This window comes from Cedecea sp. FDAARGOS_727 (genome assembly GCF_012273235.1).
Taxonomy (GTDB): domain Bacteria; phylum Pseudomonadota; class Gammaproteobacteria; order Enterobacterales; family Enterobacteriaceae; genus Cedecea; species Cedecea davisae.
The window spans coordinates 2015535-2073074 of sequence record NZ_CP050966.1 but is presented as its reverse complement, the minus strand read 5'-3'; the positions used below and the strand labels follow the sequence as shown (position 1 = coordinate 2073074).

Sequence of the window (57540 nt, the reverse complement as noted above, 5' to 3'; positions counted from 1 at the left end):
AGTCTAACGTGCCCAGCACCAGCCGCGACCTGAGCGTTGAGAAGATAAACAGCATCCGAACCGGGATGATCCTTAACTTCGACAACGTGCTGGCTGACGATGACAGCGTGCAAATCCGCACCACGGTATTCCGCAACCGCGGCAAAGATGAAATCTTCTACCGCCGTGGGGTCCTGTGCCAGGCGCAGTCTGTTAAAGGAAACGCAAACTGCGGCACGCCGCTGTCAAACTACCGCAACCTGCCGGGCTACACCATTCAGGGGCTGGAAATCGAATCGTTTTACGACAGCAAACGCCTGTTCGGCAGCTTCTCTTTCTCCACCATTCGCGGCCAGCGTGATGCTTCTCCGCGCGATCCATGGGGTGAAAAAACCTGGCTGGCAGAAATCCCGCCGACCACCGCGCACACCCTTGTGGGCGTAAAAGTGCCGGAGTGGAATATGGCCTTTGGCTGGACAACGGACCTGGTTCGCAAGCAGGACCGCTCCCCGCAGGACGGCGACCCGTTAGCCGGAGTCTGGGCGCTGCCTAAGACCAGCGGCTATGCGTTACAGGGGCTGTTTGCCACCTGGCAGCCGGAGCAGATTAAAGGGATGGAGGCCCGTATCGCCGTCGATAACCTGTTCAATACCGACTACTACCCGTACCTGGGCGAGTCCGTCTCCGGGATCGGCCGCAACTTTAAACTCAGCATTTCACAGAAATTCTGACCGCTCACCGGCAGCGCTCATCGCAGCGCTGCCGGTCTTCCTTCGTTCCCGCCCGCAAAATTGCATTAATACTTCGTCATCTATTGACACAAAAAGACGAAAACGCAAATAATAATGATTATCATTTCAACAATTATCACGCCCTGATAAAGATCAATGGTGAGTGGAATAAATGCAGAGTGCCCAACAGGTAGCGCAGCAGCTCTATTGCGACCATCAGCGCTGGCTGTATCACTGGCTACGCAATAAAGTCGGCTGCCCGGAGCACGCGCAGGATCTCACCCAGGACACCTTTATCAATATCCTGGTCAGCCCTGACCTGGAAGCCATTCGCCAGCCTCGCCCCTTCCTGGCGACCGTGGCACGACGCCTGGTTGCCAACCATTACCGGCGCAAAAAGCTGGAAGAAGCGTGGCTCGAAGCCCTTGCAACGCAGCCCGAACAAGAGCACCCCGACCCGGAAACCAGCCTGCTCATCCTCGAGACGCTGGAAAAAATTGATAGCGCCCTCGACGGGCTGCCGCCGCATGTGCGGGAGGCTTTTCTGCTCGCGCATTTGCAGGGCATGCGCTATTGCGACATCGCCGAACGCCTGAGCGTTTCCAGCAGCTCGGTGAAACAGTATTTGCAGCGCGCTAACCTGCACTGCTTTTTTGCCCTCAGCTCATGAAACCGCGCCCGCTTGTCGATAGCCAGGGGCGGGAACTGAACCTGGACAGCGCCCATGCCGCCGCGTACTGGCTCACGCAGCTGATGTCTGACGATGCCAGCGAGCAGGACAGGCTCAACTGGCAGCACTGGCTGACGCAAAGTACCGATAATGAACGAGCCTGGCGGCATATTGAGTCGGTTTGCGCCGGGTTTAAGCAGGTGGACGGCAAGCTGGCACAGCAAAGCCTTTCCGCGCTGAACGCAGGCAGCAGGCGCACGCTGCTGAAGGGGCTTGCTGCCCTGCTGTTGGTTGGCGGTTCCCTTGAGTGGGGACGGCAGCAACAAAGTTGGGAAATGTTGACCGCCGATTACCACACGGCAACGGGCGAGCAGCGTCGAGTCGAACTTAGCGAAGGCAGCCAGCTGTTGCTGGACACGCAAACCGCGCTAAACGTGCATTACACCGGGCAAGAACGCCAGATAGAGTTACTCAGAGGCGACCTGCTAATCACCACAGGCAAGCAGGAGAAGCTGGCTGCTTCCCCTCGTCCTTTTAGCGTGACCACGCCCCACGGCAAAGTACTGGCCCTCGGCACGCATTTCCGCGTGAAGCTGGAAAAAGAGCAAACCAAGGTGGCCGTCTACGAGGGCGCGGTAAGGCTGTACCCGAAAGATAATATGCAGGCAGGCCCTCGACTCATCGCGGGCCAGGGTGCCTGGCTGGCCAGAGACCAATCTGGCGGAATTCGCAAAGGCGAGCGAGAGCCGGGCTGGGTTCACGGTAAATTGCTGGCCGATAATATGCCGCTGGGTGAATTTTTACGGGAGGTGAATCGCTATCGCTCAGGCATTCTGCGCTGCGACGAGGATATCGCAGGGCTACTGCTCTCAGGGGTCTTTCCACTGGCGGATACTGACCAAATCCTTGCGGCGCTGCCTGCCGTACTGCCCGTCAGGGTAAATACTCTGTCGCGCTACTGGATAAGCCTTTCTCACCAGTGAATAATACTTAATAGATTAATAATCCATGCTGATTATGCCGTTATTGATTTTCCTCTGCCCTTTTTCAGATCAGCCGTGTCCTCCTTTTTATCCGTACTGAATCGACGATAAGCGGCCAGAGTCTGGCCTGCGGAGTATTTTTGTCATGCCTTTTGCCCTGCCGATAAAACGCACTCTCCACGACTGGCCGGACGGTGGCCGCTCCTCCCGCTGGGGAAGCGGGCTGCTGTTGGCTCTGCTGCTGCACGCCGGGCTTCTCTTTTGGCTCGGCTACCGTTCAACGCAGATGCAGCCCGCCACGGCCTATCCTTCGGTAGCGCTGATGCTGCTCCCCAATACCCAGCCTGCTTCAACGGCAACACCCGAAGAACAGCCGGATACGATAAAGCAGCGGCAGTCCAGCGCGCAGGAAGAAGAGCCGCAGCCCGAAGAGGAGCCGGTAAGCAAAAGCGTCATAGCGCCCAACCCGGAGATAATAGCGGCGAAAAAGGTACGGCATAAAAGCAAACCCAGGCCTCAGGTAGCCAAACCGCCGGAGAAAATACTACCGCCAGCGCCCACGCCGCCCGCACCGGTCACCACCGCGCCGGCGAGTCAGCCGCAGCAGAACGCCGGAGCCGCAGGAAGCAGCGCGGTGAGCGCCCCCAGCCTCGGGGAAGTTAACTGGGTAAGCCTGCTACGCCAGCGCCTGGACCACTACAAACGTTACCCGGCCCAGGCATTGCGCCAGCAGGCTGAAGGCGTGGTTTACCTGACCCTGACGCTGAACCGCCAGGGGCAGGTGGTGAGTGTTGCGGTGGAAAAGAGCAGCGGCGTGCCCGCCCTTGACCGTGAAGCCCTGGCGTTACCCTCTCGATCCGCCCCGCTCCCCCCGCCGGGCGAGGAAGTTGCCCCCGGCAAAGATCGGGTCACCCTGACGCTTCCGATCCGCTTCGATCTTCGCCAGTAAGATCCTCCGCTCAATGCTCGATTGTGCAGCATTGAGTTTTCCCCCTCCTGGTGATCGACACAGATCACAAAAAAACCGCCTTCACTCGCGTTAACGTTGCACAAGTGAGCATTAAAATTTATGTTAATCGAGCAACAACGAGCAAACATACATTAACGAGGATACAGCGGTGAGTCATAACCATGTAGGGCAGACAGTGATGAATGAATCGACCATTGCCGATGGCGTAACCAAGGTCGCCAGGCAGCTTAATAGCCGTTATCACGAGGCGGTGGTAATAACGGTCGTTCCCGGCGGGATCTTATTCACCGCTGACCTGGTCAGGCAGTTAACCTTCGATATTTCAATGGACTACATTTCATGCCCGCATACGCCCGGTGACAGAAATAACAGTTCAACCATTGTTTACCACGATAATATCGGCATTAACGGCAAGGACGTTATTTTAGTCGATGACGCCATCGAGTCCGGCGGCACGATGAAAAGACTGGTTGAACATTTAACGCATCAGTATTCGCCTAACTCTTTGTCAGTGGCCACTTTATTCGTCAAACCTGGGCGTGTGGACATCCCCGTCGAGCAGTTCTATGCCTGGATTATGGACAATGACGACCTGCTTATTGGCTACGGTATGCCGTGGCAAAACAAATATCGAAACCTGCCGTTCGTCTCAAAACTAAAAATATAAACCTTCCGATTACACTTACCGATGGGTGAATAAATGCTAAAGCTGATAATCACGGATCTCGACGGCACCTTCCTTAATAGCCACGGCGATTACGACAGAGCGCTATTTGCTGAAATTCACGGCTTAATGGCCGAAAAAGGCGTTCATTTTGCTACCTGTACCGGCAAACAGTGCCAGCGCGTTGAAGAACTCTTTGCCGACTACGGCAATAACCTGTGGATTATTGGCGACAGCGCCACTCGTATTAAATATAACGGCGAATATGTTTTTGAATCGCTAATCCGCAATGAACTGGGCTTACGCATTATTAAAACGCTGGAAGAGGTGAGCGCCAGCCACGTCATTATCGCCTGTAGCAACGAAGGCGCTATTATCCGCAAAGATGTTCCCCAGCCGCTTAAAGATAAAATTCGTAAGTCTTACGCCAGCCTTATTCAGGTGGACTCGCTAGCCGACCTGGACTGTGATTTTGTGAAGATTAGTGTCTTTGATGAAGCAGGAAACTGCCCTCAGACCCGGCCGCACCTGGTGCCTTTTGAGCAGCAGGTTTATATCGTGGTGTCCGAAGCCGCGTGGATAGACATTGCCGACTTTGGCGTGCATAAAGGAACGACGGTGCAAAAACTTCAGCAGTTGCTTAACGTTGGCCCGCACGAAACGATGGCGTTCGGCGACGGCTATAACGACCTTGAGCTGCTGGCACAGGCGGAATACAGCTTTGCGATGCGAAATGCTTTTGAAGAAACGAAGTCGGCGGCGAAGTTTATTACCGGCAGCAACGATGAAAGCGCGGTTCAGCACACCATCAGGCGCATGCTTGCGCTGCAAAGCTGAATAAAACAAAAGGCGGCATCAGCGCTGCCTTGTTGATTAGCCTGCCACTTCAATGAGCATGTTTACGCCGCTGAAATCGGCGATTTTGGTCTCTGAGCTGACTACCGCAACATCAATGTCTTCGCAGGGTGCGACCTTGTAGCGCGCCACCTGCGACATCTTATTGGCGGTCACCGCCGCGATAACTTCGTTGCTCTGCCCGAGTACTTCTCGTTTAAAACAGGCATCTTCGTAATAAACCGCGCTCAGGCCAGCCTGCGGATCCAGCCCGCATACGCCGATAAACGTCTGGTCGAAAACCATGCCGCGAATTTGATTCACCGTGTCGGAACCGAGCGTGCTGCCGGTCAACGGGTTAACTTTCCCGCCCAGCAAAATCAGCTCTCCCCTGGTGCGCCCGCTGATCGCGGCCGCAATTTGCGGGGAATTGGTCACGATAGTGAGATCCAGCTCTTCGGGGATAAACTCCACCATCGCCAGATACGTTGAGCCAGCATCCAGGAAAACGCAGGTGTTGGCCTTTATCCTCCGGGCACACGCGCGAGCAACCTGCGACTTCTCAACCACATCCTGCGCGACGCGAGTTTCAAAACTGGCGGACTGCTGGAACTGGCTTATTGCCCCACCGTAGACCTTTTTGCACAGCCCGCGCCGTGCAAGCTCCTGTAAATCCCGGCGAATAGTATGCTCAGACACGCCCAGTTTTCGCGCCACATCGGCGCCGATAACCCTGCCCGTCTCGGTGAGGATCTGATGGATCATCGCCTGGCGCTGTTCAGGCAATACGTCATAATCTGTCACGTTTAGCCCTCAAATAGATGCAATACGGCATAACATATCATAACCCGGCACTCCGGCTAAGAGCGCAGCCTCGGCGCAAATGGGCCGGTGACCTGCCAGGCAAGCTATGGTCTCTATTTTTAATAGCGTTCGTGACGCAGATAACAAATAATAATTTTCGCTATTGCTGATTCAGTGTGGCTATGGCGATACTTTCCGGCGTAGCAAGTTAAGACTGGCTACCAACGCATTTTTATTGAGGCGTGTCACTGCTCAGGCAGGCAAGACCAAAATAAGAATGCACTTCTCCTGCGGGCGAGGTGCATTTTCATTTTGGTCTTTTTTTTTGTTTTTTTCCGGGGAAAACTGATGGATTACAAACAGCTTGGTATTGAAATTTTAGCGCTGGCGGGAGGCAAGCAGAACGTCAGCAAACTCACGCATTGCGCCACCCGCTTGCGGATGGAGTTTAATGACGACGCAAAAGTGAACGCAAAAGCCATCGAAGCGTTGCCGGGCGTGATAAGCGTTGTAGATCGTGGCGGCCAATTCCAGATTGTGGTCGGGAATAACGTCCAGCAAGCGTTCCGTGCGATGCAAAAAGAGATTGGGCAATCCGGCACGCAAACGGGCGGGCCGCAAAAACAGAAGGCCAAAGGCGGGATTGTTTCGCAAATTATCAGCGTTATCTCAACCACCTTTACGCCGGTTATACCGGCCATTACCGGCGCGGGCATGATCAAAGCGCTGCTGGCAATTTTAAAACTGACCGGCGTGATGGCGGCTGACAGCCCGACTTATCACCTGCTGGATACCATTTCTGATGCGGCATTTTTCTTCCTGCCGGTGCTGCTGGCCTACGGCGCATCTATCAAATTTGAATGTAACCCGATTCTGGCGATGACCATCGCGGGGGCCCTGCTGCACCCTAATCTGGCGCAGATGATGGCGGCCGGGACGGCGATTGATTTCATCGGTATTCCGGTTCGCCTGGCCGATTACGCTGGCTCCGTGCTGCCGATTATCTTCACCGTCTGGTTAATGTCATATGTCGAACGCTTCGCTGAGAAAGTGTCGCCGACGATGATTAAATTCTTCACTAAGCCAATGATTATCCTGCTGGTAACGGCCCCTCTGGCGCTGGTTGTGGTTGGGCCTTTCGGCATCTTCCTGAATGACGTGGTAGCCAGCGGGGCGGCGATAATAGACGGCAAAGCGAGCTGGCTGATTCCAATGTTAATGGGCGGATTACAGCCGTTCCTGGTGATAACCGGTACGGCCTGGGCGATGACGCCGATAGCAACCGGGCAGCTCGGTAAAAATGGTTTTGAGATGATTAATGGCCCCGGCATGCTGGCCTCGAACATTGCGCAGGGGGCCGCGACGCTGTGCGTTGCGTTCCGCACGAAGAACAAAAACCTGCGCCAGCTGGCCTCTTCCGCCGGTTTCACAGCGCTGCTGGGAATAACCGAGCCTTCGCTGTATGGCGTCACGCTGAAACTGCGTAAGCCGCTGATTGCGGCGATGATCGGCGGCGGCTGTGCCGGTATTTATGCCGGGCTTAGCGGGCTGGTGCGTTACGCGTTTGTCTCGCCTGGGCTGGCGGCGCTCCCGGCGTTTATCGGTGAAAACCCGATGAATATCGTCCACGCGCTGATCACCTGCGCCATCGCGATGGTGGTCACATTTGCGCTGACCTGGATTCTGGGCTTCGAAGACCCGGTTGAAGAGACGCCAGAAGGGCAAGACGCCGCGCCAGCTCCCGCTACACAACCGCAGATAATCAGCCCGCTGGCCGGTGAGTTAGTCACGTTGGATCAGGTGAGTGACGACGTGTTTTCACAAGGCCTGCTGGGCAAAGGTGTCGCGATCATTCCGCATGAGGGCCTGCTGCGTGCGCCGGTTGATGGTGAAGTGGTGACATTCCTGCCTTCCCGGCACGCCGTAGGTATCCGCGGTGACAATGGCGTGGAGATCCTGATGCACATCGGGATTGATACCGTCAATCTGGGCGGCGAGCATTTTGCCTCTGAGCTTCAGGTTGGGGATCGGGTGCGGGCGGGTGATGAGCTGGTGCGTTTTGATATTGCCGCCATCGTCGCGCTGGGTTACGAAATCATCACGCCGGTACTGGTGGTAAACAGTGACGAGTATCCGCAGCTGGAATGCCGCGAACCGGGTAATGTTCATTTTGGCGAGCAGATAATGACGCTGAATACAGCTAAGGATAAAGCATGATTTTCCAGACGCTTGAAGGGTTTCCAAAAGATTTCCTGTGGGGCGCATCAACGTCGGCCTATCAGGTCGAAGGGGCGTGGAACGAGGACGGTAAAAGCCCGTCGGTCGTGGATATGCTGACGCATCCTGAAGAAGCCGCTGATTTCACCGTCGCCAGCGATCATTATCATCGCTTTCGCGAGGACATCGCCCTGTTTGCCGAGCTGGGGCTGAAAGCCTACCGGTTCTCCGTAGCCTGGACGCGCATTCTGCCGGAGGGAACCGGCGAGGTAAATCAGGCCGGGCTGGCGTTTTACCAGCAGTTGATCGACGAGTTGCTTCATCACGGTATTGAGCCGATAGTGACTCTCTATCATTTTGATCTGCCATATATTCTTGAACAGCAGGGCGGCTGGTCGAACAGGGCAACAATTGATGCTTTTGTGGAGTATGCCGCCGTGTTGTTTACGGCCTTTGGCAGCAAAATCAAATACTGGCTGACCATCAATGAGCAAAATACGATGATTTTGCATCCCGGTGCGATTGGGATGCCGAAGGGCGGAGAGTTGCCGTCAAAGCAGGTGCTGTATCAGCAAAATCACCACATGATGGTGGCGCAGGCTCGGGTGATGGCGTTATGCCACCAGCTTTGCGCTGGCGGGAAAATTGGTCCGGCGATTAACACCACGTCGATGTATCAGGAGACCTGCCACCCGCTCGATGCCATCGCCGCCCATAACTGGGAGACGTTGCGCTGCTGGAGCTTCCTGGATGTAGCCGTTCACGGCCGCTATAACGCGCTGGCCTGGCGCTATCTTGAGGATCGGGGCCTGGCCCCGGTCATGGCACCTGAAGATGCCGCCCTGTTATTAGAGGGCAAACCGGACTATGTGGCGATTAACTATTACTCAACGGCAACCATCGCCGCCAGCCGGGGCGATGCTTCAGACCTCAGCGCACGGGCGGGCGATCAGCAAATTATGCTGGGTGAGCCGGGGGTATATCGGGCGGCGGAAAACCCCTTTGTGGATAAAACCCAATACGGCTGGGTCATCGATCCGGTCGGGTTACGCCTGACTTTGCGTAAAACCTGCGAGCGCTACCATCTGCCAATCCTGATAACCGAGAATGGAATCGGTGCGGCAGATACTTTGCTGCCGGATGGTACAATTAATGACAACTATCGCATTGAATTTATGCGGCAGCACGTTGAGCAGATGCAATTGGCTATTAACGACGGCGTCGAACTGCTCGGATACTGCCCATGGGCGGCTATTGATGTAGTCAGCACACATCAAGGCTATGCAAAGCGCTACGGGTTTATCTACGTTAACCGGGGTGAAAAAGACCTGATGGATCTGCGGCGTATCAAAAAGAACAGCTTCGCCTGGTATCAGCGCTTAATTGCGTCAAACGGCGAGCTACGCGGCTAAGGCAAAGGGTTGGCTGAGAAAATGAAGGTCATTAAGGTCCTCAACAATAGCCTGGTGCTCACAACGGATGGCGATAAGCACGAAGTTATCGCCATGGGCAAAGGTATTGGCTTTAGCAGCAAAGTCGGTGACGTTCTCGACCCGGCCTGCATTGAGAAAATATATGCGGTACAAAATAATCAGAAAGGCCGTGAATATCTGCGGCTGATTGAAGATACGCCGGAAGCGCATATTGAGATTGTGCAGACGATCCTCAGCCAGGCAAATGCCGGGCTGAAAGGCCGGGTCAACGAGCAGATATTTTTCACTCTGGTCGATCACATCAGTTTTGCCATCGAGCGTTATCACAACGGGATAACTATCCAGAACCGGCTGCTTTTCGAGGTGAAGCGCTTTTACCCCCGCGAATTCGCGGTAGCAACGCAGGCGCTGGCGTTCATCAATCAGCGGCTGAATATCCAGCTTCCTGAAGAAGAAGCGGGCAATATCGCCTTTCATCTGGTCAACGGCCAGACGGATGTGCAAAACATGGAGCACACGCTGCTGGCGGTGAAAATGCTGAAGGATATTTTCAATATCATTCAGTATCACTTTCGCATCACTATCGACACTGAATCACTCAATTACGCCCGTTTTCTGCTTCATATGCAGTTCTTCATTCAGCGCATGGTAGAAAAACAGCAGGTCGTCTCAAAGGATGATTTTATCTTCGGGCAGGTCATCAAAGAGTATCCGCATATTTACCGGTGCGCGCTGCTCATCCGCGATTACGTTAAAAATCTGCTGGAAATGGAGATGTCCAACGACGAACTGCTGTATCTGGTGATTCACCTGACGCGTATTACCCAAAGAGATGACTGAGTGAGTTAACAATCATTCACCTGCCAATGCCTGAGCGCAGGCCCAGGCCGAACTCCACGCCCACTGGAAGTTATAGCCACCCAGCCAGCCGCTGACGTCCATCACTTCGCCGATGAAGTACAGGCCCGGCGCTTTTTTGGCTTCCATGGTGCGCGAAGAAAGCTCATTGGTGTCCACGCCGCCAAGCGTCACTTCCGCCGTGCGGTAACCTTCGGTGCCGTTGGGCTGCACGCGCCAGGATTGCAGAGTTTCAACCAGCTCGCTCTGCTGGCGAACGTTGAGCTGTTTGAGCGTGACGTCCGGTATCTGCTGGAGCTGTTGCAGGCATTCCACCAGGCGCTTAGGCAGCAGCATGGAGAGGGTATTTTTCAGGCTCTGGTTCGGGTGGGCGCTACGCTGCTCGTTGATAAAACCGTCCAGATCGGTGTCCGGCAGCAGATTCACGCTGACAAATTCGCCCGGCTGCCAGTAGCTGGAAAGCTGTAAAACCGCCGGGCCGGACAGCCCGCGGTGGGTAAAAAGCAGGCTTTCGCGGAAGCTGACCCCGTTTTCGGCGGTAATCACCGAAGGCACGGAGACGCCGGACAGCACTTGAAGCTGCTCCAGCAGAGGTTTATGCAGGGTAAACGGCACCAGCCCGGCGCGGGTTGGCAGCACCTTCAGGCCAAACTGATCGGCCACTTTATAGCCGAATGGCGTCGCGCCCAGGCCAGGCATAGACAGGCCGCCGGAGGCGATAACCAATTTTGGTGCCCATACGCTGTCGCCGTTAAGCTCCAGGGTATAACCCTGCTCGTCGCGCTCTATACTCAGCACTTCGCTGCGCAGGCGCATCGTCACCTTTCCCTTCTCGCACTCGGCCACCAGCATGTCGACAATTTGCTGCGCGGAGTCGTCGCAGAACAGCTGGCCGAGGGTTTTCTCGTGCCAGGCGATGCCGTGCTTGCCCACCATGTCGATAAAGTCCCACTGGGTATAACGCGCCAGCGCAGACTTGCAGAAATGCGGGTTCTGGCTGAGATAGGCCGCAGGCTCCACATAAAGATTGGTAAAGTTGCAGCGTCCGCCTCCGGACATCAGGATTTTGCGGCCCGGCTTTTTGCCATTATCGATAAGCAACACGCGGCTGCCAGCCTGCCCGGCCATCGCCGCACAAAACATTCCCGCTGCACCCGCACCTATAATAATGGCATCAAACTTTTCCACGACCGACTCCCGACTATGCTTAAGGCAACGGATTGTAAAGATACGCGGCTGGTCGCACCAGCTTTAACGTCATTAACAATTGCAGGTGATTGAAAAACAAAATGTAAATCATTCCACCAACTGACCCGAAGGCGACTAATATCAAAAAAAGTCCAGATTTCACTTTGCCGCGGCTGAGGTTGTCTTACATAATGCGCCGCGTTCATGTCCTCAAAATGGCGTAACGTCTATGCTACATTTGTTTGCCGGCCTGGATCTTCATACCGGGCTTTTACTTTTGCTTGCTCTGGCATTTGTGCTGTTCTACGAAGCCATTAATGGTTTCCACGATACGGCCAACGCAGTAGCAACGGTGATTTATACCCGCGCTATGCGATCGCAACTTGCGGTGGCAATGGCTGCGGTATTTAACTTCTTTGGCGTTCTGCTCGGTGGGCTGAGCGTAGCCTATGCCATTGTGCATATGCTACCCACGGATCTGCTGTTAAACGTAGGGTCGGCCCATGGTCTCGCCATGGTGTTCTCTATGTTACTGGCCGCTATTATCTGGAACCTCGGCACCTGGTATTTCGGTCTGCCGGCCTCCAGCTCCCATACGCTTATCGGTGCCATTATCGGTATCGGTTTGACCAACGCGCTGATGACCGGTACCTCGGTAGTCGACGCGCTGAATATCCCGAAAGTTGTCGGTATCTTCGCTTCGTTAATTCTTTCCCCGATTGTCGGGCTGGTGATTGCCGGTGGGTTGATTTTCCTGCTGCGCCGTTACTGGAGCAACACCAAGAAAAAACAGCGTATCCACCTGACTCCGGCCGAACGTGAAAAGCAAGATGGCAAGAAAAAGCCGCCTTTCTGGACGCGTATTGCCCTGATCCTGTCCGCTATCGGCGTGAGCTTCTCGCACGGCGCTAACGACGGCCAGAAAGGCATTGGTCTGATAATGCTGGTGCTGATTGGCGTTGCGCCGGCGGGCTTCGTGGTCAACATGAACGCTTCCGGCTACGAAATCACCCGTACCCGTGATGCGGTGAACAACGTTGAGACTTTCTTCCAGCAACGTCCTGAGCTGCTGAAGAAAGCCACCGGCTCGGAACAGCTGATCCCTTCCCCGGAAGCAGGCTCAACTGAACCGGCTCAGTTCCACTGCCACCCGGCGAACGCGATTAACGCGCTTGACCGTGCGAAGCTGATGCTGACCGATATCGAAAGCTACGACAAGCTCACCATCGAGCAACGTAGCCAGCTGCGTCGCATCATGCTGTGCATCTCCGACACCACCGATAAAGTGGCGAAGCTGCCGGAAGTGAGCGCCGACGACCAGCGCCTGCTGAAAAAGCTGAAAGGCGATATGCTTAGCACCATCGAGTACGCGCCTATCTGGATTATCCTCGCGGTGGCTCTGGCCCTCGGCCTGGGTACGATGATCGGCTGGCGCCGCGTTGCGACCACTATCGGCGAGAAAATCGGTAAAAAAGGCATGACCTATGCGCAAGGGATGTCCGCGCAGATGACGGCTGCCGTTTCTATCGGTCTGGCGAGCTACACCGGGATGCCGGTTTCCACCACCCACGTTCTCTCTTCCTCCGTAGCGGGGACGATGATTGTGGACGGCGGCGGCCTGCAGCGTAAGACGGTAACCAATATCCTGATGGCCTGGATATTCACCTTACCGGCTTCGATTCTGCTTTCCGGCGGGCTGTACTGGATTGCGCTGCGCTTCGTGTAAGCGGCAGCCAAAAGAAAAGCGGGTCAGGAAACTGGCCCGCTTTTTTTATACTTGTTCATAACCCTGCCCTGATAAAACCTAGTGCCAGATAATCAGCCCAACGAGGCTAATCACCACCAGCCCGCACAACGAACTCGTCAGAATAAACTGGCGACGCAGGCGCTCGCAGCGGCGAATAAACTCCTCATCGTGATGGTCCAGATAGCGCTGGCCGTAAATATAACGAACCAGGCGAACCTGTTTACTGGGTTGGCCGTGAGATGTAAAAAAACCGCCGCCGTCGACGTATTGATACAGCAGTGGGTCACATCCGCGCAGCACCACCAGTAACGCACGCAGCGAAGAGTAATAACGCGCCATATTTACTACACAAACTACACAAAGCGCCCAGAACAGCGCGACGGTGCTGATCATGTACCCCTCCCGGCGAAGCCCTCGAAGCTCTTGCTCCGGGACAACCGCTCTCCCCGAAAACCCCTGTCAGACAATCCAGCGTGCAATAACCGACGCAGGTCACAGCTTTCTTCCCGCCCGGCTCATTTAATAGTGTAGGAGATCCCTTAATTTTTTTACCACCGCGTTAACCTTTATCAAAGTCACCATAATGATTTTTCGCTTGAATGTAATTGCGGGGTAGCGCATTGACGGGCTGAATAGCTCACTATAAGGTAGAAATACCATCTACAATTTAAGTCTTTAGGTAGGGTGACCGTAGCTCATGCCGCTGCGGTTCAGAAGATGACGGCGAGAGTCATCGATAACTTATGGAAGGAGTAACATTATGGCTTACAAACACATTCTGATCGCGGTAGACCTCTCTCCGGAGAGCAAAGTGCTGGTGGAAAAAGCGGTATCTATGGCGCGCCCATATAACGCGAAGGTTTCCCTGATTCATGTCGATGTAAATTACTCCGATCTGTATACCGGGCTGATTGATGTCAATCTGGGCGATATGCAGAAACGTATTTCCGAAGAAACCCATCACGCGCTAACCGAGCTGTCTACCGGCGCGGGCTACCCAATCACTGAAACCCTGAGCGGCAGCGGCGACCTCGGCCAGGTGCTGGTAGATGCGATTAAAAAATACGATATGGATTTGGTGGTATGCGGCCATCATCAGGACTTCTGGAGCAAGCTGATGTCCTCCGCTCGCCAGCTGATTAATACCGTGCATGTGGATATGCTGATTGTTCCGCTGCGGGATGAAGAAGACGAGTAACAGCATTGGCTCTCTCCCAACGGGAGAGGGCCAAGCCAACGGCCCGATTACTCCGGCGTCCCGGCATAAATATCAAACCGGTGTCCTTTAGTGACCACCGCATTCTGCGTCGCGACATCGGCCAGCGGCGGGGCGTAATCCGGGCGCTTTACTACTACCCTTTTCTTCGCCAGCATTCTCGCAGGCTCCAGTAGCCCGTCCGCATCTTCGTCCGGCCCCACCAGCGACTGAAACACGCGCATCTCTTTCTTCACCAGCGCGCTTTTCTGCTTATGTGGGAACATCGGGTCGAGGTAAACCACGTCCGGACGCGGCGTAATATCGCTTAACGCCGTCAGGCTGGATGCGTGAATTAGCTGGAGCCGCTCCTGTAACCAGCCGCCGATCTCCGCATCCTGGTAACCACGGCGCAGGCCGTCGTCCAGCAACGCGGCAACAACCGGATTACGCTCCAGCATGCGCACGCGGCAGCCGACCGAGGCCAGCACGAAGGCATCTCGCCCCAGCCCGGCGGTGGCATCAACCACATCCGGCAAATAGCTGCCTTTAACGCCCACGGCTTTTGCCACCGCTTCGCCACGTCCGCCGCCAAACTTACGGCGGTGCGCCATTGCCCCGGAAACAAAATCAACGAAAATTCCGCCCAGCTTTGGCTCATCGCGTTTGCGCAGTTCAAGATGCTCTGACGTCAACACCAGCGCCATCAGGGCGTCTTCATCATGCTCTAGCTGCCAGCGCTCGCTCAAAACAGTTAAGGCGCCGGAGTCGGCGCCTGCTTCAGTCAGTAAACAAATTTTCACGAGGTGAATTAGCCCTGAATGCCGTAGTGATCCAGCATCGCATCCAGCTGAGGCTCACGGCCACGGAAGCGCTTGAACAACTCCATTGGCTCTTCTGAGCCGCCGCGGGTCAGAATGTTGTCGAGGAACGACTGCCCGGTCTGACGGTTGAAAATACCTTCCTCTTCAAAACGAGAGTATGCATCCGCCGCCAGCACGTCCGCCCAAAGGTAGCTGTAATAGCCCGCAGCGTATCCACCGGCAAAGATGTGGCTGAAGGCGTGCGGGAAGCGGCCCCAGCTCGGCCCCGGCACCACGGCAACCTGTTTCTTAATTTCGGCCAGCGTTTGCAACACTTTTGCGCCCTGCTCCGGGTTAAATTCGGCATGCAGTCGGAAGTCGAACAGCCCGAACTCCAGCTGGCGCAGAATAAACAGCGCGGCCTGGTAGTTTTTGGCTGCCAGCATTTTCTCCAGCAGTTCTACAGGCAGGGATTCACCGGTTTCGTAATGGCCGGAGATAAACGCCAGCGCCTCCGGCTCCCAGCACCAGTTTTCCATAAACTGGCTCGGCAGTTCGACCGCATCCCACGGCACGCCGTTGATGCCGGACACGCCTGCGGTTTCGACTTTGGTCAGCATGTGGTGCAAACCGTGGCCGAACTCATGGAACAGGGTGATCACTTCATCGTGGGTAAACAGCGCAGGTTTGCCGTTCACCGGGCGGTTGAAGTTACAGGTCAGGTAGGCCACCGGCTTTTGCAGCGAGCCGTCGGCACGGCGCATTTTACCCACGCAGTCATCCATCCACGCCCCGCCGCGTTTGTGCTCGCGAGCATAAAGATCGAGATAGAAGCTGCCGCGCAGTTCGCCCTGGTCGTCATACAGCTCGAAGAAGCGCACGTCCGGGTGCCAGACGTCGATATCTTTACGCTCTTTGGCGGTAATGCCGTAGATGCGCTTCACAACCTCGAACAGGCCGTTCACCGCGCGCTCTTCCGGGAAGTACGGGCGCAGCTGCTCGTCGCTGATGCTGTAAAGGTGCTGTTTCTGTTTTTCGCTATACCAGGTGATGTCCCACGGCTCCAGCTCTTCCACGCCGTAATGCTCTTTCGCATAGGCGCGCAGCTGAGCCAGCTCGGCTTCACCCTGCGGGCGAGCGCGTTTTGCCAGGTCGGACAGGAACTCCAGCACCTGCTGCGGATTTTCCGCCATTTTGGTGGCGAGGGATTTCTCCGCGTAGTTGCCAAAGCCCAACAGCTGAGCCAGTTCGTGGCGCAGCGCCAGAATCTCTTCCATCACCGGGGTGTTGTCCCACTTCCCGGCATTCGGCCCCTGGTCAGACGCACGAGTGGAATAAGCGCGGTACATCTCTTCGCGCAGCGCGCGGTTATCGCAGTAGGTCAGCACCGGCAGGTAACTTGGGATGTCCAGCGTCAGCAGCCAGCCGTCCTGCTCTTTGGCTTCGGCCTGGGCGCGGGCGGCGGCAAGCGCGCTTTCCGGCATCCCCGCAAGCTCGGCTTCGTCGGTAATCAGCTTGCTCCAGCCCATGGTGGCGTCGAGCACGTTGTTGCTGTAGGTAGAACCCAGCTCGGACAAGCGGGCAGAAATCTCGCCGTAGCGCTGCTGTTTATCCTTCGGCAGGCCAATACCGGACAGTTCGAAGTCGCGCAGGGCGTTATCCACCGCTTTCTTCTCGGCAAGGCTCAGCTTCGCGTAGTTCTCGCCGTCGCGCAGGTCACGGTAGGCGTTATACAGCCCTTCGTGTTGCCCAACCCAGGTGCTGTATTCGGACAGCAGCGGCAGCGTTTCTTCATAGGCTTCGCGCAGCTCCGGGCTGTTCTGTACCGAGTTCAGGTGGCTGACCGGCGAGAACAGGCGCCCGAGACGATCGTCCACTTCCGCCAGCGGCTGAACCAGGCTCTGCCAACTGTAAGGCGCGCCCTGGGCGACCACGCTTTCCACCGCCGCACGGCAGTCGGCCAGCGCTTTGCTTACGGCCGGGACAACGTGCTCAGGTTTGATGGAGGAAAACGGCGGCAGCTCGAAAGGAGTCAACAATGGATTGGTCATAAGCGCGTTCCTGATTAAAAGGGAGAGTGAAGCGCTCAAGCGGCGCTTTGTGCATGGGATCTAGCATGGGGTTAAGTGTAGCGAATTTCAATCCCGGGCGTTGCGCATTACCGGTATCAGTTTACTGATTTAAAAGGGGCAACAAGGTTGCCCCGAGCAGGAAATTAGTGAGCCTTCTGCGCCATTGCGTAAGCGGCAGGCAGGTTCAGGCGCTGCCAGAACTGCTGGTCAGGCGTGGTGCCGGACAGCGGGTAGCCGGCCGGCAAGGCGGTTTTCACCATCAGGTCGCGGCGCTGGGCGGCGGAGAGCTTAGGCAGCGCGGCTTCCAGCAGCACTTCGGCACCTTGCGGCACCTTAAGCGTTTGCTTCTCGCCCTTCTGCTGCGGCAGGTCGTAAGTCATGGTGAAGCGATAAAGTTCTTTCATCCCTGGCGCACGGTAAGGATCGTCTTTAGCGGAAGATTTCGCACATTCGGCCAAAGAAGTGCCGCACTCTTTCTCCAGCGCGGTGCGCAGTTGATCACGAGCTTCGTTAAACAGCGCGCGGTATTTCGGGTCGTTCAGATAGTTAGCCACGTTGCGCTGGGCCACCATGCGGGAACCCATTACGTCGAGCGGGTAATGCACGCCCAGTACGATGCGCGAGTAGCCGTAACGCGCTCCACGTTCGACCAGCGAGTCGAAGCGTTCAGGAACCATCTGCGCCATCAGCAGCGCATCGGTATAGCCGGTATTGGTGTGGCCGCTCGGGAACGAGCCGCCGTCTGCGGTGTACGGCTTGTTATCTTTAATCACCACGTCGTCCGGCACCAGATGAATGGTGTTGCCGGAGATCAGGAACGGGCGCGGGTTGTTAAAGTGTTTCTTCGCCGCGCTGGTGCTGACTTCAGAGGCTTTAATCAGCGCTGCGGCCTTGCTCAGCTCGCCTTTATCGTAGGCGGCCAGGAAAGCTTTGCCCAGGCGAGGCCCCATGGCGTCGCTCAGAAAATAGAGATGGTTAATACCCTCTGCGTCTGCCAGCGCCTGGTGGCGGGAAGCCTGCACGGCATTCAGGTTAATGCTGGTGACGGTTTCGAGGTTTGGCTTAATCACGGAGTCCGGCAGCTTGCTGAACGCGGCGAGCAGCTCAATACCGGCTTTCTGGTTCGCTTTAGTCTGGAAGTCATAACCGCTGGCCTTCAGCCACGCGGTGTCCGCCAGTTTCTTGCTTTGCTTAGCCTTATCCAGCTGGTCGCGCGTCAGCTTATCCGCATCGCCTTTCAGCGCGGCACGCAGCGCCGTGAGGGACTGGCTTTCCAGTTCGTCAAAGCTCTGGCTGCTATTCGCCGGGGTGACGGTATTGGCTATCGCCGCTGCCTGAGGTAAAGAGACATCCTTCGCCAGCGCGGGGACGGCCACGGCCAGCGCAGCAGCCAGTATTGAGAGACGGAGTTTCATTATTTTTCCTTTTATTCAAACGATTACCTTGCCTGGCTGCGACGCTATCCTGGTAATTTGACGCTTTTATGACACATTTATGTTTTGAAACGCTTTCGCCCCAATTGAAACAGCGCCGCGTCCGGGCGGTAATCTGCCGCAATCTGCGGTAAACTGTGGGAAATTTGTTTTCTTATTTGCGGAACTCCAGCCCCCATGCTCAGCTATCGTCACAGCTTCCACGCCGGTAACCATGCCGACGTACTGAAACACACCGTTCAAAGCCTGATTATTGAATCGTTAAAAGAGAAGGAGAAACCGTTTCTCTATCTCGACACCCACGCAGGCGCCGGTCGTTACCAGCTGAGCAGCGAGCATGCGGAGCGCACCGGAGAATATCTGGAAGGTATCTCCCGCATCTGGCAGCAGGACGATTTGCCCGCCGAGCTTGAGGCCTATATTGGCGCGGTGAAGCACCTGAACCGCAGCGGCAACCTGCGCTATTATCCGGGCTCCCCGTTGATTGCACGCCACCTGCTGCGCGAGCAGGACAGCCTGCAGCTGACCGAGCTGCACCCGTCTGACTTCCCGCTGTTGCGCTCCGAGTTCCAGAAAGACGCCCGCGCCCGCGTTGAGCGTGCCGACGGCTACCAGCAGTTGAAGGCGAAACTGCCGCCGGTTTCCCGCCGTGGCCTGATCCTTATCGACCCGCCGTATGAGATTAAAACCGACTACCAGGACGTGGTAAAAGGCATTGCAGAAGGCTACAAGCGCTTTGCCACCGGCACCTACGCGCTGTGGTATCCGGTCGTACTGCGTCAGCAAATTAAACGCATGCTCCGCGAGCTGGAAGAGACCGGTATTCGACGCATTCTGCAAATTGAGCTGGCGGTGCGCCCGGACAGCGACCAGCGCGGCATGACCGCCTCCGGCATGATTGTTATCAACCCGCCGTGGAAGCTTGAGCAGCAGATAACAAACGTGCTGCCGTGGCTGCACAAGAAGCTGGTTCCTGCCGGTACCGGCTCGACGACGCTGAGCTGGGTTGTGCCGGAATAACGGCCGTCCCTTTCACAGTAATTGGTAGAACCTTTATCCCGGCGCGCTACAATCGCGCCTTATTTTCGACTCAAAAGGGAAACATCATGACCAAACATTATGACTACCTCGCCATTGGCGGCGGCAGCGGCGGTATCGCCTCGATTAACCGTGCGGCAATGTATGGGAAGAAATGCGCACTGATTGAGGCGAAAGATCTCGGCGGCACCTGCGTGAACGTGGGTTGTGTACCGAAAAAGGTCATGTGGCATGCGGCACAAATCGCCGAGGCGATTCACAACTACGGCCCGGATTACGGCTTTGATACCACGCTGAACCACTTCGACTGGGACAAGCTTATTGCCAGCCGTACCGCATATATCGACCGCATTCACGCCTCTTACGACAACGTATTAGGTAAAAACAAAGTTGACGTTATTCGCGGCTTTGCAAAGTTTGTTGATGCCCACACCGTTGAAGTGAACGGTGAAACCATCACCGCAGACCATATTCTGATTGCCACCGGCGGCCGCCCAAGCCACCCGAACATTCCGGGTGCGGAATACGGCATCGACTCGGACGGCTTCTTTGAGCTGCCGGGCCTGCCTAAGCGTGTTGCCGTTGTTGGCGCAGGTTACATCGCGGTAGAAATCGCAGGCGTTATTAATGCCCTGGGTTCTGAAACTCATCTGTTCGTGCGCAAGCATGCGCCGCTGCGTACTTTCGACCCGTTAATCGTCGAAACGCTGCTGGAAATTATTGAAACAGAAGGCCCGACGCTGCACACCAACGCTATCCCGAAAGCGGTAGTGAAGAACGCAGACGGCAGCCTGACGCTTGAGCTGGAAGATGGCCGCGCTGAAACCGTCGATACCCTGATTTGGGCGATTGGCCGCGAACCGGCTAACGACAACTTCAACCTGCAGGTGACCGGCGTTGAGCTGGATGAAAAAGGCTATATCAAGGTCGATAAATTCCAGAACACCAACGTGGCTGGCATCTACGCCGTGGGCGATAACACCGGCGCCGTTGAGCTGACTCCCGTTGCGGTAGCGGCCGGTCGTCGTCTGTCCGAGCGCCTGTTTAACAACAAACCGGACGAGCACCTGGACTACAGCAACATCCCAACCGTCGTGTTCAGCCACCCGCCAATCGGCACCGTTGGCCTGACCGAACCGCAGGCTCGCGAGCAGTACGGCGAAGACAGCGTGAAGGTGTATAAATCTTCCTTCACGGCGATGTATACCGCCGTGACCTCTCACCGCCAGCCGTGCCGCATGAAGCTGGTTTGCGCTGGCCCGGAAGAGAAAATCGTCGGCATCCACGGCATTGGCTTCGGCATGGACGAAATCCTGCAGGGCTTTGCGGTGGCGCTGAAAATGGGTGCGACCAAAAAAGACTTCGACAATACCGTGGCTATCCACCCGACCGCGGCGGAAGAGTTTGTGACGATGCGCTAATGGTTTAATGCCATGAAGTAAGATGAAAGAAGCTCACCCCGGTGAGCTTCTTTTTTTTTCGCTAAATGAGCGGCTTGCGCAGCAGGCCTTCCAGCACCTTCAGGGGAGAGTGCTGCGGGCTTTGCATCGAATCCACCGGCAGCAAGAACGTCTGCTCCAGCATAAACTGCCCGCCCATTGCCGCGTGCGGCGTCTGGTCGGAGAAACAGATCCAACTGCTGCCAGCCGGGAACTCAATGGCCACCTGCGGCCCTTGTTTCTGGTAATCAGCATCAGCTTTCATCGCATCGTGCATTTGCAGCATCAGGTGGTCGTAATGGCTGCGGCGGCTTTTGGTGATCCCAACAGCATTTTGCAGCCAGCTGCTTACCGGGGAATAGTTTTTCAGCCGCGGCAAAAAACGCTCCGCCAGCGTCGGGAATGCTTCACCTACGCGCCAGCTGCGGCCTTCGCCAGTTGGATTGATGTTGGTAAAGATTCGCAGGATGCGCTCGCCGTAGTTAGGCCGGGAGGGGAAAGCATCCACATGCAGGCGACTGTCATCTTTACGCCAGGAAGTGCTCCGCGTCCATTGCGTAACCGGGTGCAGCCGCAGGCTGTTGGTTGGCGTATGCAGCGCCTGCTGATATTCCGGCAGAATAGAACCGATCAACTGGAGGCAGGATTGATAGTGGCACTGTAATAAAGCCCGTACCGCGGGTTCCTGCTCAGCCACGGCGACGCCGGTTAACTTATCCTTCAGCGGTTGGTAACTGATGTTCTTACGCTTAGGGTCAACAACGGCGGGGTTAAGGAGCGCCTGTTCATGCGCCGTTAGCGTGAAGGCCAGCTGCGGCAGGAAAATGACTTTGCCCTGCTCGAGCTCGCTAACGGCGGAGTCGGGCCGGTCGGCTCCCCAGTGAGAAAGCGCGTGAGTATGAGTGGCGGCGTTAAGCGATATATTTATATCCGACATAGTAATATCCTTGCGGAATATCCGGACGTATTTATTTTGCAGGTGAATATCCGGAACGTTTTATTTGAGAAATATAAGCGAATGAATCCGCCACAGATGGGCAGATTCAGGCATAACAGGGAATACTGCCAGTATAGTAACAACCCAATTTCAATATTAAACAAAACCTAAACACCGCATCCAACACCCAATAAAAACGCACAAAATCATAAAGTAACGCTAAGTGAATATTTCACCGGGAAATACAGGATTTAAATTATTTAAGAATTCATTATCAAATAATGCTAAAAATAATAAAGACCTGTTATTCAGGCCATTTATTATTATCACGCGTCTGTAAAAAAGTATTCAGGCGAAACTTCAGCTTCTCCAGTTGCGTGGCGGCGGCCTCATTTCGGGCATCAACCGTCATGTCCGGCCAGGGGTGTCCGCCGTCATCAAGCCACATTGCCCGTTAGTCATCTATCGACGCAGCGTACAGCGGCAACCTGGAATCAGCGTTGATCGACATTCAACTTCAAAGGTTCAGCGCCTGCTACAGAAAATTCACAATAAATACATATGAATAGTTATGATATATCCTTGTAACAAAAAGCTACAATTTTAATTATCTTTAAAATCAAACAATTCACCGCTCAAATATTCACCAGATGAAAATAATCTTTTCCCTGTTAAAAGACTCCTCTTAGAATACGCCCCGCCACACCAGGAAAGACAAACTAATAATAAGTTTCAACAACATAATTTATCGCGCAACGATAAGCCCCAACAGGCCTCTAACCCGGCTTCGCGGGGTTTATTTTTTGCAACACCAAACCAATGATTTTATATAAAACAGACTGATACATCATGCACAAGCAAAAATACCTGCCTGCGGCCGCCGCATTGCTGTTTAGCCCGGCGCTGTTCGCTTCGAGCAATTTCAACTTTTCACCAGATGCCGTAACCGCTGATATTTCTACCGGAGTATTGAACGGGGAATCCAAAGAGCTTGTTTATAATCAAGATCATGGAAGTAAATTAAGTGAGTTGAAATGGAAAATTAAAAATACCCCTATTATAAAGGGCGGTATTAGCTGGGATACACAGCGCTATATTACCCTCAACGCTAACGGCTGGACGACCCTGGCCTCTCGCGGTTCACATATGTCGGACTACGACTGGCAAACCCCGGGCCAGAGCCACTGGAGTGACAAATCTACCCACCCCGACACCAGCCTGAATTACGCTAATCAGTTCGATCTCAACCTGACGGGCTGGGTTCTGAAAGAGCCAACATATAATTTTGGGGTCACCACCGGCTACCAGGAAACCCGCTACAGCTGGACGGCGAGAGGCGGCTCATATGACTATTTTAATGGCGCGCTTATCGGCGAATTCCCGAAAAATAAACCAGGCATTGGCTACAACCAGAAATTTAGCCTGCCCTATATCGGCCTGACCGGCAGCTACCGTTACCAGGATTTTGATTTAGCGACACAATTTAAATTTAGCCCGTGGGTTAATGCCCGTGATAATGATGAGCATTATATGCGCCAGCTCAGCTTTAGCGAAAAAGGCAGCAACTCTAATTATTACTCGGCTACCGTTTCTGCCGGTTATTACGTCACGCCAAATGCCAGAATTTATACTGAATTAACCTGGACGCGTTTCGCTGAAGCCAAAGCATCAACCAGGACCTATGATAATAAAACCGGTGAAAGCTGGTATCAGGGCGGTGATGCCGCAGGCCTGAGTAACGAGAGCTATACCTATGGCGTAGGTATTCAGTACCGCTTTTAAATGCCGATAAGGGTCTGCCGCAAGCAGACCCTTATTGTTAATAAGCGCCTGATTATCTCGCACACTGAATCACGTTCCTGCGCGGTATTACGATTAACGAAGAGTTTGAGCAGCCCGCAGGCCGCTCTGCACGGCTAGCGCATCGCGTTGTATATCGCCTGCTGGATTTTCACCGTCTGCTCGTCTACCGGGACCGCGTCCAGCCCCTGCGCTTTTGCTTCTGCGGCACGTTGTTTTTGCGCTGCAAAGCGTATTTGGGCACGATCAACTTCTTCTTTCTGGCGCTTAACTGCCGCATCAGAACTACAGAAGACGGCCAAAAACTGCTTTCTTAGAGAAGTGAGCTTTTGCCCATTTTTCATGCCCAGCTCTGTAGAGCCAATCAGGCGGCGGCACGGGCGCGCCTCATCCATTTGCGGGCGATATTGCAACAAAATAGTCAGCACATCCCGGTAATCTGCCGCCAGCGCCTGCTCGGCAAAATAGACCTTCCAGTTCATTCCACCCTGCATAAACAGCCGCACAATACGCGTATCGTTGCGGTTGATGGCCGCCCGCAGATTATTTTCATCCCAGGTGATGCCCATATTCGCCAGCATATCCCGCGGGCTATTGTATTCCGGCCGCTCTTTAGCCTGAACCACAGTGCTGACTACCGGCGCTGCCGCCGCAATTTCAGGCTTGCCGGAGATCTCACTCAGCATATACAGGCCAAGCACCGCAACAGCCACAACGGCTACGCCGACCACGGACCATAGCGCAGTAGAAATAACGCCGGTCGTATCCTGCTGTTTTTTAACGCCGCGAGGATCGTAGCGCTCGATAGAATCCCTGATTTCTTCGGCGTCCCCTCCCTGTGCGGAATGGTTTTTACGAGCCAGCTCGAGGTAGCTCTGTAGCGCGGTATTATCGGCCTCAAGCAGCCCCGCCGGGTTCACTTTGCTGCGCCCCTCGCTAAAGGCTTTCTGCACCGCAGAGCTAATTTCGCCGTAATAGTTGTCCAGCAGCGCGACCTGAACGGTGGTCAGCGGCTGTTTGTGCATCAGGTCGTTACGGATCTGGCGAACACCATCGAGGAAGATTTGCAGGGTTTTGCGCTGGTCGATAAGAAAACCGAGCTGAGGCGCGCCCCGGTAGAGTTTGGCGTAATGATGGGCAAACTCTTTTTTATCCACCACCAGCAGCGCCAGCTCGCTAAACTTCATGCCGCTAAGCACATCACCCCGCTCGCCCCGCTTCAGCCAGCGGCGAACCTTATCGGCCCCAAACTGCGATTTTAGCTGATTAACCAGCTCCGCCTCGCTGCCCCAGGCCTGGTTCACCAGCCCTTTGAGAATCAGTTCTATGCCGCGCATCTGGCGCTGTGCGCCCTGCTGTAGCCCGTCTACGTCGGAAGACAGCTCGGTAGAATAGCCCAGCAGCGGCTGTTTAAAGCGAACGTGCTCAAGGTAGCTGCAAAAACGCAGCGCGGCGAGAAGCTGATTCTGGGTGACTTCCTGCCCGCTCTCATACTGCGGCACCAGCTGTTGCAGATGGCGCAGCAGCAGCGTGAATTGAGAAATTTCAGAGTCGTTAAGATTAAGCCTTTTTGCCACCGCTCCCCAACTGCCAAGCGCCATTCGCGCCTGCTCCAGTTGCTGAAAAAACCATTGCGGATCTTTGCCTTCGGCGGCACGAATGTTCAGTAACGGCAGGATCTGTAGCGAGGCCTGACGAATAATCCCGAGGCAGGTTTCAAAGTGCTCCCGCATCTGCAATGTTGCGCTGCTCATGATCGTCCTTTGTCGATGTCCGGCATAGCGTTGCCGAACGCAGAAAAAACTGCATTTTTCCGCCCCAGGCGGCTATTTTTTATGGTTATTCACGCTAAGGCCAAACTTCGCCATTAGAGCCGAGTGTAGAACAAGCAAACGACAATCAATGGCGATAAAAAGAGCAATTTACTCAGGCATTTTCCATCGCACAGCCCACAATCTCTCCGAGCGTTTTCAACGCCGCTTCGGTTGCGGGATTGAACGGCAAAGCATAGTTCAGCCGCAGGCAGTTGCGATATTTCCCGGAGGCGGAAAACAGCGAGCCGATGGCGATATGAATTTTCTCCTCGCGCAGCGCCCTGCCGAGGCGCACGGCATCCACGTTTTCCGGCAGCTCAATCCACATAATAAAACCGCCCTGAGGACGGCTGACGCAGATGCCGCAAGGGAAATAATGCCGCACCCAGCAGGTGAACAGATCGAGATTGCGCTGGTAGTGCAGGCGCATACGCCTGATGTGGCGATGATAGTGGCCGTTGCGGATAAATGCCGCCACCGCCTGTTGCGTAAAGGTGGCGCTGCTGCCGGTGCCGATGTATTTCATATGCAGCGCCCGGTCGAGGTAGCGCCCCGGCACTATCCAGCCCACGCGCAGGCCTGGCGCAAGCGTTTTGGAAAACGAACTGCACAACAGCACGCGGCCATCCACATCGAGGGATTTAATCGTCATCGGGCGCGGGTATTCATAGGCCAGCTCGCCATACACATCATCTTCAATAATCGCGATGTCAAAACGCTGGGCAAGGTTAAGCACCGCTCTTTTGCGGGCATCCGGCATGATAAAGCCGAGCGGGTTATTGCAGTTAGGGACTAAAAATACGGCCTTAATTGGCCACTGTTCCAGCGCCAACTCCAGTGCTTCTACGCTGATCCCGGTGACAGAATCCGTAGGGATTTCAACCACCTTAATACCGTAACCGCGCAGCATCTGCATGGTGCCGTGAAACGAAGGCGACTCCACCGCCACAATATCTCCCGGTTCGCATACCGCGCGAATAGCAATCGACAGCGCTTCATGGCAGCCGTTAGTGACCACAATATCGTCGACGTTAATCACGCAGTTGCTGTCCAGCATCAGGCGCGCAATTTGCTCCCGCAGCGCTTTTACGCCGTACATGCCGTCGTAGGCCAGCATATCCGCTTCCTGGTACTGCGCCAGCCGCCCCATTTCCCGCCACAGCGGCTTGATGGTTGACTGCGTGAGGTCCGGCGAACCGCTGCCAAAAGCCACCAGCTCGCAGTCCTGTCTGGAATTTACCAGTTCCAGCACCGCATCCCACTGCGTAACCTCCACCGGGCGCTGTACCGGGCGGGTCAGCGGCGGCACCGGCGGCACGGCTTTGCGCGGTGCCACAAAATAGCCGGAGCGCGGCTGGGGCGAAATCAGCTGCTGATCTTCCAGAATATGGTAAGCCTGCTGGACGGTGCTGATACTGACGCCGTGTTCGCTGCTCAGGCTGCGAACCGAAGGCAGGCGCTCACCGCTTTGATATAAGCCCTGCTCAATACGCTCCGCCAGCAGCGTGGCAAGATGTTGGTAACGCGTCATGCTGTATCCTCACCCGGAACCATACAGAAGGAAAAACCAGTACAGAATGTGCAAAAAAATGCCATTCAACCGCTGTTTTAGCGCTTCTGTATGTTAAAGAAAAGTAATTTCTGAATCTGTCTGCTTTTAGCCCGCTGGCGGATGATAGCTCCCGGAGCAACAGCGAGGAGCAACATCATGGGCTTTGATGAAAATCACCACCGCAGGCCGTTTCACGGTCTGGTTATGCTTTACCAGTATTTCCGCCGTATCAGGCAGCGCCGCCAGACGGTACGCGCCCTTCGCGAGTTAAGCACGGAGCAGCTCAGGGATATGGGGTTAACAAGGGATGACTTATCGCGCTGGGAGTGAAGACTAAGCGGTGCCTCAGGGCTGGCGCCGCTTTTTATTTACTGCTATCAAAGAGGCTACTAAGACGATAAAAAAATAAGGAGCCCGATGCACATTCTTACCCCTCGCCTGACCCTGAGCCAGGTAACCGAACAGGACTGGCCATTTTTCTGCTACCTGCAACAGCACCCGGACGTCATGCGCTATATAGATGAAGCGCGCCCTGAGGCCGAAATTCGCCGTGTCTTCGACTTACGCCTGCCCGAGTGGCTACCGGAAAGCCGCCACTGGCTCAGCCTGGTCATGCGGCACCAAAAAACCGGCGTGCCGATAGGCATTACCGGGTTTGTTCGCCGCGAGGACGGCATAGCGGAAGTCGGTTTTATACTCGACCCGGCATTTCACGGGCAGGGCTACGGATATGAATCTCTGTATGAGGTTTGCGCTTTTGCATTCGCCGAAATCGGCATTCGTAAGCTAATAGCGACCGTGACGGCGGGAAATATCCCGTCAAGAAAAGTGCTGGAGAAAGCAGGATTTCAGCTTGAAGGCACGCTGCGGGAGAATTACTGGCTGGGTGAAAGCTGGCAGGATGACTGGATCTTTGGCCTGCTCGAGAGAGAATTCAGATAAAACACGGGCCGCACAAGGCGGCCCATACAGCGTGATTTGTCTTTACGGCTTAGTTGTAGATTTCAGCAACGCCATACAGTTTGTTATCGCCACCGGCAGAGATGATGCGGATAGATTTCGCGCCAGCCTGCTCGGCTTTTTGCTGTAACTGATGTTGCAGGCTATCCAGGTTAGAAGCGCCGCTAGCGGACACGGTACCCAATTTCTGGCTGCCTGCCTGCTGAGTTTCAGCGGCAAAACCGGAGAAGGAAGCGGCGAGAGTCAAAACTACGGCAAAATATTTGATGCTTTTCATGATGGTCACCCTTAATGTTTGGTTTCAGAGAAGGCTGAATGCCTTCGATGAAATAAGAATAGCGCCGGGCAACTTCGTTTGTTAGCGGAACAATTCGCTTATCTCATTCAAAATTACTGAACGCAAATTAATCACTAAGGCTAACCGGGAAATGGCCTCACGCCGGGAACCGCCGCAAGGCCATGATGGACGGGATCACCAGCTCCAGCGCACGCCGACATTGCCGGTAACAATGCGCTGATGCTCGCCGCCAAGATTGGTGAGGTAACCTGTCGTGGCGTAGAGGCTGCCGTTCTGGCTCACCTGCGCCACCAGCCCGGCGCCGACCTGCCCGGCGGTTTGACCAACCTGATTCGTCAGGGTGGTGCTGGCATCAAAGTCGGTTTTGTCATCCTGGCCAAACGAGCGCAACACGTTCAGGCGCAGGTACGGTTTCCAGCTAATGCCGCTTGCGTCAAACGCCCATTGCAGCCGCGTCCCCACCCGCCCCTGCCAGACATTGCCATTATTCCAGCGGACGTCAGACACGCCGTCGTTCAACGAGTCCAGAGAGGTTCTCTGCCACACCAGCTGCGCCTGAGGCTCAAGCGTTAAGCCCTCACTCAGCGTGAAAGGCAGCCCCGTTTCTACCGAGCCGGTGATGGCGTTGCCGTCGGCAGAGCCGCTCACGCCATTGTTAGAGCTGGTGTTCAGGCGTAGCACGCTGCCCATTAACACCGCGTCGGTATACCACCCGGAAGGTGCGACCCGCGTCCAGTAGCCGCCGTAGTTGTAGTTATTGAGCTGCAACTTGCCTACGCCCATGCCCTGTTTTGCCAGCGCAAAACCGCCTACATCGCCGGTGGCTCTTGAGAAGCCAAACAGCACGCCCGCATGGTTGCTGGCCCCGCCGTCTTCGGCGCTGGCGTATAGATCCTGCCCGAGCTGTAGTCCCCACAATGTGCCATTGAAGGAAGGATTAACGTCGCCGCTTTGGAGAATATCCGCATGGCTGCCCCAGCTACGTGCCCAGAAGGCCGGGGCCTTATTATTGCCGCCGAGCAGGCTCTGTTCGCCCTGTCGGTCATGGAAGGTGTCGATTTGTTGCAGGTTAAGCTGGCGCGCGACCGCAGGCGCTTCAACATAGAGCGGGACTTCAGGCCGGTAAACATTTAGCGTCTCGCCGCCGCCGGATGTCTCATCTCCTTTTCCTGCCTCAATAATGGAGTCAGGCGTCCCTTCTCCCGGCGTAATCGGGGTCACGGTTTCCGGAGGCGTTGGCGTGCCTTCATCCGGTGGAACGGGCACGACGGGCTGAACAACAACGGTATTACGCATATACCAGCTGTTACTGCTGCCATCCGAAACCCCGCCCTTTGCAAGGTAATAAGAATACGCCCCGGCGCTGATGGTTCCGCCGGACAGGCGGAAGGCGTTTGCCGCGCTGGTCGCGCCGTTGATAGCCTGCACAACCTGGATCCCGTCCGCATTGGTTTGCGCCCCGCCGCCGCCGCTGTTGGTCACTTGCAGCGTGCTACTGCCCGAAGCGCCACCGCCGCTGAGGATAAGCTTGTCGGATGCGGCTCCGTCGCCCGCCAGCACCGAATTTAGCGCAAGGACGCCATTCTGCCCGACGTAATTACCCGCGACGGTCAGACTATTTCCCACCCCGCTACCGCCGAGCTGGACTAACCCGGCGTTGCTCAGATTGCCGTTAATCTGGAAGTTGCCCAACGCGCCGCTGACCTGCGATGGCAGCGCATTAGCCACGGCTATCATGCCGTTATTGGTTACGTCGCCGTTCACCGTGCCATAGCCGCCAAGCGTAGCCCCGGAGGCAACCGTTGCGCCGCTGGCAAGCGAAGCGGAGGCATTAGCGCTATCTCCGAGCAGCAGCGTTCCTGCGCTGACGTTGGTGCCTCCGGTATAAGTGTTAACGCTATTGAGTGCTAAGGTGCCGCCTCCCGCTTTTTCCACCGCTCCGCTACCGCTGATGGCGCCCGAATACTCGCCCTGTTATTTTGCAGGAAGCGCACCAGCCCGCTATTGTTTACCGACAGCGGCAGGTTGGCCGAATTTGCCTGTAAGGTCGCGCCGCTGCTCACCGTTGCCGCCACTGAAGCCGTGGTGATGCCCAGCGTTCCGGTTAAGTCGAGCGTGCCGTTTTGGATTAACGCCGTAGTGAACGCCCCGGTTCCGGCCCAGGTCCAGTCGCTGCCCGTCATATTCAGCGTCTGAAAGTTGGTAAAGGCGTTATCCGCCGTGCCGGTCCCTTCCAGCGTGACGGAGTTGTTACCCCTTCCGCCGTCGGCCAGGCCGACAATCTGCGAACCGGTCTGAAGGATCAGCGAAATGCTGCCATTGCCGCTCAGGATAGCCGTCCCGCTTCCACCCTGAATCAATCCGGCATTGGTGATGGTGATATTGCCGTTGGTGGAGCGAATACCGATCCCGTTATTACTGATTATCTGCCCACCCGCCAGGTTATTAATGGTGGTGTTAAAGCTGCTGCCGAGCGTATTCGCCACCACGCCGTCAACGCTGCCGCTTGAGGACGCCGTTCCTTTTGACTGAATCAGCCCGCTGTTATTCAGCGTGGCATTGTTGCCCTGCAAAAATACCGTTGGCGCGTCTCTGCCCGTGGTGGTCAACGTCCCGCTGTTATTAACCGTACCGCTCCCGCCCAGCAATGAAATAGCCCTGGCGTTGTTGCCAGAGGTCGTTACCGTCCCGGTGTTGGTAATCGTATTCCCCGAAGCTCCGGGGTTACTTTGCCCCCAGGCGGCGGTCATGCCGTAGGAATTATTGCCGCTGGTGGTAATTGTTCCGTTATTAATCAAAGTGTTGTTATTACCGTTAGCGGCCATACCGTCGTTGTAAGCGCCCGTAGTGGTTAGCTTTCCCGCCGCCCCGTTGGTCACGGTATTGTCGTTATTGGTGCCAATCAGCAGCGCGCCACGGTTAGCTACCCCGGTACCGTCTCCGGATAAAGTTAACGCGCCGTTATTGGTGATAGCGCTGGAAGTGTCGACGGAAAATGGGGTGGGCGAAGTGCCCAGCGTGTAGCTGCCCGAAGCGGTTGAATCGATATTGAGAGTGACATTGCTACTGCCGGTGACGGCAACAACCGGGGGCGTATTTGCGCCGCTACAGGTCACGGAAGTGCCGCTTGCAGGCGCAACGGAGGTACAGGCCGCGCTAACAGCGCCGGTGAAACCAGCAAAACAAACGGGAACCAGAGTGAGGGCTTTTATTTTCATGTTTTCTCTCGCATCAAGAAAGATAAACAAATTTCAGCAGGTTGAGTTGGCAGTCCCTGCCATTACGTCATGAGAGAAAAGGGGATATTTCCTGTATGAACCTGAACGTTATTCCGGGCGCAAAGAAGCATCACCCGGCTCTTAAATATAGAGTCGGGTGATAATTTGTGAGGATTTTCTACGAAATTTTTCCGGTTTATTTCACCGAAAAGAGAGCGCTATCAGAAATCGATGCGGGAGAAGCCGGTCATTTCGGTCAGTTCCATCTCGCGGCCCAGGGCCGTCATCGGATGAACAATCACCAGGCCACGCACGCTCTTCTTGAACTTGCCCATGTCGGCCTGCTCTTTCTTGGTAATCGGGCGTTTAAACGGCATCGCCATCAGCTTCTGGGCTTCTTTGCTCAGCTTCTGGTTACGCACCGCCTGCAGGCGGGCAATTTCAATTTCCAGCTTCTGCTTCTCTTTATCCAGCTCGGCGTATTTTTCCGCCTCGTTGATCAGGTGCAGTTCTGGCATTTCGTGACGGATGGCGTCCAGACGATCGCTGAGACGTTTAATTTCTGCTTTTTCGATTTCTTTCATTTTTGACTAACCGTGAATAAATTGCTTTGCGGCAAGGATACACCATTCGGCGTAAGAGGGCGAAAGAGGACTGAAGCCTGGGCTATTTCTTGAAAGCTTTTTTTAAGCTGATCCGCGAGATCAGCTCGGTCAGGGAAAGTACCATCGTGGAGCGGACAATTTGCATGTAGCGCTGCCGCTGCATCGCCAGCAGCTCCGGGTCGCTGCCGTCAACAAAGGTCGGCGTCGGCGGCATCGCCGCTACGCAGTGTAGCTCGCCAAACGGACCAAGAATTTCGTCGTCGGTAAAGCTGTACTCATTGCCGTCGTGATTAAGCTCTTCGCGTAAAGCCATTAGCAGCTCGCAGTCTTCGTACTCGGCGCGGTTCAGCACGCCCAGCCCGTAGATAAGCTTCAGGCGCACCGACAGGTCGCCCAGCGGCCCGTCGCCGTCCAGCAGCGGCTCCACCGCGTATTTTACCGCGTAGTCATCTTTACGGAACACCTGGAGCACCAGAATATTCACCGCTTCGGTCAATAATTCGACGGCAGCAATCAGCAGGCTACGGACGGTTTTGCCGGCATTAAGACGCTCAAGCACGCGGTTTTCAAAGGCCTGGGTTTCTTCCATTTTTGCCTGCATCACTAAAAATGTTTCAGGAGCGGCGTCCACCGCCCCTGCATAGGGTTACGCTATGGCGTTATACGCCTTCACCGCCTCGGTAACGGCTTCGCTATTGGCATCCAGACCAGAGACTTCTGCCAGCGCCGCCTGCGGGCCTTTATCCGCCAGCAGTTGCTTCAGCTCCTGAGCCTGCGGGTCCTGCTCGCTGTGGTAGTGCATCGCCGCCGCAATCCCTTTGATCAGGTTGGCGTGGCCTAAACCGTACTCAAGGGTGCCGAGCAGCGGTTTCACCAGGCGGTCCCCGGCGCTGAGTTTACGCAGCGGCTGGCGGCCAACGCGTTCCACATCGTCTTTCAGATAAGGGTTTTCGAAACGACCAAGGATTTTCTTGATATACGCCGCGTGCTTGTCGGCCTCAAAGCCGTAACGCTTAATCAGCACCGCGCCGCTCTCTTCCATCGCCCCTTTCACTACGGCGCGAACTTTCTCATCAAGAATGGCATCGCGGATAGTCTGGTGCCCGGCCAGCTGACCGAGGTACGCGGTTATAGCATGCCCGGTATTCAGCGTGAAGAGCTTGCGCTCGACAAACGCCATAAGATTATCAGTAAGTTCCATGCCAGGAATGTTCGGTAGCTCACCTTTGAACTGAGTTTTATCCACAATCCACTCGCTAAAGGTTTCAACAGTCACTTCCAGCGGGTCGTTAGTGGCGGACTCGGACGGCGGAACGATGCGGTCAACGGCGGAATCAACAAAACCTACATGCTGCTCAACCCACGCCCATGCGTCTGCGGAGAGGGCTTTCTTCACATGCTCTTTGAGCTGGCTGGTGCCGCGCACCATGTTTTCGCAGGCGATGATGTTCAGCGGCGCTTCGTTGCCGTTAGCGCGGCGCAGTTCCAGACCTTTAGCCAGCGTAGGCGCGATGCGCTCAAGCACGACCGGGCCGACGGCGGTGGTCACTAAATCAACCTGAGAAATCAGCTCAACGACTTCGTCGCCGATGCTGCTGACGGCATTCACGTTGGAAACGGTATCAACCTGCTGCTGCTCGCCCACAACGTGAACTTCATAGCTGTGACGCGCGTTCAGGGCATCCAGCACAACCTGGTTCACGTCGGCAAAGGTCAATTGCAGGCCGGCATCCGCCAGCAATTTGCCAATAAAGCCACGACCGATATTACCTGCACCAAAATGTAATGCTTTCATTGCGTTAACCTTCCTGATTATTTCACCCGTAAGGGCTGGGGTAAGGATACTGTGTACGAATCCCCTCACCCTAGCCCTCTCCCCTAAGGGGAGAGGGGATGATTCTATGCAACTGCTGTTTTCTCTCTCCCCAGGAGGAGAGGGATAATTCTATGCAACTGTAGTTCCCCCCTCGCCCCTCCGGGGAGAGGGTCGGGGTGAGGGGCAAGCCCTTATTTCTTACCGGCCAGCAGATCCAGCACTTCCTGGACGCTGGTGGTGTGCGCCAGGCGTTCAATCACCGACTCATCATCCAGCGCGTTGGTCAGGCTGGTAATAACCTGAATGTGCTCGTTATTGCGGGCGGCAATGCCGATAACCAGGCGGGCAATGTCTTCCGGCTCTTCGCCGAAGTGCACGCCTTCAGGGTACTGGCAGAACACCACGCCGGTTTTCAGCACGCGATCTTTAGCTTCTACGGTGCCGTGAGGAACCGCGATGCCTTCGCCCAGGTAGGTCGGGGTCAGTTTTTCGCGCTCAAACATCGCGTCAACGTACTCAGGCTGAACGTAGCCGCCGTTTACCAGTTGCTCACCGGCGAAGCGAATAGCTTCTTCTTTGGTGCTCGCTTTCAGGCCGAGGAACACGTTACCCGCGCCCAGCTTGAATACGCCTTCTTCGCTGGAAACAAAGCTGTCTTCCAGGCTGTGCATCACCTTCACTTCTTTGTCGCTCAGGTTCTGAGAGGCAACCAGGCGCTCAACCAGGTTGGCATACAGGCTGCTGTCGAGGAAGTTGGTCAGGGAGATATGCTGCGCCTGAGGCACCTGGCGCATAGCACGCTCGGTCAGGTCTCGGTGGGTAATCACCAGGTCAACATCGTCCGGCAGGCTGTTGATTGCGCAGTTGGTCACGGAGATGTTTTTCAGGCCCGCGTCGTTCACTTTCTTACGCAGCACGCCCGCACCCATGGCGCTTGAACCCATACCAGCATCGCAGGCCACGATAATTTTGCGTACGTGGCTCAGGTCGTTAGACAGGCCAGCACCTACCGCCAACGGCGCTGCGCCACCTTTGGACTCGGCTTTCATCTCCTGCATACGGCGAGCCGCAGCTTCGATGTCGTCTTCTTCTTTCACTTTGCTGGTTTTCAGCAGAATGGCGGAAACCACGAAGGAGACAACCATTGCCGCACAGATAGCCGCGATGTTAGCGAAGTAAGCGCCTTTCGGGGTCATCGCCAGAACGGCCAGGATAGAACCCGGAGAAGCCGGGGAAACCAGGCCGCCGTTCAGTACGGTCAGGGTGAACACGCCGGTCATACCGCCGAGGATAACGGCCAGGATCAGACGTGGATTCATCAGCACATACGGGAAGTAAATTTCGTGGATACCGCCCAGGAAGTGGATGATAGCCGCGCCGCCAGCGGACTGCTTGGCGTTACCGCGACCGAAGAACATGTACGCCAGCAGCACGCCCATACCCGGACCCGGGTTAGCTTCAATCAGGAAGAAGATGGATTTGCCCAGCTCGTGGGACTGCTGAATACCCAGCGGCGAGAAGATGCCGTGGTTGATGGCGTTGTTCAGGAACAGGATTTTCGCCGGTTCTACGAAGATAGACGCCAGCGGCAGCATGTCGTGCACAACCATGAAGTTAACGCCCGCCGCCAGAACCTTGGAAAGAACTTCAACCGCAGGGCCAATCCCCATGAACGCCAGAATCGCCAGGATCATCCCGATGATACCGGCAGAGAAGTTGTTCACCAGCATTTCAAAGCCGGACTTAATTTTACCGTCGACCCACTTATCAAAGTGTTTAATCGCCCAGCCGCCCAGTGGACCGGCAATCATTGCGCCGAGGAACATCGGCATATCCGCGCCGACGATAACACCCATGGTGGTGATAGCACCCACCACGCCGCCGCGGTCACCGCCAATCAGGCGGCCACCGGTGTAACCGATTAACAGCGGCAGCAGGTAAGTGATCATCGGGCCTACCAGCTTCGCCAGCGTCTCGTTTGGCAACCATCCGGTGGGAATAAATAAGGCCGTGATAATACCCCAGGCGATAAACGCCCCGATATTTGGCATGACCATATTGCTGAGAAAACGACCAAAGCTTTGCACTTTGATCTTGATATCGGATGACATACTCGTACCCCTTGTTGGTGTTACGCGCTGGGAAGCAGCCCGAGGTTTATTGTTAACGTAGCGGCAGGGTCGCCGGCCTGATGCAGTAAAGTGAGGCGAATCTGGCACTGAATCGTTTAGCTGTCCAGCCGACGACAAAATATGTGACTTAGATCACCAATAATCAGGGATCACCCGTCAACATTGAGTGATCAGCGTCACAAAATGTTTGTGTAAAAAAAATACACGGCTGCTTTTTTAACCCTGATTGACCTTTTTATGTGATAAATATCACATTTACTTATGACGACTTTGTTATTTATTTGTGATCTATCTCACAAGATATTTTCAGGCAGATTAATCCGAGTGTGATCCAGTTAAAATATGGCAGTTGACAGCGGGCGAACATTGATTGCGCGATGAAAGTAAATTACAGCGAAGCGGGGGTCGTTGAGAGGAAGCAAGCGCGACGAAAAACGCCGCGCCCTGATGGATGATTATTTAGCTAAATCCACGACAATGCCGCGGGCCTGAGCAAACAGCTGCTGATAGTGAGCATCGCTATCGCCAATGCCCTCTTCCACGCCGATGGTGTTATACAGAAAGTTGATTTTCGCATCCTGCACGCCCAGGTAGCCCATTGAGCCATTGATGAAGTCGGTCATGTTCTTTTCCCAGCCGTATTTCACAAAGCCTTCCTGCGAGCCGCCCACCAGCGCCACCCAGCGAATTTTTTTGCCGCCCAATTTACCGCCGGGACCGTAACCCAGGCCGTAGTTCCACACCCGGTCGAGGTAGCCCTTGAGCATCGCCGGGAAGCTGTACCACCACACCGGGAACACCACGACCACGGTATCTTTGTCTTCTATCTCGCCAAACAGGCGGTGGACTTCCGGGGAGTATTGTTTTTCAGGGTTGTTCCAGTCCGGCTCGTCGTCCACGCCCAGCGCCGGATCAAAGCCGCTGCGGTAGAGATCAAGAGAAGAGACGTTGATGCCGCGCTCCGCCGCCTCGCCCTGAATTTCCTGTACCACCTGCGCGGTTAACGAGTCGCTGCGCGGATGGGCCCAAACAATATACATATTCTCTGATTTCATGGAGTTATCTCAGACTGTTGAGAAGTGACACCCACTTTACGGCCCCCGGATAATTCTGTAAAACGTAGTATTTAAGATGGGTTAATGAAAGGTTTTCACTAATGGCGCTGAATTTTTCCGACTTTGCGACCTTTATCGCCGTGGCTCGCCATAAAAGCTTCCGTGCCGCCGGGGACGAGCTTGGGCTGTCGCCCTCCGCCATCAGCCACGGCATCAAACAGCTGGAGCAGCGCCTGAAAATCCGGCTGTTCAACCGCACCACCCGCAGCGTGTCGCTCACCGAGGCGGGGTTTAACTTGTATGAGCGTCTGCGCCCGGCCTGCGACGAAATAAACGCCATTCTCGACGAGGTGAATTCGTTTCGCGATACGCCGATGGGCACCCTGAAGATCAACAGTTCCCGGCTGGCTTCACGCCTGATTTTAATGCCGCTGGTCGCCGGGTTCACCCGCCGCTACCCGGATATCAAAGTTGAAATCACTACCGACGACCGGCTGGTGGATATCGTCAAACAGGAATATGACGCAGGCATTCGCCTGAGCACTACCGTGGAAAAGGACATGATTGCGGTGCCGATTGGCCCGAAGGCAAAAATTTGTGTAGTCGCCACGCCGGAATACCTTGCGAGCTACCCGGCGCCCTCACATCCGCGCGAGCTGGTGAACCATTGCAGCGTGGTTTTCCGCTACCCAAGCGGCCGACCTTATTACTGGGAGTTTTACGGGCCGGAAGGCAAGCTGGAAGTCACACCGTGCGGCAATATCGTGGTGGACGACCTCGACTCCGAACTGGAGGCCGTGCTGTGCGGCGCCGGCATCGGTTATCTCTATCAGCCGCAGGTAGCGGACCACCTCGCAAGCGGCAGGCTGGTTTCCATGCTGGAGGCCTGGCTACCTGACCTCCCACCCTTCCAGTTCTACTACCCGAGCCGCCAGTACATGCCCAGCACGCTGCGCGCCTTCGTCGACTACATAAAAGAGCAGTAGCCGTAGACATTTCCGCCAATGTTGGGTATCTGTTCCATACTTACCCCGTGTTGGCGAAAATGGATAATGTCATGAAACTGATCGGCAATTACACCAGCCCGTATGTGCGTAAAATCTCGGTGATCCTACTGGAAAAAGGGCTCACATTTGAGTTTGTAAACGTTAATCCGTGGGTTGATGACAGCCCTGCACCGCAGTTCAACCCGCTGGGCAAAGTGCCGACTCTGATTACCGATGAAGGTGAACAGTGGTTTGACTCTCCCATCATCGCCCAATACCTTGAGCTGCTCGATATTGCCCCCGAGATTATTCCGCGCGACCCAAAAGCAGCGCTAAAAGTTCGCCAGCTCGAAGCCCTGTCTGACGGCATTCTCGATGCCGCGCTGACCTCAGTACGCGAGAAGTTCCGCCCGCCAGAGCAGCAGTCCGAAGAGATTCTGGTGCGCCAGCGCGAGAAAATTAGCCGCGCGCTCGACATGCTGGAGCAGTACGCCGCAGACGGCACTCTGACCGCCGAGCCGCTGAACCTCGCTAATATTTCCGCTGCCTGCGCCGTGGGCTATCTCAACTTCCGCCGCGTTTCGCCGGGCTGGTGCGTAAACCGCCCGCACCTGGTGAAGCTGGTCGAAAAATTGTTCCTGCGCGAGAGTTTTGCCCGTACAGAACCGCCCGCAGCATGATCTGCGGCCAGGACAGGGGGCTTTGTCCCCCTGTAAACTAACCAAAATATTCTACTTCAGCCTCTGCCATGACAATCGCTCAAAAACTCTTTAGCCATCTTCCGGCGACTGACCGCCTGCTGCGTGATGCCGCCTTTACTTCTCTGCTTGCCGAATTCGGCCACACTCGCGTGGTTGCCGCCGTCAGAACGCTGCAAAACGAAGCGCGGGAACACATTCGCGCCGCCGGCCAACTGCCGGACTGGTGTGAAGACTGGGCGAAGAAAACGCGAGCCGTACTGCAAAACGGCCAGCGTAGTGCCTTACAGCCGGTGTTTAACCTCACCGGCACGGTGCTGCATACCAACCTTGGCCGTGCTTTACAGGCCGAAGCGGCCATTGAGGCAGTAAGCGAAACCATGCGTTCTGCCGTGACGCTGGAATACTCGCTGGACGATGCCGGGCGCGGCCACCGCGACAGGGCAATAGCCGATCTGCTGTGCGAGCTGACCGGAGCGGAAGATGCCTGCATCGTCAATAACAACGCGGCGGCGGTGCTGCTGATGCTGGCCGCCTGCGCGGGCGGCGGAGAAGTCATCGTCTCTCGCGGGGAACTGGTAGAAATTGGCGGGGCATTTCGCATCCCGGACGTCATGCGCCAGGCAGGCTGTGGGCTGGTAGAAGTCGGGACAACTAACCGCACCCATCTAAAAGATTACCGTGCAGCGGCGGGGGAAAACACCGCCCTGCTGATGAAAGTCCATACCAGCAACTACCATATCGAAGGCTTTACCAAAGCGGTGAGCGAGGCGGAACTGGTCGCGTTAGGCACCGAGCTGAACCTGCCGGTAGTGACCGATTTGGGGAGCGGCTCGCTGGTGGATTTAAGCCAGTGGGGATTGCCGCCGGAGCCGATGCCGCAGCAGCTCATTGCCGACGGCGTAAGCCTGGTGAGTTTTTCTGGCGATAAACTGCTCGGTGGCCCGCAGGCGGGCATTATCGTCGGCAAAAAAGCGCTTATTGAACGCATCCAGAGCCACCCGCTGAAGCGCGCGCTGCGTGCCGACAAAATGACGCTTGCGGCGCTGGAGGCAACGCTACGCCTGTATCAGCACCCGGAAACGCTGGCCGAACGCCTCCCCACGCTGCGCCTGCTGACGCGCAAAGCCGAAGAGATCCATCTTCAGGCCTGCCGCCTGTTACCTGCGTTTGAGCAGCGCTTTAGCGAGCAATTTACCGTACGCGTTGAAGATAGCCTTTCGCAGATTGGCAGCGGCTCCCTGCCGGTTGACCGCCTGCCGGGCGCGGCGCTGACCTTTACCCCGAAAGACGGGCGCGGCTCTTCCCTGGCCTCTCTGGCACAGACCCTGCGCGAGCTGAAACGCCCGATTATCGGTCGCATCACCGATGGTCGCCTGTGGCTGGACCTGCGCTGCCTTGAGAATGAAGCATTGCTGCTGGAGGTGATTGCCCTGTGATTATTGCTACCGCCGGACACGTCGATCACGGCAAAACTACCCTGCTACAGGCGCTAACCGGCATAAATGCCGACCGCCTGCCGGAAGAGAAAAAGCGCGGCATGACCATCGACCTCGGCTATGCCTACTGGCCGCAGCCCGACGGCAGAGTGATTGGTTTTATCGACGTGCCGGGTCACGAGAAGTTTCTGGCTAACATGCTGGCGGGCGTCGGCGGCATCGACCATGCGCTGCTGGTCATCGCCTGCGACGACGGCGTGATGGCGCAAACCCGCGAACATCTGGCCATTTTGCAGCTAACGGGCAACCCAGCGATTACCGTGGCGCTCACTAAATCCGACCGCGTCAGTGAAAGCCGCGTTGAAGAAGTAAAAGCTGAAGTCATCGCGTTGCTGGGCGATCCCCAGGCAGCCATTTTTGTTACCGCGGCAACAAGCGGAGCAGGTATTGAGGCTCTGCAACAGCATCTGCGACAGCTCGGCGAACGCCCTCACGCCACCGCGCACCGCTTCCGCCTTGCGATAGACCGGGCCTTTACCGTGAAAGGCGCGGGGCTGGTGGTCACGGGCACGGCGCTGAGCGGCCAGGTTAACGTCGGGGACACCTTATGGCTGACCGGAGCCGACAAACCGATGCGCGTGCGCGGCCTGCACGCCCAAAATCAGCCAGTTTCCACCGCGATGGCCGGGCAGCGCATCGCGCTCAATATCAGCGGTGATGCGGAAAAAGCAGACCTCAGCCGCGGTGACTGGCTGCTTAGCGAAAAACCGCTATTGCCGGTGGAGCGGGTCATCGTCGAGCTGCAAACCCTGCACCCGCTCCAGCAGTGGCAGCCGCTGCACATTCACCACGCCGCTCGCCACGTCACCGGCCGCGTCTCGCTGCTGGAAGACAACCTGGCCGAGCTTGTACTGGATGTGCCGCTGTGTCTGGCGGACAACGACCGCCTGGTGCTGCGCGACATCGGTGCCCGCACCACGCTTGCAGGTGCCCGCGCCATCCTGCTTCACGCGCCGCGCCGCGGTAAGCGCCAGCCCGCCTTCCTGAGCTGGCTGGCAGAATTAAGCAACGCCGGAGATGACAACCAGGCTCTGAAAGCGCATTTAAAGCGGGGATCGGTGCAACTGGCCGACTTCAGTTGGGCACGCCAGCTTACGGCGGAAGGACTACAGGCGCTGATCAACACGCCCGGCTATTTGCAGGCGGGCAGCGCGCTGCTCAGTAACGAAGTAGCCGCCCGCTGGCAGCAGAAGCTGCTCGATGTACTGGAACGCTACCACCAGCAGCACGACGATCAGCCCGGGCCTGGCCGAGAACGCCTGCGCCGCATGGCCCTGCCCGCCGAGGACGAAGGCCTGGTGCTGTCGCTTATCGAACGGATGCGTGGCGAAGGCCTGTTGGTTAGCCGCCAGGGCTGGCTACATCTTCCGGGGTACGAGCCTGGATTTTCCGCAGCGCAGCAGGAAGTGTGGAGCAAAGTCGATGCTTTGTTTGGCGACGAACCGTGGTGGGTGCGAGACCTGGCAAAAGAGACCAGGCAGGAAGAGCAGGCCATGCGCCAGCTATTAAGATCCGCCGCTCAGCAGGGGCTGGTCACCGCGATTCTTAAAGATCGTTATTATCGGAACGATCGCCTGCAAACCTTCGCCGATCTGATCCGCGAAATGGATCAAGTCCACGGTGCCACCAGCGCAGCCGACTTCCGCGACAAGCTGGGCGTTGGCCGCAAACTGGCGATTCAGATTCTGGAGTATTTTGACAGAACCGGCTTTACCCGGCGGCGCGGGAACGAGCATCTTCTCAGGGACAGGGCGCTATTTTTACCTTCAAACTGAGGTTATCCCGGTGTAGGTTCCGGGAGAGAACAGACAGGTGTTCACGGACAAGGTGAACACCTGTTCGGTATAGCGGGTAAATATTCGATCCGTGAGCCACGTCGTAAAGCAGATGCCAGGCGGCGAAGAAACAAGCAATGCCATCTACCCTTGAGAGTGAACCGCTACAAGGAGACGGCTATGACAAATAATCCTCCCGATACCCGTATCATCCCCGGCGAATATGGCTTTCCGCTTAAACTGAAACCCCGCTATGACAACTTTATCGGCGGCAAATGGGTTGCTCCCGTGGGCGGCCAGTATTATGAAAATCTGACCCCCATTACAGGCCAGCCGCTGTGCGAAATCGCCAGCTCCGGCAAGGCCGACATCGACCTGGCGCTGGATGCCGCCCACGAAGCAAAATCGGGCTGGGGGCAAATGTCCGTTCAGGAACGCGCCAACATCCTGCTGAAAATCGCCGACCGCATGGAGCAGAACATCGAGCTGCTGGCGACGGCGGAAACCTGGGATAACGGCAAGCCCATCCGCGAAACCAGCGCCGCCGACGTGCCGCTGGCCATCGACCACTTCCGCTATTTCGCCTCCTGCATTCGTGCCCAGGAAGGCGGCATCAGCGAAGTGGATAAAGACACCGTGGCCTATCACTTCCACGAGCCGCTCGGCGTGGTGGCACAAATTATTCCGTGGAACTTCCCGCTGCTAATGGCTAGCTGGAAGATGGCTCCGGCACTGGCCGCGGGCAACTGCATCGTACTGAAACCCGCTCGCCTGACGCCGCTTTCTGTTCTGCTGCTGATGGAGCTGGTAGGCGATCTGTTGCCCCCTGGCGTGATTAATGTGGTTAACGGCGCGGGCGGCGAGATAGGCGAATATCTTGCGACATCCAAACGCATAGCCAAGGTGGCCTTTACCGGCTCCACGGAAGTTGGCCAACAGATCATGCAGTACGCCACGCAGAACATTATTCCGGTCACACTGGAGCTGGGCGGTAAATCCCCGAACATCTTCTTTGCCGATGTAATGGATGAAGAGGATGCCTTCTTCGACAAGGCGCTGGAGGGCTTTGCGCTGTTCGCCTTTAACCAGGGTGAAGTCTGTACCTGCCCTAGCCGCGCGCTGGTGCAGGAGTCCATCTACGAACGTTTTATCGAACGTGCGATTCGCCGTGTGGAAGCGATTCGCAGCGGCAACCCGCTCGACAGCCGAACCCAGATGGGCGCTCAGGTTTCTCAGGGGCAGATGGAAACCATCCTTAACTACATCGACATCGGTAAGAAAGAAGGGGCGGATGTGCTGACCGGCGGGCGTAGAAAAGCGCTGGCGGGAGACCTGCAATCGGGCTATTACCTGGAGCCAACCATCCTGTTTGGCAAAAACAACATGCGCGTATTCCAGGAGGAGATCTTCGGCCCGGTGCTCGCCGTCACCACATTTAAAACCGTAGAGGAAGCGCTGGAACTGGCAAACGACACGGAATACGGGCTGGGCGCTGGCGTATGGAGCCGCAACGGCAGCCTGGCCTACAAAATGGGGCGCGGTATTCAGGCCGGGCGCGTGTGGACTAACTGCTACCACGCCTACCCTGCACACGCCGCTTTCGGCGGATACAAGCAGTCCGGCATCGGGCGTGAAACCCACAAGATGATGCTGGAGCATTATCAGCAGACCAAGTGCCTGCTGGTGAGCTACTCGGATAAACCTTTGGGGCTGTTCTGAGGATTGACCCTCACCCTAACCCTCTCCCTAAAAGGGAGAGGGAACGATTTGGTTCCCGCTCCGCTACTTTGCCCCTCTTCTCTTTGGGGAGAGGGCCGGGGTGAGGGGAAAATCTAGCGTAACCGCTGAGGATGGGTGTAAACGGTGGCGCGGCCGGGGCGGTTGAAGCCCACCAGCGTCAAATTGCTGCGCTGAGCCACTTCCACAGCCAGCGTGGTGGCCGCCGAGACGGCGAATAAAATCTCTACCCCGCACATCGCGGCCTTCTGCACCATCTCATAGCTCGCACGGCTCGACACCAACGCGGCGCCGTTATGCCACGGGTTACGGCTGCGAACGCCCAGCATTTTATCCAGAGCGACGTGGCGGCCTATATCTTCCCGACCATCCAGAATCTTGCCTTCTGCATCAAGCCACAGCGCCGCGTGGGTACAGCCGGTTAACTCCCCAATGGGCTGGTAGCTGCGCATTTTACCTAACGGTTCGTCCAGCGCGGCAAGCGTGAAGGTCTGGGTAAACGGCAGCGGCGGCACCGGGCGGCCAATATCGCTCAGTTGCTCAACGCCGCATACGCCGCAGCCGGTGCGCCCGGCCAGCGCCCGGCGTCGCTCCTTCAGCCCCATAAAACGGCGGCTGGAGAGGTCTATCCGCACTTCAATGCCGTTACAAGACTGCAACACATCCATGCCATAAATCTCTGACGGGCTTTCAATGATGCCTTCCGAAAGGGAAAAACCGAGCGCAAAAGCTTCCAGATCTTTTGGCGAAGCCATCATCACAACGTGCGAGATGCCGTTGTAGACCAGCGCAACGGGCACTTCCTCAGCCAGCCAATCGGTTTCAGCCTGCGTGAGATTGCCCCGATGCCACAGCTCTATGGTGCTGGCGCCGGTTATCTTATCCATCTCTTTTTTGTCAGACCCGTCAATTTTATTCACTTTGTTTTAACCTGCCGGGAACACCATCACGACCATTGTGGTATTCTGGAAATACCCCTTCTGGATGAAGGGAAGTAAGCCATCAAAATCTATAAGGGTTCCAATTGTGAACCTTTGCGGGTCGCCCCGCAAAAAATAATCCTAAGCAATGTGAAATGTCGAATGTAAGGAGCGATCCATGCAGGTCAGCAGAAGGCAGTTCTTTAAGATCTGTGCTGGCGGTATGGCAGGCACCACGGCAGCCGCGCTGGGCTTTGCCCCCGGCGTAGCGCTCGCGGAAACCCGGCAGTACAAGCTGCTGCGTACCCGTGAAACCCGTAATACCTGCACATACTGCTCCGTGGGCTGTGGGCTATTGATGTATAGCCTCGGTGACGGCGCAAAAAACGCAAAAGCCTCAATTTTCCATATCGAAGGTGACCCGGACCATCCGGTCAACTGCGGTGCGCTGTGCCCGAAAGGGGCCGGTCTGGTGGACTTTATTCACTCCGAAAGCCGCCTGAAAACCCCGTCATACCGTGCGCCAGGTTCCGATAAATGGCAGCAAATCAGCTGGGAAGATGCTTTTGACCGCATCGCTAAGTTGATGAAAGAAGACCGCGATGCCAACTTCATCGAAAAAAACGACCAGGGCACCACGGTCAACCGCTGGCTCTCCACGGGGATGCTTTGCGCTTCCGCCTCCAGCAATGAAACCGGTTATTTAACCCAGAAATTTACCCGCGCCCTCGGCATGCTTGCCGTGGACAACCAGGCGCGTGTCTGACACGGACCAACGGTAGCAAGTCTTGCTCCAACATTTGGTCGCGGTGCGATGACCAACCACTGGGTTGATATCAAAAACGCCAACCTCATCGTAGTGATGGGTGGGAACGCGGCAGAAGCGCATCCGGTTGGGTTCCGCTGGGCGATGGAAGCCAAAATTCACAACGGCGCGAAGCTGATTGTTATCGATCCTCGCTTTACGCGAACCGCTTCGGTGGCGGATTTCTACACGCCTATCCGTTCCGGGACCGACATAGCCTTCCTGTCGGGCGTATTGCTGTACCTGATAAACAACAACAAATTCAACCGCGAGTACGTCGAGTCTTATACCAACGCCAACCTGATTGTGCGTGAGGACTTCGGCTTCGACGACGGTCTGTTCACCGGCTACGACGCGGCGAACCGCAAGTACGACAAAACAAGCTGGAACTACGAACTGGACGAAGAAGGCTTCGCCAAACGCGACCTGACGCTCCAGCACCCGCGCTGCGTGTGGAATCTGCTTAAAGAGCACATTTCACGTTATACACCGGACGTGGTCACCAGTATCTGCGGCACCCCGAAAGAAGACTTCCTGAAAGTTTGCGAGTACATCGCCGAAACCAGCGTGGCGGATAAAACCGCGTCGTTCCTGTACGCCCTGGGCTGGACACAGCACTCCATCGGCGCGCAGAACATCCGCACCATGGCGATGATCCAGCTGCTGCTGGGCAACATGGGGATGGCAGGCGGCGGCGTTAACGCCCTGCGCGGCCACTCCAACATTCAGGGTCTGACCGACCTCGGCCTGCTCTCCACCAGCCTGCCGGGTTATATGACGCTGCCAAGCGAGAAACAGCCCGATCTTGAAACTTATCTGGCCGCCAACACGCCGAAGCCGCTGCTGAAAGGCCAGGTGAACTACTGGGGCAACTACCCGAAATTCTTCGTCTCGATGATGAAAGCCTTCTTTGGCGACAAGGCGACGAAGGAAAACGGCTGGGGCTACGACTGGCTGCCGAAGTGGGACAAAGGCTACGACGTGTTGCAGTACTTCGAGATGATGAGCCAGGGCAAGGTCAACGGCTATCTGTGCCAGGGCTTTAACCCGGTTGCCTCGTTCCCGAACAAGAATAAGGTTGTGGCCTCGCTCTCGAAGCTGAAGTTCCTGGTCACCATCGACCCGCTGAATACCGAGACGTCCAACTTCTGGCAGAACCACGGCGAGATGAACGACGTTGATCCGTCGAAAATTCAGACCGAGGTGTTCCGCCTGCCGTCCACCTGCTTCGCGGAAGAGAACGGCTCCATCGTTAACTCCGGGCGCTGGCTACAGTGGCACTGGAAGGGCGCGGATGCGCCAGGGGAAGCGCTGAACGATGGTGAGATCCTCTCCGGCATTTTCACCCGCCTGCGCCAGATGTACGAGCGCGACGGAGGTAAAGTGCCTGAGCAGGTGCTGAACATGACCTGGAAATACCTGACGCCGGACAATCCTGCGCCGGAAGAAGTGGCCATGGAAAGCAACGGCAAGGCGCTGGAAGACGTTATCGACCCGGCCACCGGCGCGGTGCTGGTGAAAAAAGGGCAGCAGCTTAGCTCCTTTGCCCAACTGCGCGACGACGGCACCACCTCGAGCGGTTGCTGGATCTTCGCGGGCAGTTGGACGCCGGACGGCAACCAGATGGCACGCCGCGACAACGCCGACCCGTCGGGCCTGGGTAATACGCTGGGCTGGGCATGGGCGTGGCCGCTCAACCGCCGCATTCTGTATAACCGCGCTTCCGCAGATCCGTCGGGTAAACCGTGGGATGAAAAACGCCGCCTGATCTCCTGGGATGGCGCGAAATGGGGCGGCATTGACGTGCCGGACTACAGCGCTGCCGCACCGGACAGCGGCGTCGGGCCGTTTATCATGCAGCCGGAAGGCCTGGGACGCCTGTTTGCCCTCGACAAGATGGCAGAGGGGCCATTCCCGGAACACTACGAGCCGTTTGAAACGCCGCTTGGCACCAACCCGCTGCACCCGAACGTGGTTTCGAACCCGGCGGCGCGCGTGTTTAAAGATGACCTGGAAGCGATGGGCACGCATGACAAGTTCCCGTATGTCGGCACCACCTATCGTCTGACGGAGCATTTCCACTACTGGACCAAACACGCATTGCTGAACGCCATCGCACAGCCTGAGCAGTTTGTCGAGATTGGCGAGAAACTTGCCAACAAGCTCGGCATCGCCCACGGTGATACGGTGAAGGTTTCTTCCAACCGGGGCTACATCAAGGCCAAAGCGGTGGTGACCAAGCGCATCCGCACCCTGGATGTTCACGGTCAGAAGGTGGATACCATCGGGATCCCTATCCACTGGGGTTACGAAGGCGTGGCGAAGAAAGGCTTTATCGCCAACACCCTGACGCCGTTTGTCGGGGATGCCAACACGCAAACGCCGGAGTTCAAGGCGTTCCTGGTCAACGTGGAAAAGGTGTAACGGAGACGAATTATGGCTTATCAATCTCAGGACATTATCCGTCGTTCCGCTACCAACGGCTTCACGCCCGCGCCCCAGGCGCGGGATCATCAGCAAGAGGTCGCCAAGCTTATCGACGTCACCACCTGCATCGGCTGCAAGGCCTGCCAGGTGGCGTGCTCGGAGTGGAACGACATCCGCGATGAAGTGGGGCACAACGTCGGGGTTTACGACAACCCGGCGGACCTGACCGCCAAATCCTGGACGGTAATGCGCTTCTCGGAAGTGGAGCAAAATGACAAACTGGAATGGCTGATCCGCAAAGACGGCTGTATGCACTGCGCGGATCCGGGCTGCCTGAAGGCCTGCCCGTCGGAAGGGGCGATTATTCAGTATGCCAACGGCATCGTCGACTTCCAGTCCGAACAGTGCATCGGCTGTGGCTACTGCATAGCGGGCTGTCCGTTCGACGTGCCGCGCCTGAACCCGGAAGATAACCGAGTCTACAAATGCACCTTGTGCGTGGACCGCGTTACCGTGGGGCAGGAGCCTGCATGTGTGAAAACCTGCCCGACCGGGGCGATTCATTTCGGCTCGAAAGAGGATATGAAGACCCTTGCGGGCGAGCGCGTGGCGGAACTGAAAACCCGCGGTTACGACAACGCAGGTTTGTACGATCCGGCAGGCGTTGGCGGAACACACGTCATGTACGTGCTGCACCATGCGGACAAGCCGACGCTGTACCACGGCTTGCCGGAGAACCCGTCCATCAGCCCAACCGTGAAGTTCTGGAAAGGCGTCTGGAAGCCGCTCGCCGCTATTGGCTTTGCCGCAACCTTCGCCGCCAGCGTGTTCCACTATGTTGGTGTCGGCCCGAACCGTGCCGATGAAGAAGACGACAACCTGCACCATGACGACGACGAGGTGCGTAAATGAAAAAGCAACCGACCATTCAGCGCTATAGTGCGCCGGAGCGTATCAACCACTGGGTCACCGCCTTCTGCTTCGTGCTGGCGGCGGTGAGCGGACTGGGCTTTTTCTTCCCGTCCTTCAACTGGCTGATGGGCATTCTCGGTACGCCGCAGCTGGCGCGCATTCTCCACCCGTTCGTCGGCGTGGTGATGTTCGCCTCGTTTATCATCATGTTCTTCCGCTACTGGCACCACAACCTAATCAATCGGGATGATATCTTTTGGGCTAAGAATATCCGTAAGATAGTCGTCAACGAAGAAGTGGGAGACACCGGGCGCTATAACTTCGGCCAGAAATGCGTGTTCTGGGCGGCAATTATTTTCCTGGTGCTGCTGTTGGTGAGCGGCGTGATTATCTGGCGCCCTTACTTTGCGCCAGCGTTCCCGATCCCACTTATCCGATTTGCGTTAATGCTGCATTCATTTGCCGCAGTAGCGCTAATTGTGGTTATCATGGTGCATATCTACGCCGCCCTTTGGGTGAAAGGCACCATTACCGCGATGGTGGAGGGCTGGGTTACCACGACGTGGGCGAAGAAACATCACCCGAAATGGTACCGTGAAGTCCGCCGGAAACAGGAAAAGTCATCTGAATGAGTATTCGCATAATCCCGCAAGATCAGCTGGAGAAGAGCGAGAAACGCACGGCGGAAGTCATTCCGCCGTTATTGTTCCCCAGGCTGAAAAATCTCTACAACCGCCGCGCAGAACGCCTGCGCGAGCTGGCAGCCAGTAATCCGCTGGGCGATTACCTGCGCTTTGCCGCGCTGATCGCCCACGCCCAGGAAGTGGTGCTTTACGACCACCCGCTGGAGATGGATTTAACCGCCCTGATTGTTGAGTCCGCCAAAACCGGCAAGCCGCCGCTGGATATTCACGTCCTGCCGCGCGACCCGCACTGGCAGCGCCTGCTACAGTCGCTGATTGCCGAACTGAAGCCGGAAATGGACGGCCCGGCGCTGGCCGTTATCGAAAATCTCGAAAAAGCTTCTTCCCTGGAGCTGGAAGAGATGGCGACCGCGCTGTTCAACGCCGACTTCGCGTTAGTCAGCAGCGACAAAGCCCCGTTCATCTGGGCCGCGCTGTCGCTTTACTGGGCGCAAATGGCAACCTTAATCCCCGGCAAAGCGAAAGCGGAATACGGCGAACAGCGCCAGTTCTGCCCGGTTTGCGGCTCGATCCCGGTCTCCAGTATGGTTCACATCGGCACCACAAACGGCCTGCGCTACCTGCACTGCAACCTGTGCGAAACCGAGTGGCACGTTGTGCGCGTGAAATGCAGCAACTGCGAGCAAACCCGCGACCTGAACTACTGGTCACTGGACAGCGAACAAGCCGCCATCAAGGCTGAAACCTGCGGCGACTGCGGCACCTACCTGAAGATTTTGTACCAGGAGAAGGACCCGAAAGTGGAAGCCGTAGCCGACGACCTGGCTTCGCTGGTGCTGGACGCCCGCATGGAGCAGGAAGGCTTCGCCCGCAGCAGCATCAACCCGTTCTTATTCCCCGGCGAAGGGGAGTAAACCCGCCTACCGGTCAGCTTCTGCTGGCTGGTAGTTTTCTGCCTCGTGCAAAGCTTTAATCGAAGAATACCTTCACTTTGGACAAAGCTTCCTCAATAACGCTTTCAGGGGCTTTTTCAATAAAACGGATCTGCCGGGCACGGAAATCAATCGATTTTACATGATGGCAAATCACCACTCCTTGAGTTCTCTTCGCGTTTAAATGAACCTCAAGTGCATTCCCTCTTACACGAGAAGTCACGGGGGCAACAATCGTTAAACCTGTGACACGGCTGAATTGCTCAGGTGTAAGTACCAGAGCTGGCCGAATTTTTGCCTGCTCATGCCCCACGGCAGGATCAAAATCTAGCCAGACTATATCCCCTCGTTCAGGTAGGTAAGAGCCCACTTAATCTACCTCCCTGCCCTTAGGTTCAGCATTCAGCCACTCACAATCCTCATCGCCTAACTCGAAACTCCCTTCAGGAGACTGAGCTAAAAGTTCATCAAGTGTGTAAACCGGCTTCGCTGCTCGCAACATAATGCCTCCTTCGATGGCTTCAATTTCCACTTTGTCACCTAATCTCATCCCTGCCTGCTCCAGTACGGCGGCCGGAATAATTGCGCCAGCCGAGTTGCCCCATTTACGAATCAACGTTTTCATTCTTTCGCCTGGATAAACAATGTTTAAACAAGAATAGCATAAATTTTATCCAGGCACGCCTTGGATGTTAAGGGTCAAACCTCAGGCTTGTATACATTACAGCGAGATACTATAAAGATTGAAATTCTATAATAAATAGAAAGTTAGATATTATTCACAGCGTTGAGAGCGGGCTTCCAGGGGGACGGGAACGGCAGCAAATTGTTGCATTTATTTGCGTGAAAGCTCGAAATAATCGGTTACGCGAAGGATAGCCCCGGCACAACCGGAGCCAGACGCTAAAATCAGCCGCGTTTAATCATCTGTACAACCTGCTCGTTCTGTATCTGATGCTCCACGCCCTGCTCGTCGTAGTAACGCGTCAGCCCCGTTTGTTTATCCAGCTCCGGCTTGCCTTTAGTCACGATCATCTCGCCTGTTTTAGTCGACATCACGTAGCTGCTGGAGCAGCCTGCGGCCGATAACGCAACCACGCCAAACAGCAGCATCCCGTATATTTTTTTCACTTTTTCCAGCCCGTTATTGTTATAGACGCCGGATTGTAGCTGGAGGAGATGCAACCGGTTGTTAATGTGTATTGCTAAGGGAAACAAGGGGCATAGGTAAAAGAGCTTCGAGCGGCCTCGCACTTCGCATGCATGGCGGTTTACAGCGATACAGGCAAGAATTAACCTATTTGCATAATTTTGCATATAGGTTAATAATGATACCAGAGAAAAGGACTGCTCATACCCGTTTATTCATCGTCAAAGAGATGGTACGGGCCGGTAAGGCAAAAGCAACGCTCACCTCATATAATGGAGCACTGGCTCTGGGTTTCACCACCAGGCAGGAAATGTTTGACGTTGTGTTGGCGCTGAACACGGCGGATTTTCATAAAAGCATGACGGCATATCACGATCATACCTGCTGGCATGATGTTTATCGCCCAAGCTACAACGGGCAACAAATTTATCTGAAGCTAATAGTGAAAGATGATGTCTTAATCGTATCGTTTAAGGAGCAATAAAGATGAGATGCCCTGTTTGCGGCGGTGCGGAAATGAAGCAGGAAACACGCGACGTTGAATATGAGTACAAGAATCGTAAAACCACGATCCAAAACGTGATCGGTGACTTTTGTGACAATTGCGGAGAGGCTATTTTAGATAGTGACTCCGGCGATCGGTACATGGCTGCTATTGCAGCCTTTCACCGGGAAGTGAACGCCGAAGAAGTCGATCCCAATTTTATCGCCTCGGTGCGTAAGCGCCTGAATCTGAACCAGGCGCAGGCGGCAGAAATTTTTGGTGGCGGTGCTAACGCCTTCAGCCGCTATGAAACAGGCCGCATCGCTCCGCCACGCCCCCTGGTGCTGCTGTTTAAGTTACTTGATAAACGTCCTGAATTATTTGAAGAACTGAAATCAGCCTGATGAACTAAAGCTCGCGCCAGCGGGCTTTTTGCTTTTGCCTGTGGCACACCCGGCCATCACACAATCTGCTCCATCCTTTCATTAGACATTTTCCTCCCGGCAGGAGAATCTGTCATCGCACACAATAACGACAACGCTTTGACAACCCGTAACTTTTATCTCATCAGGAAAAAATATATGTCCGTCGCAGAGCCTGTAATCCGCCAGTATGAGGCGTACAACGCCCACGATCTCGAAGCCTTTGCCGCCTGCTTTAGCGAAGACTTCATTGCTTACCGCCCCCCTGCCGCCGCGCCTTCTCTGGAAGGGAGAGACGCGCTTTATGCCTTCTATAAAGAGCATCGTTTTAATAATCCTGCCCTGCGTGCTGAAATTATTTCCCGCACCACGCTGGGCAACAAGGTTTTCGACCACGAGAAGATTTACGGCCTAAGCGAGGAACCAATTGAAAGTATTGCCGTTTTTGAAGTTGAAAACGGGCTGATAAAAACCGCATGGTTTTTCTTTGGCTAGGCCAGCATTACCAGCCCTCGCACTTGTAGGGCGGCATTTCGACGCGAGCAGCAGCGTTGGCACTCCGGTAAACGCTGCTGCAATGAGCAATTCCTGTGCCGTTAGATTGATTTGGTGAATAATTTCACTTTAAGCGCAGCATATATTCTTACTGACCCATTGGGCAGCAGCATGAAACCCGGTATAATGCGCCCCGCCTCCATGTAGCAATGAAGGCGCGGAAGGTCGTCGTCTCCGGTGAGGCGGCTGGATTTCAAATCCAGGTGGTGCCGCCAGCGGCGCCGGGCAGGTTCGACTCCTGTGACTTTCCGCCAAAATTTAAAAAACGCCCCTCATATCGATTATCCTCTCCATACTTATTTTCCTGGTCGTTTGAGCAAATCCTTCAGTCGGATATTTTTAGCTACTTTTTATAGCCATTCATATTTGAGAACAGTAATGGCTAAAAATTAATCTCGGCCCCGCCAAAAAACTTATATTTATATTAATGCAAAAAAAATAATATAAACATTAAACAGATAATATATAAGTTATCTATGATTAAAGAATTCACCAGCAACCTAAATCCATAAAATTTATAGTTAAAAGTCACTTTTTATTTATTCCGTGAGAGATATTGGGCTCTAAGTAATTTAAAGATTCATATTTTGACATGCTGGTGTGATAGAAATAAAGTTGTCAGGTGAAATCTTTCAAGAGAATTGAAAGATAAGTCTCCCTCGAAGGGTATTACCAGTACCAACCAAGGGCTAACCACAACGTTATAGGAGTAACGCCATGGCTAACAAAGATATTACCACAACCGCTAATTCCCCCCTGGGCTTTCAACCAGTTATAGAACCCGTTTTATCCGCCGTGCTAAAAGCCCAGCTGGGCACAGGCCACGATCTCTTTCAGGTGCTGGACGCCTGAGAAGGCTATACGGATATTCTGATTGAGAGCGAAAATATGACCGAACGCATGGCGCTGTGCGGCCGCCTGCTGGCAGGGCTGGAAGTATTGAAAATCGTTCTGGATGAACAGCTGCGGGAATATTGCAGCGCCCTGACTATCGTGCTGCTGAATCAGCAGGAATCCGCAGAGCAACAGGAAACCATTACCGGCCTGTTATTCGAGATGGTTAACAGCCTGCGGGCACCACGCTTTATTCGCACCGCCTCCGGGCTGGCGATGATTAGCAATAGCTCAGAAGACTCAGTTCATTAAACAGTATGTTGAGGCTGGTGCGCAAAAGCGCGCCAGCTATGTTGTTTGCGAGACAATGCGCAGCAAATGGGTTCATTCCTGATTTTCCTGAAGTGATTCTGGCATACTGAGCGACTGACAGCGTGTTAATTAGAATAAAACGGAGGCGGCATGGCGGAGAAACACTTAACCTCATCCCCGGCTGGCGAATTTATTATGTTTGCCAGCGATGACGGGGAAGTACACGTTGCGTGCCTCTTCGAGAAAGAAACGCTGTGGCTGACACAGGCATCTATTGCAAGCCTATACCAAGTCACGCCTCAGGCTATTACGCAGCACATTAAAGCTATTTACGATGAAGGCGAACTTGAGCAAAACGCAACCTGTAAGGCTTACTTACAAGTTCGACAAGAAGGCAATCGTCAGGTAAAGCGCAGTACGCTTCACTACAGCCTTCCCATGATTTTGGCCATTGGCTACCGTGTCCGCTCTCCGCGCGGGACTCAATTTCGTCAATGGGCAACCCAGACACTCCAGGAATATCTGATCAAAGGTTTTGTCATGGACGATGAGCGGCTGAAAAACCCACCCGTGGGAACTTCTGCCGTACCTGACTATTTTGACGAGATGCTCGAACGCATCCGAGATATTCGCGCCAGCGAACGTCGGGTCTATTTACGGGTACGAGAAATTTTTGCTTTAGCGGCCGATTATCAACCGTCGCTAAAAGAGACGACAAAATTCTTTCAAACTATCCAGAACAAACTGCACCGGTCTCACAGCTGCGGAACTCATCCACTTTCGAGCTGATGCCAGTAAACTCCATATGGGGCTTACCAGCTATAAAGGTGAAGAGGTTCGTAAAAGTGATGTGACGGTGGCAAAAAACTATCTTAGCAAGGATGAGGTCAGCGAACTTAACCGCGTGGTTAACATGTGGCTGGATTTTGCTGAAGATCAGGCCCGACGCCGCCAGCAGATTTTTTTGCACGACTGGCAGGAAAAACTAGATCAGTTTCTGCAATTTAATGATCGCGATGTATTACAGGACGCAGGCAAGATTGGGAAGAAAATGGCAGATGAAAAGGCGCAGGCAGAATATGCTCAGTTTGCCGGAAAACAACGGATTTTAAAAGAAGCTGAAGGCGAAAAGGATATTGCCCAACTAGTAAAGTGGAATAAAAATGGCAAAAAGTAGTTCTGAATTTATTTCAGCTAACGATATAGCCAACTCTCTCCTTCAGATAATTCACTTAACCTGTACGTCTTACTGACAAGTTTAGTGAACAGTAGCTAATCAAACCGCTTGGTATTTTTAATACTACGTGTTGCATGCCTTAATTAGAATTTATCATCAGCAAGTTAAATATAAACCCCGTATCCCTTCAGAGTATTAGCCGTCATCGGCAATCCCTGTTTTAGAAGTATTTCCAGGAAATTACTTACGGCCGGGGGAGGGTTTCTTAAAGATTGGTGTTGCCGCCTTACGGCCTCCAGCACCAGAGCCTGATTAATATCGAATAAATCGACAATAAACTCGTCAGGATATAAAGCTTCAATATCAGATGAGGCCAGCGCTTCGGAAGATGAGCAAGTCTCTTAATCTTGCCGGGTATAAAACACATGCATCTAACACCACCGGATACGGCGAATGTCGCATTAATACACCCCTGTTTCCTGCGCCTGATCTGCCAGGACCTGCATGGCATCCAGGCTTTGCTGTTCACGAGACTTCTTATATTCCATGAGATCGGAAAACAAAACTCTGCGATGCCGCCCGGTTTTGTGGAAGTGTAATTCACCGTCTTCGAGAAGCTTCACAAAATGAGGACGTGAGACATTCAGCATGTTGGCGGCCTCTTGAGTAGTTAGCTCCGCCTGCACAGGAACAACCTTGACGGCATTACCGGCGGCCAGTTCACCCAGCACCGCCATCAGCATCGTCAGCGCGCGGGTAGGCAGCCAGTTCCTGCCGCCCGTACTGGGCCAACTCGCTTTCATGAGTGCCCGGAAGGTTGATATTAGTTGTGGCCTGTCTCATGGCAACCGCCTCTGCTGAACAATTAAACAGAGCATAATCGAAATAAACGGAAAGACCCGCTGTAACGGCGGGTCCAATTTTGTCCAACCGCCATTACATAGGCGGCGTCAATCCATCTATACCAGTAGAAATCCCGCGTGCAACGGCCTGGCCTTTGTCGTCTTTGGTGGCAAACAGCACCACTTTCGCACCCGGTTTAAGTACGGATTTGTTGGCTGGGCTAATCAGCACCACCGGCACGTCGTCCGGGACCTGTACCGTTTTCTGCTGGCCGTGGAATTTCACCGTCATCGTGCGGCCGTGGCTGTTTACCAGAGTGCCAACCGTGCCGTTGGTCATAGTGTTAACCTGGCCGTTGGCCGATTCGAAGGGGTTAAAACCTTCCCCGGAGCCACGCAGGCTTGGGGCAAAAACGTGGACTTCCAGCGCCTTCAGCGTGCCGTCTGCCTGTGGGACAGCGGCGGTGCCAATAAAGCTGTCGGGCTTGATGTCACTCATCTTCGCTTCGCTCACGCCGTTGATTCTGGTTTTGTCCGTCAGGCCAACGGAGAGCTTTTCGCCCTGCCGGGTGGTGATTTGCAGCGAGGAATCATTTACCGCATCAATGGTGCCGCGCACCGGGGTAATCACATTGTCCGCCGCCGCTGCGCCAAAACTCAGCAACAGGGCGCTTAATGCCGGAACAAAAAAACGAGACTTAATCATGCTCTCTCCAGGGTCAGGTTCGGTTTACCTTCAGCTTTTCCAAGCTTAACCGGCAAATAAAACCCCGGCGTTAAAGAGTGTGTTCAAACGTTTCTTCACTCGCCAGAAACGAGCTCTTTAACGAAGCGGCTCTGGCGCTGTCGAAATTCTGAGCCGCTCAACAATTCGTGATAAGCTCCGCATTGTTGCTAACAGATAAAGCGCATCGCCAGGCTGATGCGCAATAATGCCGCATTCCGGCTTCTTGTCGATTGCCGTATCAGGAAGAAAAATGGCTTATAAATACGCTTTTGTACTGCTTGCTCCGCTGCTGCTCTCCGCCTGCTCGTCCCTCGAACATTCGAGCGTTGATCGCCAGGACAGGCAGCGACTGGACGACAGCTTTAACCGCTCTCCGTGGCCCGATCCTTACTACAATAGCCGCTACCTGACGCCGGAACAGCGCCAGAACATCCGCGATCAAATCCGCTCTGACCAG

General features: G+C 55.3%; 53 protein-coding genes, 1 tRNA gene and 2 pseudogenes (2 of these 56 running past the window's edge). 33 read left to right on the top strand and 23 right to left on the bottom strand.

Features of this window, described 5'->3' with window-relative positions; genetic code table 11:
- The 6 genes from FOC35_RS09870 to FOC35_RS09845 all read left to right on the top strand — a co-directional run.
- Nucleotides 1-710: the end of a TonB-dependent receptor gene (locus FOC35_RS09870; protein ID WP_172568810.1), read on the top strand. The gene continues 1858 nt to the left of window position 1, outside the view; only the last 710 of its 2568 coding nucleotides appear in the window; its start codon lies off the left edge, out of view; it ends in the stop codon at nt 708-710.
- A gap of 172 nt (nt 711-882) precedes the next feature.
- Nucleotides 883-1380, top strand: coding sequence for a sigma-70 family RNA polymerase sigma factor (locus FOC35_RS09865; protein WP_016538606.1), 498 nt, complete (start codon nt 883-885; stop codon nt 1378-1380).
- Nucleotides 1377-2363 carry a FecR domain-containing protein gene (locus tag FOC35_RS09860; protein WP_172568809.1) on the top strand — a complete coding sequence of 329 codons (987 nt, stop codon included), beginning with the start codon at nt 1377-1379 and terminating at the stop codon, nt 2361-2363. Before FOC35_RS09865 ends, FOC35_RS09860 begins: the two co-directional genes overlap by 4 nt.
- A 145-nt stretch (nt 2364-2508) precedes the next feature.
- The gene (locus FOC35_RS09855; RefSeq protein ID WP_172568808.1) at nt 2509-3312 is read left to right on the top strand and encodes an energy transducer TonB; all 804 of its coding nucleotides are present in this window, start codon (nt 2509-2511) and stop codon (nt 3310-3312) included.
- A 169-nt stretch (nt 3313-3481) separates the two neighbouring features.
- The gene (locus FOC35_RS09850) at nt 3482-4000 is read left to right on the top strand and encodes a phosphoribosyltransferase (RefSeq protein WP_254065386.1); all 519 of its coding nucleotides are present in this window, start codon (nt 3482-3484) and stop codon (nt 3998-4000) included.
- A 33-nt stretch (nt 4001-4033) separates the two neighbouring features.
- On the top strand, nt 4034-4834 hold the full coding sequence (locus tag FOC35_RS09845) for an HAD family hydrolase (protein ID WP_172568807.1): 801 nt from the start codon (nt 4034-4036) through the stop codon (nt 4832-4834).
- 36 nt (nt 4835-4870) lie between these two features.
- Here FOC35_RS09845 and FOC35_RS09840 read toward each other — a convergent pair whose 3' ends face one another.
- Nucleotides 4871-5635 (bottom strand): DeoR/GlpR family DNA-binding transcription regulator, encoded by a 765-nt coding sequence (locus FOC35_RS09840; RefSeq protein ID WP_254065385.1) that lies wholly within the window; start codon nt 5633-5635, stop codon nt 4871-4873.
- Between the two features lie 348 nt (nt 5636-5983).
- Here FOC35_RS09840 and FOC35_RS09835 point away from each other — a divergent pair, with 348 nt between their 5' ends.
- The 3 genes from FOC35_RS09835 to licT are packed head-to-tail and all read left to right on the top strand — an operon-like array spanning nt 5984 to nt 10125.
- Nucleotides 5984-7852 (top strand): beta-glucoside-specific PTS transporter subunit IIABC, encoded by a 1869-nt coding sequence (locus FOC35_RS09835; protein ID WP_172568806.1) that lies wholly within the window; start codon nt 5984-5986, stop codon nt 7850-7852.
- Complete coding sequence (locus tag FOC35_RS09830) at nt 7849-9264, top strand: glycoside hydrolase family 1 protein (protein ID WP_172568805.1); 1416 nt, start codon at nt 7849-7851, stop codon at nt 9262-9264. Before FOC35_RS09835 ends, FOC35_RS09830 begins: the two co-directional genes overlap by 4 nt.
- 21 nt (nt 9265-9285) lie before the next feature.
- On the top strand, nt 9286-10125 hold the full coding sequence (gene licT / locus FOC35_RS09825) for a BglG family transcription antiterminator LicT (RefSeq protein WP_172568804.1): 840 nt from the start codon (nt 9286-9288) through the stop codon (nt 10123-10125).
- Nucleotides 10126-10137: 12 nt separating this feature from the next.
- On the opposite strand, the gene FOC35_RS09820 is transcribed toward licT, so the two are convergent.
- Nucleotides 10138-11331, bottom strand: a complete 1194-nt coding sequence (locus tag FOC35_RS09820; protein WP_172568803.1) for an NAD(P)/FAD-dependent oxidoreductase — start codon at nt 11329-11331, stop codon at nt 10138-10140.
- A gap of 229 nt (nt 11332-11560) precedes the next feature.
- Here FOC35_RS09820 and pitA point away from each other — a divergent pair, with 229 nt between their 5' ends.
- Nucleotides 11561-13057, top strand: coding sequence for an inorganic phosphate transporter PitA (pitA, locus tag FOC35_RS09815; protein ID WP_016538620.1), 1497 nt, complete (start codon nt 11561-11563; stop codon nt 13055-13057).
- 78 nt (nt 13058-13135) lie between these two features.
- Here pitA and uspB read toward each other — a convergent pair whose 3' ends face one another.
- Nucleotides 13136-13471 carry a universal stress protein UspB gene (gene uspB, locus FOC35_RS09810; RefSeq protein WP_016538621.1) on the bottom strand — a complete coding sequence of 112 codons (336 nt, stop codon included), beginning with the start codon at nt 13469-13471 and terminating at the stop codon, nt 13136-13138.
- 367 nt (nt 13472-13838) lie between these two features.
- Here uspB and uspA point away from each other — a divergent pair, with 367 nt between their 5' ends.
- Nucleotides 13839-14276, top strand: a complete 438-nt coding sequence (gene uspA / locus FOC35_RS09805) for a universal stress protein UspA (protein ID WP_008458645.1) — start codon at nt 13839-13841, stop codon at nt 14274-14276.
- Between the two features lie 47 nt (nt 14277-14323).
- Here uspA and rsmJ read toward each other — a convergent pair whose 3' ends face one another.
- The 3 genes from rsmJ to FOC35_RS09790 all read right to left on the bottom strand — a co-directional run bounded on the left by rsmJ (nt 14324) and on the right by FOC35_RS09790 (nt 18563).
- Nucleotides 14324-15076: a 16S rRNA (guanine(1516)-N(2))-methyltransferase RsmJ gene (rsmJ, locus tag FOC35_RS09800; RefSeq protein WP_172568802.1), complete on the bottom strand. Its 753-nt coding sequence runs from the start codon at nt 15074-15076 to the stop codon at nt 14324-14326.
- An 8-nt stretch (nt 15077-15084) separates the two neighbouring features.
- Entirely contained in the window at nt 15085-17127 is a 2043-nt protein-coding gene (prlC, locus tag FOC35_RS09795; protein WP_172568801.1) for an oligopeptidase A, read from the bottom strand.
- A gap of 164 nt (nt 17128-17291) precedes the next feature.
- Nucleotides 17292-18563, bottom strand: coding sequence for a phosphatase PAP2 family protein (locus tag FOC35_RS09790; protein WP_172568800.1), 1272 nt, complete (start codon nt 18561-18563; stop codon nt 17292-17294).
- A 195-nt stretch (nt 18564-18758) separates the two neighbouring features.
- Here FOC35_RS09790 and FOC35_RS09785 point away from each other — a divergent pair, with 195 nt between their 5' ends.
- Both FOC35_RS09785 and gorA read left to right on the top strand, forming a co-directional pair.
- The gene (locus tag FOC35_RS09785) at nt 18759-19601 is read left to right on the top strand and encodes a 23S rRNA (adenine(2030)-N(6))-methyltransferase RlmJ (protein ID WP_172568799.1); all 843 of its coding nucleotides are present in this window, start codon (nt 18759-18761) and stop codon (nt 19599-19601) included.
- 86 nt (nt 19602-19687) lie between these two features.
- Nucleotides 19688-21040 (top strand): glutathione-disulfide reductase, encoded by a 1353-nt coding sequence (gene gorA, locus FOC35_RS09780; RefSeq protein ID WP_172568798.1) that lies wholly within the window; start codon nt 19688-19690, stop codon nt 21038-21040.
- A 61-nt stretch (nt 21041-21101) separates the two neighbouring features.
- On the opposite strand, the gene FOC35_RS09775 is transcribed toward gorA, so the two are convergent.
- On the bottom strand, nt 21102-21995 hold the full coding sequence (locus FOC35_RS09775) for a Kdo hydroxylase family protein (RefSeq protein WP_172568797.1): 894 nt from the start codon (nt 21993-21995) through the stop codon (nt 21102-21104).
- Between the two features lie 849 nt (nt 21996-22844).
- Here FOC35_RS09775 and FOC35_RS09770 point away from each other — a divergent pair.
- A complete protein-coding gene (locus tag FOC35_RS09770; protein WP_172568796.1) occupies nt 22845-23777 on the top strand; it encodes an omptin family outer membrane protease in 933 nt (310 codons plus the stop codon).
- Between the two features lie 134 nt (nt 23778-23911).
- On the opposite strand, the gene FOC35_RS09765 is transcribed toward FOC35_RS09770, so the two are convergent.
- Together FOC35_RS09765 and FOC35_RS09760 are read right to left on the bottom strand one after the other, a co-directional pair.
- Nucleotides 23912-25549, bottom strand: coding sequence for an STY4199 family HEPN domain-containing protein (locus tag FOC35_RS09765; protein ID WP_172568795.1), 1638 nt, complete (start codon nt 25547-25549; stop codon nt 23912-23914).
- 172 nt (nt 25550-25721) lie between these two features.
- Nucleotides 25722-27140, bottom strand: coding sequence for a PLP-dependent aminotransferase family protein (locus tag FOC35_RS09760; protein WP_016538637.1), 1419 nt, complete (start codon nt 27138-27140; stop codon nt 25722-25724).
- Nucleotides 27141-27317: 177 nt separating this feature from the next.
- On the opposite strand from FOC35_RS09760, the gene FOC35_RS09755 reads away from it, so the two are divergent.
- Both FOC35_RS09755 and FOC35_RS09750 read left to right on the top strand, forming a co-directional pair.
- Nucleotides 27318-27491: a DUF1127 domain-containing protein gene (locus tag FOC35_RS09755; RefSeq protein ID WP_016538638.1), complete on the top strand. Its 174-nt coding sequence runs from the start codon at nt 27318-27320 to the stop codon at nt 27489-27491.
- An 87-nt stretch (nt 27492-27578) separates the two neighbouring features.
- Complete coding sequence (locus FOC35_RS09750) at nt 27579-28103, top strand: GNAT family N-acetyltransferase (protein WP_016538639.1); 525 nt, start codon at nt 27579-27581, stop codon at nt 28101-28103.
- Nucleotides 28104-28152: 49 nt separating this feature from the next.
- Here FOC35_RS09750 and FOC35_RS09745 read toward each other — a convergent pair whose 3' ends face one another.
- The 8 genes from FOC35_RS09745 to FOC35_RS09715 all read right to left on the bottom strand — a co-directional run bounded on the left by FOC35_RS09745 (nt 28153) and on the right by FOC35_RS09715 (nt 37245).
- Nucleotides 28153-28398 carry a DUF1471 domain-containing protein gene (locus FOC35_RS09745; protein ID WP_016538640.1) on the bottom strand — a complete coding sequence of 82 codons (246 nt, stop codon included), beginning with the start codon at nt 28396-28398 and terminating at the stop codon, nt 28153-28155.
- 195 nt (nt 28399-28593) lie between these two features.
- Nucleotides 28594-30354 (bottom strand): autotransporter outer membrane beta-barrel domain-containing protein, encoded by a 1761-nt coding sequence (locus FOC35_RS22695; RefSeq protein ID WP_216845785.1) that lies wholly within the window; start codon nt 30352-30354, stop codon nt 28594-28596.
- Complete coding sequence (locus FOC35_RS22690; RefSeq protein WP_216845784.1) at nt 30327-31637, bottom strand: hypothetical protein; 1311 nt, start codon at nt 31635-31637, stop codon at nt 30327-30329. Before FOC35_RS22690 ends, FOC35_RS22695 begins: the two co-directional genes overlap by 28 nt.
- Before the next feature lie 221 nt (nt 31638-31858).
- Nucleotides 31859-32221, bottom strand: coding sequence for a YibL family ribosome-associated protein (locus FOC35_RS09735; protein ID WP_016538642.1), 363 nt, complete (start codon nt 32219-32221; stop codon nt 31859-31861).
- Between the two features lie 82 nt (nt 32222-32303).
- Nucleotides 32304-32843 carry a mannitol operon repressor MtlR gene (gene mtlR, locus FOC35_RS09730; RefSeq protein ID WP_016538643.1) on the bottom strand — a complete coding sequence of 180 codons (540 nt, stop codon included), beginning with the start codon at nt 32841-32843 and terminating at the stop codon, nt 32304-32306.
- A 45-nt stretch (nt 32844-32888) separates the two neighbouring features.
- The gene (gene mtlD / locus FOC35_RS09725) at nt 32889-34037 is read right to left on the bottom strand and encodes a mannitol-1-phosphate 5-dehydrogenase (RefSeq protein WP_039898925.1); all 1149 of its coding nucleotides are present in this window, start codon (nt 34035-34037) and stop codon (nt 32889-32891) included.
- A gap of 212 nt (nt 34038-34249) precedes the next feature.
- Nucleotides 34250-36169: a PTS mannitol transporter subunit IICBA gene (locus FOC35_RS09720; protein ID WP_016538645.1), complete on the bottom strand. Its 1920-nt coding sequence runs from the start codon at nt 36167-36169 to the stop codon at nt 34250-34252.
- Between the two features lie 476 nt (nt 36170-36645).
- Nucleotides 36646-37245, bottom strand: a complete 600-nt coding sequence (locus tag FOC35_RS09715) for an NAD(P)H oxidoreductase (protein WP_172568794.1) — start codon at nt 37243-37245, stop codon at nt 36646-36648.
- 101 nt (nt 37246-37346) lie between these two features.
- Here FOC35_RS09715 and FOC35_RS09710 point away from each other — a divergent pair, with 101 nt between their 5' ends.
- The 5 genes from FOC35_RS09710 (at nt 37347) to FOC35_RS09690 (ending at nt 43922) form a co-directional block, all read left to right on the top strand.
- Nucleotides 37347-38231 (top strand): LysR family transcriptional regulator, encoded by an 885-nt coding sequence (locus FOC35_RS09710; protein WP_172568793.1) that lies wholly within the window; start codon nt 37347-37349, stop codon nt 38229-38231.
- A gap of 71 nt (nt 38232-38302) precedes the next feature.
- Nucleotides 38303-38911, top strand: a complete 609-nt coding sequence (locus FOC35_RS09705; protein WP_172568792.1) for a glutathione S-transferase — start codon at nt 38303-38305, stop codon at nt 38909-38911.
- A 68-nt stretch (nt 38912-38979) separates the two neighbouring features.
- A complete protein-coding gene (gene selA, locus FOC35_RS09700; protein ID WP_172568791.1) occupies nt 38980-40368 on the top strand; it encodes an L-seryl-tRNA(Sec) selenium transferase in 1389 nt (462 codons plus the stop codon).
- Entirely contained in the window at nt 40365-42203 is a 1839-nt protein-coding gene (gene selB, locus FOC35_RS09695; RefSeq protein ID WP_172568790.1) for a selenocysteine-specific translation elongation factor, read from the top strand. Before selA ends, selB begins: the two co-directional genes overlap by 4 nt.
- A gap of 180 nt (nt 42204-42383) precedes the next feature.
- Nucleotides 42384-43922, top strand: a complete 1539-nt coding sequence (locus FOC35_RS09690; protein ID WP_016538652.1) for an aldehyde dehydrogenase family protein — start codon at nt 42384-42386, stop codon at nt 43920-43922.
- Nucleotides 43923-44035: 113 nt separating this feature from the next.
- Here FOC35_RS09690 and fdhD read toward each other — a convergent pair whose 3' ends face one another.
- Nucleotides 44036-44827 carry a formate dehydrogenase accessory sulfurtransferase FdhD gene (gene fdhD, locus FOC35_RS09685; RefSeq protein ID WP_039899462.1) on the bottom strand — a complete coding sequence of 264 codons (792 nt, stop codon included), beginning with the start codon at nt 44825-44827 and terminating at the stop codon, nt 44036-44038.
- Between the two features lie 211 nt (nt 44828-45038).
- Here fdhD and fdnG point away from each other — a divergent pair, with 211 nt between their 5' ends.
- The 4 genes from fdnG to fdhE are packed head-to-tail and all read left to right on the top strand — an operon-like array spanning nt 45039 to nt 50562.
- Nucleotides 45039-48089, top strand: coding sequence for a formate dehydrogenase-N subunit alpha (fdnG, locus tag FOC35_RS09680; RefSeq protein ID WP_172568789.1), 3051 nt, complete (start codon nt 45039-45041; stop codon nt 48087-48089).
- Between the two features lie 12 nt (nt 48090-48101).
- Nucleotides 48102-49004 (top strand): formate dehydrogenase subunit beta, encoded by a 903-nt coding sequence (gene fdxH, locus FOC35_RS09675; RefSeq protein WP_008458719.1) that lies wholly within the window; start codon nt 48102-48104, stop codon nt 49002-49004.
- Complete coding sequence (gene fdoI, locus FOC35_RS09670; RefSeq protein WP_016538656.1) at nt 49001-49636, top strand: formate dehydrogenase cytochrome b556 subunit; 636 nt, start codon at nt 49001-49003, stop codon at nt 49634-49636. The genes fdxH and fdoI overlap by 4 nt, the downstream gene beginning before the upstream one ends.
- A complete protein-coding gene (gene fdhE, locus FOC35_RS09665) occupies nt 49633-50562 on the top strand; it encodes a formate dehydrogenase accessory protein FdhE (RefSeq protein ID WP_016538657.1) in 930 nt (309 codons plus the stop codon). Before fdoI ends, fdhE begins: the two co-directional genes overlap by 4 nt.
- A gap of 55 nt (nt 50563-50617) precedes the next feature.
- Here the strand turns inward: fdhE and FOC35_RS09660 are convergent, their stop codons facing one another.
- The 3 genes from FOC35_RS09660 to FOC35_RS09650 form a co-directional block, all read right to left on the bottom strand.
- Nucleotides 50618-50950 (bottom strand): type II toxin-antitoxin system PemK/MazF family toxin, encoded by a 333-nt coding sequence (locus FOC35_RS09660; RefSeq protein WP_172568788.1) that lies wholly within the window; start codon nt 50948-50950, stop codon nt 50618-50620.
- A complete protein-coding gene (locus FOC35_RS09655) occupies nt 50951-51205 on the bottom strand; it encodes an AbrB/MazE/SpoVT family DNA-binding domain-containing protein (protein WP_172568787.1) in 255 nt (84 codons plus the stop codon).
- A 284-nt stretch (nt 51206-51489) separates the two neighbouring features.
- On the bottom strand, nt 51490-51711 hold the full coding sequence (locus tag FOC35_RS09650; RefSeq protein WP_256380169.1) for a YgdI/YgdR family lipoprotein: 222 nt from the start codon (nt 51709-51711) through the stop codon (nt 51490-51492).
- A gap of 197 nt (nt 51712-51908) precedes the next feature.
- On the opposite strand from FOC35_RS09650, the gene FOC35_RS09645 reads away from it, so the two are divergent.
- The 7 genes and pseudogenes from FOC35_RS09645 to FOC35_RS09620 all read left to right on the top strand — a co-directional run bounded on the left by FOC35_RS09645 (nt 51909) and on the right by FOC35_RS09620 (nt 55514).
- A complete protein-coding gene (locus FOC35_RS09645; RefSeq protein WP_172568786.1) occupies nt 51909-52214 on the top strand; it encodes a type II toxin-antitoxin system MqsR family toxin in 306 nt (101 codons plus the stop codon).
- A 2-nt stretch (nt 52215-52216) separates the two neighbouring features.
- Nucleotides 52217-52618, top strand: coding sequence for a type II TA system antitoxin MqsA family protein (locus FOC35_RS09640; RefSeq protein WP_172568785.1), 402 nt, complete (start codon nt 52217-52219; stop codon nt 52616-52618).
- Nucleotides 52619-52795: 177 nt separating this feature from the next.
- Nucleotides 52796-53131 (top strand): nuclear transport factor 2 family protein, encoded by a 336-nt coding sequence (locus tag FOC35_RS09635; protein ID WP_039898930.1) that lies wholly within the window; start codon nt 52796-52798, stop codon nt 53129-53131.
- A gap of 219 nt (nt 53132-53350) precedes the next feature.
- Nucleotides 53351-53445, top strand: a tRNA-Sec gene (locus FOC35_RS09630).
- 463 nt (nt 53446-53908) lie between these two features.
- On the top strand, nt 53909-54043 hold the full coding sequence (locus FOC35_RS22885; RefSeq protein WP_256380168.1) for a hypothetical protein: 135 nt from the start codon (nt 53909-53911) through the stop codon (nt 54041-54043).
- A 36-nt stretch (nt 54044-54079) separates the two neighbouring features.
- Complete coding sequence (locus tag FOC35_RS22745) at nt 54080-54337, top strand: hypothetical protein (RefSeq protein WP_254065383.1); 258 nt, start codon at nt 54080-54082, stop codon at nt 54335-54337.
- Between the two features lie 150 nt (nt 54338-54487).
- A pseudogene (locus tag FOC35_RS09620) lies at nt 54488-55514 on the top strand (virulence RhuM family protein).
- Between the two features lie 461 nt (nt 55515-55975).
- Here the strand turns inward: FOC35_RS09620 and FOC35_RS09615 are convergent.
- Together FOC35_RS09615 and FOC35_RS09610 are read right to left on the bottom strand one after the other, a co-directional pair.
- Nucleotides 55976-56357, bottom strand: a pseudogene (locus FOC35_RS09615) (helix-turn-helix domain-containing protein).
- 93 nt (nt 56358-56450) lie between these two features.
- On the bottom strand, nt 56451-57062 hold the full coding sequence (locus FOC35_RS09610) for a hypothetical protein (protein WP_172568784.1): 612 nt from the start codon (nt 57060-57062) through the stop codon (nt 56451-56453).
- Between the two features lie 271 nt (nt 57063-57333).
- On the opposite strand from FOC35_RS09610, the gene FOC35_RS09605 reads away from it, so the two are divergent.
- Nucleotides 57334-57540 carry the 5' portion of a hypothetical protein gene (locus FOC35_RS09605; RefSeq protein WP_254065382.1) on the top strand. Its footprint extends 72 nt past the window's final position, so 207 of the gene's 279 nt are visible here — the first part of the coding sequence; the start codon lies at nt 57334-57336; its stop codon lies off the right edge, out of view.

Excerpts from the sequence above, each read along its gene's own strand:
- FOC35_RS09865 (WP_016538606.1), top strand. The coding sequence starts at position 883 with ATGCAGAGTGCCCAACAGGTAGCGCAGCAGCTCTATTGCGACCATCAG.
- FOC35_RS09860 (WP_172568809.1), top strand. The coding sequence starts at position 1,377 with ATGAAACCGCGCCCGCTTGTCGATAGCCAGGGGCGGGAACTGAACCTG.
- FOC35_RS09855 (WP_172568808.1), top strand. The coding sequence starts at position 2,509 with ATGCCTTTTGCCCTGCCGATAAAACGCACTCTCCACGACTGGCCGGAC.
- FOC35_RS09845 (WP_172568807.1), top strand. The coding sequence starts at position 4,034 with ATGCTAAAGCTGATAATCACGGATCTCGACGGCACCTTCCTTAATAGC.
- FOC35_RS09835 (WP_172568806.1), top strand. The coding sequence starts at position 5,984 with ATGGATTACAAACAGCTTGGTATTGAAATTTTAGCGCTGGCGGGAGGC.
- FOC35_RS09830 (WP_172568805.1), top strand. The coding sequence starts at position 7,849 with ATGATTTTCCAGACGCTTGAAGGGTTTCCAAAAGATTTCCTGTGGGGC.
- licT (WP_172568804.1), top strand. The coding sequence starts at position 9,286 with ATGAAGGTCATTAAGGTCCTCAACAATAGCCTGGTGCTCACAACGGAT.
- pitA (WP_016538620.1), top strand. The coding sequence starts at position 11,561 with ATGCTACATTTGTTTGCCGGCCTGGATCTTCATACCGGGCTTTTACTT.
- uspB (WP_016538621.1), bottom strand. The coding sequence starts at position 13,471 with ATGATCAGCACCGTCGCGCTGTTCTGGGCGCTTTGTGTAGTTTGTGTA.
- uspA (WP_008458645.1), top strand. The coding sequence starts at position 13,839 with ATGGCTTACAAACACATTCTGATCGCGGTAGACCTCTCTCCGGAGAGC.
- prlC (WP_172568801.1), bottom strand. The coding sequence starts at position 17,127 with ATGACCAATCCATTGTTGACTCCTTTCGAGCTGCCGCCGTTTTCCTCC.
- FOC35_RS09790 (WP_172568800.1), bottom strand. The coding sequence starts at position 18,563 with ATGAAACTCCGTCTCTCAATACTGGCTGCTGCGCTGGCCGTGGCCGTC.
- FOC35_RS09785 (WP_172568799.1), top strand. The coding sequence starts at position 18,759 with ATGCTCAGCTATCGTCACAGCTTCCACGCCGGTAACCATGCCGACGTA.
- gorA (WP_172568798.1), top strand. The coding sequence starts at position 19,688 with ATGACCAAACATTATGACTACCTCGCCATTGGCGGCGGCAGCGGCGGT.
- FOC35_RS09775 (WP_172568797.1), bottom strand. The coding sequence starts at position 21,995 with ATGTCGGATATAAATATATCGCTTAACGCCGCCACTCATACTCACGCG.
- FOC35_RS09770 (WP_172568796.1), top strand. The coding sequence starts at position 22,845 with ATGCACAAGCAAAAATACCTGCCTGCGGCCGCCGCATTGCTGTTTAGC.
- FOC35_RS09765 (WP_172568795.1), bottom strand. The coding sequence starts at position 25,549 with ATGAGCAGCGCAACATTGCAGATGCGGGAGCACTTTGAAACCTGCCTC.
- FOC35_RS09760 (WP_016538637.1), bottom strand. The coding sequence starts at position 27,140 with ATGACGCGTTACCAACATCTTGCCACGCTGCTGGCGGAGCGTATTGAG.
- FOC35_RS09755 (WP_016538638.1), top strand. The coding sequence starts at position 27,318 with ATGGGCTTTGATGAAAATCACCACCGCAGGCCGTTTCACGGTCTGGTT.
- FOC35_RS09750 (WP_016538639.1), top strand. The coding sequence starts at position 27,579 with ATGCACATTCTTACCCCTCGCCTGACCCTGAGCCAGGTAACCGAACAG.
- FOC35_RS09745 (WP_016538640.1), bottom strand. The coding sequence starts at position 28,398 with ATGAAAAGCATCAAATATTTTGCCGTAGTTTTGACTCTCGCCGCTTCC.
- FOC35_RS22690 (WP_216845784.1), bottom strand. The coding sequence starts at position 31,637 with ATGAAAATAAAAGCCCTCACTCTGGTTCCCGTTTGTTTTGCTGGTTTC.
- FOC35_RS09735 (WP_016538642.1), bottom strand. The coding sequence starts at position 32,221 with ATGAAAGAAATCGAAAAAGCAGAAATTAAACGTCTCAGCGATCGTCTG.
- mtlR (WP_016538643.1), bottom strand. The coding sequence starts at position 32,843 with ATGCAGGCAAAAATGGAAGAAACCCAGGCCTTTGAAAACCGCGTGCTT.
- mtlD (WP_039898925.1), bottom strand. The coding sequence starts at position 34,037 with ATGAAAGCATTACATTTTGGTGCAGGTAATATCGGTCGTGGCTTTATT.
- FOC35_RS09720 (WP_016538645.1), bottom strand. The coding sequence starts at position 36,169 with ATGTCATCCGATATCAAGATCAAAGTGCAAAGCTTTGGTCGTTTTCTC.
- FOC35_RS09715 (WP_172568794.1), bottom strand. The coding sequence starts at position 37,245 with ATGAAATCAGAGAATATGTATATTGTTTGGGCCCATCCGCGCAGCGAC.
- FOC35_RS09710 (WP_172568793.1), top strand. The coding sequence starts at position 37,347 with ATGGCGCTGAATTTTTCCGACTTTGCGACCTTTATCGCCGTGGCTCGC.
- FOC35_RS09705 (WP_172568792.1), top strand. The coding sequence starts at position 38,303 with ATGAAACTGATCGGCAATTACACCAGCCCGTATGTGCGTAAAATCTCG.
- selA (WP_172568791.1), top strand. The coding sequence starts at position 38,980 with ATGACAATCGCTCAAAAACTCTTTAGCCATCTTCCGGCGACTGACCGC.
- FOC35_RS09690 (WP_016538652.1), top strand. The coding sequence starts at position 42,384 with ATGACAAATAATCCTCCCGATACCCGTATCATCCCCGGCGAATATGGC.
- fdhD (WP_039899462.1), bottom strand. The coding sequence starts at position 44,827 with ATGGATAAGATAACCGGCGCCAGCACCATAGAGCTGTGGCATCGGGGC.
- fdxH (WP_008458719.1), top strand. The coding sequence starts at position 48,102 with ATGGCTTATCAATCTCAGGACATTATCCGTCGTTCCGCTACCAACGGC.
- fdoI (WP_016538656.1), top strand. The coding sequence starts at position 49,001 with ATGAAAAAGCAACCGACCATTCAGCGCTATAGTGCGCCGGAGCGTATC.
- fdhE (WP_016538657.1), top strand. The coding sequence starts at position 49,633 with ATGAGTATTCGCATAATCCCGCAAGATCAGCTGGAGAAGAGCGAGAAA.
- FOC35_RS09655 (WP_172568787.1), bottom strand. The coding sequence starts at position 51,205 with ATGAAAACGTTGATTCGTAAATGGGGCAACTCGGCTGGCGCAATTATT.
- FOC35_RS09645 (WP_172568786.1), top strand. The coding sequence starts at position 51,909 with ATGATACCAGAGAAAAGGACTGCTCATACCCGTTTATTCATCGTCAAA.
- FOC35_RS09640 (WP_172568785.1), top strand. The coding sequence starts at position 52,217 with ATGAGATGCCCTGTTTGCGGCGGTGCGGAAATGAAGCAGGAAACACGC.
- FOC35_RS09635 (WP_039898930.1), top strand. The coding sequence starts at position 52,796 with ATGTCCGTCGCAGAGCCTGTAATCCGCCAGTATGAGGCGTACAACGCC.
- FOC35_RS22885 (WP_256380168.1), top strand. The coding sequence starts at position 53,909 with ATGGCTAACAAAGATATTACCACAACCGCTAATTCCCCCCTGGGCTTT.
- FOC35_RS22745 (WP_254065383.1), top strand. The coding sequence starts at position 54,080 with ATGACCGAACGCATGGCGCTGTGCGGCCGCCTGCTGGCAGGGCTGGAA.
- FOC35_RS09610 (WP_172568784.1), bottom strand. The coding sequence starts at position 57,062 with ATGATTAAGTCTCGTTTTTTTGTTCCGGCATTAAGCGCCCTGTTGCTG.